Raw genomic sequence first — 57,671 nt, 5'->3', positions numbered from 1 at the left:
TTGATATGCTTACGGCGCTTTTATTCGGTCTCGTAGAGGGAATAACGGAATGGCTTCCCGTCAGTTCAACCGGTCACATGATACTGCTCAATCAAATAACATCTTTTTATACAGTATCTGACGGTTTCTTCGATATGTTTGAAGTTGTTATTCAGTTGGGAGCCATATGCGCCGTAATTATTCCGTTCTTTTGGAAATTATTTCCGTTTACGAGAGAATCAGGATATGTACAGATAAAACTTTCATCATTATTGCTGTGGGGGAAAATAATAATCGCAACAATTCCCGCCGCAATAGTCGGCTTTTTCTTTGACGATGCAATAAATGCGGCATTTTACAATCCAATATCCATTGCCGTATCATTGATTGTCGTAGGCGTGATATTTATTATTGTTGAAAGATTAAAAAAGGGGAAACGGGTCCGAGTCAGCAGATTAAGCGACATAACATTTCTTATGGCATTTGTTATAGGAATGTTTCAAATGATTGCTGCCGTATTCCCCGGAACCTCCAGATCCGGAATAACCATTATTGCCATGCTTTTAATGGGATTTTCAAGAAAACTTGCCGTGGAATTCACATTTTTACTTGCCATACCGGTAATGTTCGGAGCAAGTATCGCAAAACTTGTGAAGTTCGGGTTTCATTTTACACCGAACGAGGCTCTGCTGCTGCTTATCGGTATTGCGGTTGCCTTCTTTGTATCCATATTTGTCATCAGATTTATAGTAGGATATATAAAGAAGCATACCTTCGTTGTATTCGGATGGTACAGAATAATACTCGGTATCGCCGTAATTGTATTATTTAAAATGTTCTTATAAAAAATGCGGACTGCGTATCAATTGATACTCAGCCCGCATTTTCATTTTGTAAACTTATCGAAAACAGACTAAAAAATAAGACCCAATAAGTAATTGAAACTATATGCAATCCGAAAACATTTATTTTATATGTTGAAATTAAAACAAATTATATTTTTTATTCAACGTATTAAGCAAGCCTTCAACACCTCTTGAAATATCATCATATGTGGCGTCAAAGTTTCCGGTATACCACGGATCGGCAACGTCTCTGTCTTCACCGGCATATTCCATAATCTTATGTACCTTACCGTCATAGTCGGAATCACCTGCTATTCTGATTATACCGGCAACATTCATTGAATCCATTGCAATGATGTAGTCAAAATATTCATAATCAACCCATGTCATTTGTCTGGCTTTATGCGGCGTTACCGGTATATTCATTTCCTTCAGTTTCCTGACGGTACCCCTGTGTACCTCATGACCTATTTCCTCACGACTTGTACCTGCGGAGTCTGTTTCGAATTTATCCGCTATCCCCTTTTCTTTTATCATGTAGTTAAATATTGATTCTGCCATCGGGGAACGGCAAATGTTGCCGTGGCAGACGAAAAGTATTCTTATCATATAATATTTCCTTCCTAAGACGCCGCAAAGTGCCGTGTTCTGCGCTTCTTTGCTGGGTTTCTTCTTCTCTTTCAAATGTACACCATGCACCGGAAATTCCGGTAGTAAAGCTTCAGGCGGCAATGGGCGGCAGGATGTGGTATACTGCGGACATTCAAGAGCCGTTTCCCCAGAGGGAAAAATGCCGGCCTGGCAAATGTACATTTTTTTATCTGTTTTTTCAGTTTACCATGATACCGGAGACGACAAAAGACCCGGGAAGCATTTGCATAGTATCCATCTATCATCGGCTCGGGCTTCGGCGGCCTGCGGCTTTCCAATATACTTTGAAAGCAGGCATACACATCGCCTGTCATCGGGATACGGCGGGTGCCTGCGTTTGTCTTTGTTGTTTCAATGATATACCTGCTGTCGCCCCTTCTCTGCAGCTGATGATCCACGTTCAGAATCTGCTTCTCCATATCAAGATCTTTTACCGTCAGACCGCAGAACTCTGAAATCCGAAGCCCCGTATGAAACAGAATATAAAAGGCTTCGTAGTATTTGTAGTAGCATTTATCGTCATGGACAAATTTCAGGAACTTTTCCATCTCCTTCTTTGAAATTGCTTCCCTTCTCCCACGGTCATCGATCAGCACCGACGCCATATGAAAATCGAAATGAATCAGCCGGATCACTTCATCGTCTACCTCCATCTGAAACGCCGGTCTCAGGACTCCACGGATGGTGCGAATCGAGCTGTAGCTTTTTCCGGAATCCTGCAGCCCGATCACAAACAGCTTCGCGTCAGAGCGCTTGATTGAGGCAATCTTACGCGCCGAAAAATCCTGCTGCTTCAGGGTATTCACCACTGTCTGGTATCCCTTCGGTACTGTTTTTCCATATCACGCAGGGAAAGACAAGGCTTCTTTCCTGCAGGCAGGGGATCATTTGCTTCCAGCCGCCAGCTGTAAAAGAAATGAGCCTTGCCGTACCTCGTCACCTATATCTGATCTGTCCCGGCTTCCGTCTGATTTACATTTTCGATAACAGACGATTCCCCGGACCATTCTTCCGGCTCCGGAATCTCTTCGTCACCGAACTTCACAGGATAATCTATCAGCACGTCATTCCCTCCTTCCCGCGTCAGGGCATAATAAAAGCGCCCGCCGAAGCAGACGCCTGAAAATCAATATATACATAAACTGGGATTTATCGAATTCTAAATAAACTGCACTGTCACTCCATTTGGGTCTTCAACAAAAAAGAATTTCGCATGTGGATTCGGTGCAATAATCGGTGTTACATGTAATCCTTTTGCAATAAGTTCTTCACGCTTCGCTTCAACATCATCTACATGAAATCCCATTGATATACCACTACCCTTATATGCCTTTTGAGGATCATCAATTAGTTCAACCTGCGTGTCTCCCTTATCTTTTGCCAGAAATACTATGTTTCCGCCGAACTCACGAAAATCATTTTGAACATTTAATCCTACAACATCTTTGTAAAACTTAATAGAATCTTCTAAACATCCTGTATAAATTGTTACATGTACCATTTTCATTGAAAAGTTTCTCCTTACAAATTATGATTTTCCTCTACTATATCAGAAATGAGTGACAGAATCTTGAACAAAATCAACGTCCTCCGCTTCGGAAATTCTGTGATCTCGCTGCTCGGACAACGATTTCGTCAATCCTCTCCTGGCCTATATACACAGGGATCACTGTTGTCCCACCGGAAACTGACGCCACCGCCGTCTTTACGATCTCCGCCAGCTTGTATGTACCGACCACGGCCTCCAGACCTGCTTCGCCTCCGCCGAGATACCTTCCTCCTGCCATTCCAAAGATAGTCGGGCTGTTCAGTATATACGCATCGTCCATAGCCTTCCTGTACCAGCTGACACTGGTATGCGGAACCGACGGCGGATCCAGCGAGAACTTTCCCGACAGGGAAAAATGCGGCAGCTTAATCCTCGGAAACTCGAGCCTGCAGCCTGAGAAAAATCCTTTAATCCGCTCCAGACCTTCGCTTACCACAGACTTTGCGCTGCTCATCATATCGGAAAACGCTGAACTGATTCCGGCAAGCCTCGTCTTTACCGTAAAAAGCGCATCTCCGAGTTTTCCTCCGGTCAGGGTGTTAATCGTGTTAAATCCGGCGCTCCAAAGAGCCTTATAGCCTTCCAGCGCCGTTCCAATCACGCCTTTGATGCCTCCTCCTTTCTCGTTGATGGTTCATTTGATGTTCTCCCACGCTGTAGAAGTGTTGGATTTTACATCCTCCCACGCGGTTCCGATATTCGTCTTGATCGTCTCAAAAGTAGTCCCAGCGGTAGTCTTGATTCCTTCCCATGCAGATGACAAGCCGCCTTTGATCCCTTCCCATGCGGTTCCGGCCGCGGATTTGATTCCCTCCCAGGTATCGCCAAGAAAGCTCTTGATGCCGCCGAATACAGTCTCTGCCATACTCTTGATGCCATTCCACAAGCCTTCAAAGAAACTTTTAATTCCATTCCATACAAAATCTTGGTTTATTACGAGGTTTCGAAAAAGCCTGCATCCCTTATAAAATCAGCATTCCGTAGCAATTCAACGACCTTGACCACCACTTGACGACCACTCGTTGGGCCACTTCATTTCATAATGATTTCAAACTATCCCTTCACGGATATTCCGAAACGAAGCTTCGTAGCCTGCAGTCCCCATAAATACTACGTTCCGCCAACAATCTGCGAATCACCAACAATGTGCGGATAATCCGATACTTCACTTAAAACGTAAGTAACAAGATACGCATAAAGTTACAACCTAAAAGTTTACTCATTATGCATCTTCCGCATTTCCTATGTCGTGTGCGTTAGGTGAGGCCTATGACCTTGATTGCTACTGGCATATCTAAAAATGGACAAAAAAACTTCCGGTCCAGTGGACCAGAAGTCATGAAAGCATCTTAGCAAAAAAATAGAGCCATATCACATTTCTGCAACAACGCTCCGCAAAAGCACACGCTTTTTCTTTATAGCTACATATTATTGTTTTCCGGATCCTCTGTCAAGTACCAAGCCTCAATTATTTTTCAGAAAACCAAAAGCAGATCTAATCATATCATGGCCTTGATAATAATCAGCATGCTTGTCCACCATATCCGTCAAATCCTTTAACTTAGCTTTTCCTTTGTTCAATACCCCCGCACTTGTTACTGTGTTATGATGAACATACAGTAAAGTAACTATCTGCTGAATCCTTGCATTACTCATCTTCGACTTACGTGTATTCTTTGAAATACCTTTAATAGCAGATAAAGACCTCATAACATCATCACTGGTATTATATTTTGCACTATTAGGTGTCAAATCATTTAAAACACAACTACTGTGTGCAGAAGCATTCCTAATCTCTTTACATGCCATCAACTGATACCATGTATTTTGCATTTTCTTATTCTTATATCGATCAGCGCAAAATCTATAAAAGGATAGTAACTGGCCAAACGGAACTATCTCAATAAAAGCCCATATTGGATAAGCATCTTTATGTTTATCTATAATGGCTCCACAGTATATACTATTTACATTTCTCTCTATTTCAGACTCGGCACGACTTCTTCTATTATTATCTAATGAGTCAAAATAATCCTTTATAATAGTGTATCCATCTTCATTGTGAGCCTCAGCTTCCCTCATAAGCTGAAGCTTCGCATGATGTTCAATATCCAATGCCAAATGAACGATGGTATATCTCAAAGTCATATCTATAGTTGCCAAATCTTTTAAATATGCAAACTCTAAATCGATATACTGTCCTTCGAATTCTCCCGCTGGATGCTTGGGATAATTCTTTCTAAAAGCAGCCAATTTAAAATAGTTATTATTATTCTCCAAGTAATCAATTGCTTCTTTTTCAGAAACAATATTAAATTTGATTCCCTTGGATTTCATATGCTCTATCAGCTGCTCAGCCGATTTCAATTCTTTCTTAGTCTTTCCCGTCATTTTTCATCCTATTTCAACTGATCTTTCAAATTTTCAAAGCTTTCCAACGCACTCTGCAGATTCTCGATTTCTCTTTCAAATGTACACCATGCACCGAAAATTCCGGTAGTAAGACCCTCAGGCGGCAGTGTGCGGCAGAAACCGGTTTACCCTCGGCATTTCACAGCCGTTTTTTTCGGACGGAAAATGCTGCTATAGCAGACGTACATTTTTTATCAGTTCAGAACACCTCTTCCGACCTTACTTGATTATAACAGTCTCTCTTTTATATTCCGGTAAATACTCTTCATACCATTCTTATAAAAAATCGTCATTATCAGATATTTTTTCCATCAAATTGTATCCTCTGCGAATCGTAATCTCCTCCGAAAACGGAACCGTATCCTTTTCGAATGATATTTCACGTTCTCCGGCTTCAAAGATAATTGCGCGCGTCAGCCATACTTCATATTTCAACTCACCTTTTATACTTACTTTCTGTTGTTCATTAACAAGTTTTACAGAAGTAATTACTTCGTTAACCGGTGTAGATATCATTTTAACATTTGAAAAGGCAGATTTTTTTTTGATGTCATCAGAACGGTATAATTTTGAAACAGCCATGTCATCCTTTTCACCGTAATAGTCAACAGACTCCTGTATATTTGTTAATGCAAAAACCTCATCACCAATGTACAATCCGACAATCTGTGTAACACTATTCGTAAAGTCAAATGCATCACATTTATACTTATTGAATTTCTTTCCTATCCAACTTTGAATTAAAGCAGAATCAAATCTCATATCAATAGTTACCATAACCCACTGCCCATTTTGCCAAATCCAAGAACTCTTTTTATCAACTATCTACTTGACATAAATCCCATAAAAAACTATAATTAAAACACTTGTTTGGAGGGTGTTCGTATCCTCAAATATGTCCCCTTGAGTGTTGGTAGCGCTCAAGGGGATTTTTATTCGTCTACCCATTCCATTTCCTTTTCACATTCCCAGAAAGTTTTCCCATCAAACAATGGTTCTTTTAGAAAAGCATCCAAACTCGCAGGACGATCTAATCCTTTTATACTCCATAAAACGGATGCTGTTGGTTCCCACTGCTGTAATTCAAAATAATACGTTCCATCATCCAGATTATATCCTTGCGAAAAATACTTTTTTCCATGATAGACATATATAACCTCTTCACCATCTAAGAGTTTTTCAATAAACTCGTCAACATTACCATTAATCATAGTTCAGCTCCTTTAAAAAACTTTTTATAGTGTTTGTAAAGTTTCGAGTTTCTGTGCATTCGAATCGTTGTACGCTCAAACTTAGGCGTTTTACTTTGGCTAAATTCCTTTCCATAGACATGGTAGTGCAGGACCTTGGCTAACCCTTTTCCAACCTTTGGTTCTCGGTGATACGCAATTTCAATTTTGAGATTATGATCTTTGTCATAAATACGCATAGTATTAAATGTTTCATCTTTGTTCATTTTAAGATACGCAAAACTAGAATGAGATGATTCCGGAAGGCCATGCTTACCAGATCCTTCTACACCTTTTAATACTTTGACACCATTAAACTTTCCACCTGCAAAAAATGAAGTATCCGCTTCATAAACATAAGGTACAGGATTTCCTGCAGCAAATGTACCTCTACCACCCATTAGCGCACCGCCTTTCTGGATTTCTGATAATCCACAACTACAAGATTACCATCCATTTCATTGAAAGGGTCACCTAAGCAAATGATACCAACCAATACCAGTAGCCAAATTTTTTCCAAAGATAAGACTCGTTTCTTCTGGCGCTTCTTCTTACTCTGTCTATGTAGTTTCTCATCAAGCGCATAGTAGCGGATAGCCAGAAGAAGGAACTTAATAATGCCAACTCATAAAAAGCTAGCACTTTTTAGTATTGTCCCATATATAACCCTAACTACTATTAGAGATTCCAATTTTTTGCTAAAAACCAAATTGGATAATTTTTCATCTCATCGATCTGATCCTTGCTGAGTTTTTTTATAGCACGTTTTGCCAATCCCTTTTCATTAAGTACAATAGCAGTTCCTAGTTGTATAGATGGATCCATGTCACTATTTGAAATTATAGCGTAAAGTTTATCCTGTTCCTCTTCAGAAATACTATTTCCTTTCCGTCGAATAATTTGATTTCTGTTGATTAAACGAATTGTATCTCCTATATAATCCATGTCCGGTCCACAATTATCTATCTTCATCTGCATTTTTTCAGCAGCATCGAGAAATCTTGAATCTCTTGACTTATCATATGCCTTGATAAAATTCAGCATAACAAAATTAGCTCTTTCCATCTGGTACTGCTCTTTGCAATCTACAAAACAACCATCTACAACTTTATCAAAATCAATATTTGCAATTTCACTCAAATCTCCGTCAGCCAAGATTGCATACTGAGAAATCGGCTTAAACTCTTCATCCCCGACCTTCATAACTAAAGGAAATTCTTTATCAAAAAAATCATAAATATTATAAGTTCCCTGCTTTTCGTCAATTTTCTCAAAAATCACCATGAAACCTTTACCATTTATATTCAACGATACTATCGGTGGTAAATTATCTTTAAGATGATTTACTGATTTATGATAGATAATTGCATCTACTAATCGCGAAAGATTCCTAAATTCTTCTGTGTTTAATTGTGAGATGTTAATATCACCATCATATCGTAATGAATCAAACATCTTTACTGCATCTTGCAATTTAACCAACTGTTCTTTGGCAGATTCCACGTCATAACTAGCACAATTAAAACCCACTTTATCAAGATCAATTTCCATTGAGCCTATTTTTACAACTCTTGACTCAATTAGTTCCAAAAAGAATTCCAAATCACGGGCTTGTTTGCGAATCCATTTAGAGGGCGTGAACTGTATTGTAGATTTCTCCTCTTTTATTGATTGGTCAAAAAACAATCCCTCTCCAATCTTGATGCGAAATCCTTTTTTGCTTCTATTTACATTACAGCCATCAAAAAACACTCTATTACCGATAGATATCTTCATAGGTACATATCTGCATATGAACTTTTCGACGGCAATCCCTTCAAGTGGCTGTAAAATATCTGTACCCTTAATCTTGGCGTATAAATATGTATCCTGCGATAAAAAGGCATCCTCTACATCTTTTGACAGCCCGTATCCAGTTACTGATATAGTGATGTTTTCTAAGACACCAGCATCCTCAAGTTCTGTTAATGTTTTAAGCTTAGAATCGATTTTTACAACACTTTGTTTTTCGCAATTCTTTAGAAAATTAATAAAAATAGATGCCTTATAATCATCATCTGCCGGAAAAGACACAAGATTAATGATCTTTGTCTTTTGCTTCTCTTTTAGTGAATCAATTAGTTGCTTCAAAAAAACAGGTGTTAGTTCTTTATAAAATATTTTTCTCGCAACTTTCGAAACAAGTACAACAATAAAAATTACGCCACCATCTATTAGATATCCTCTCAAATCAGTTGTATCAACGGGATATGAGATTCTATCTTTACCCATTTCTTTGTTACCTGCCTCTTTTCCTTTCAGTTGAACGGCCACTCTCCCCTTAAAGCTTTTCTTACCTTTGCTCTTGTCATCATAGATATATACATTCCCATCGAAAAAAGGTTCCTTATCATTACTCGCAATAAAAGGGTCCAAATGCATAGAAGTAATCACACTATCCGTAAATGCATTTACCGCCATAATCTCTATGCTCTTGGTATCCAAATCTTTCACCTCACTTATTTATTACACATCAAAAGTTGTAGTTATTATCTTATCTATCTTAGCTGTATCAATCGAACCATGCTCATCGCACGTCACAATTAGATTCTTTCCTTCTTTAATACCATTCTTTTTGTAGAAAGCCTCCTTCTCTTCACAGCGACGCGCATACTGAGGGTTATCCATCATTCCGCAATGCTCCCAGTACCATACGATTCCTGTATCATAATCTTCTATCTTAAAGTCTGGACGTTTTACTCTACCCTCAAGAATGAGCTCTGGTTCGTATTCATAATCCACACCATGAAGATGTAACTGATTAGCAATTGTAACCTCAGATTTAGAGCGAACAAGTTCTCCTCGAATAGTTTTATGGACAAGCCCAATCACTCCATATCTTATCCGTGCCGTCTCCCCAACATAAATATATGAATTCTTAACGCTTATCCACACATAAACATATATGCTGTTTCACTTTTAATTTTAATTGTATAAGCATCGTTCATTTGCTCAGGTCCTTAAATATCGTCAAACTCAAAGTTCACATTAAAGATATCGCCTTTCTCTCGAACTTCCCTTTCTAATTCAAAGCTAAGATTCCGCCTATAATCAAAAAAATTTCGACATGCTTTGGGATATATTTGTGCGGATTGTGTGAATATCATTAGTTTACATAAGATACTAGTTGTATAAGGAGCTTACTGTATGACAATACTCTCTTAAATACTTAAACGGGAACGGCAGCACCGTATAGAATCCAATCCTAACAAAATCTACTGCCATAAGCGGCAATAATTCCTGGAACTCAACCTCTTCTTCCGCTTGCACTTGGCGAACGATACTTGCATTGTGGATGGATAACTTCAGATTTGACTTCGCAGGTCCAACATAATAATTAAACGATGTGATACCCTCCCCATCGGTATTCTCATCCATGAAGTATTTTATGTCAGTTACATTCTCCAACAGGTAATCTTCAGAGAAATCGGAGTCCTTGATCTCCGGTGATATCCAGACACCATACTCGTTGTGAAAAAATCGATTGAATCTTTTTCCAGCTTTGGTACGCACATTCATCAATTTCTTTAGTTCACGCTTGGTAATGGTAGCTGGTAATTCACCAGCTGCCCCTGCCAACTGCTCTGCCAACTGCTCTGCGTATGAATTGTCATCCGGATAGAAATCTTTGTATGCCTGCAATGCATCCAGCACAAGCTCCCTGACCACATCGTCTTTATCATTTGTATCCTTCAGTCCGGACCAGATGGCTGACGTATTGGGCATTGTCTTTTCCTTTGTACGAATGATGACGTGGATGTTATTGATATCCGAGAATGCCAGACCTTCCACCTCTTTTCCGCTCCGCCACTGTTTTGACTCATAGGTGTCAAAGACATATCTGATTCTCTCTTCAAATTCGTCACTTGCAAACCCCATGTCATCGAAAGACCGGAAGTCCATCTTTCCATCCGGAGTTATTCTTACTGTGGTATAGCTGAACCGGTTCTTTGTGGCCTTTCCTGCCGCATTTGGCATAGACTCAAATCCACCATTCGGAGCTTTGATCTTTCTCCTCTGTACAAAGGTCCATGTCTTATTGGAACTAAGCTTTTCCCAATTGTATATACTAATCTGGCCGGACCTAACGTCTCCTTTGAGAATGAGTTCCACCAATATTTTATGAATTACATGAGACTCTTTATCTCCCATAGGTCCCATCAGATCTGCATGATTCTCCTGGGTCATATGCTGTACGATACATCCATGCAGATCATCACTGTGCGGGTCTGTCAGCTGATGCTCTTCGTAATACTCTGGGACGTGGATCAAGCGAATATTGTACATATCCTTCTGTAACTCACCCAGTTGCGGCGTGATGCCATAGAAGTGCTGTAATTCGCTGACCAGACGATTCACGATCTGTTTGGACTCTTCTGTCTTACAAAGATCTACAATATTCACGCCAAGCTGATTCAGAATCACTGCATAATCGACACCTGATAGATTTTCCTTCTCTTTCTTTGATTCCTTATAGCACTGATCACCGATCCGCTCTTCCGCTGTCAATGTGGCATACTCTCCAAGATACTTCCTGACATCCTGCAGAAACTGTTCCATGACTCCAAGCTTGCATTTGCGGAATTTCTCAAAGAAACTGAAATCAAGGTACTCGACTGTATTGTGTTTACCTTCGAAAGATGCTTCTACGAAAAGATCTTCCTGTTGGACATTATCTTCTTTTAGCTTTCTACGGAAGTATCCGTTATTTGGATCCTTGAGATAATACCTACCGTTTCTAGAGTTTACCTTTCTGGATGTTCTAGAGTTTACCTTTCTGAATGTCTTCACATCGAGGTTGAGATACATGCCTGGATCAAAAGAAATCTGCAGAAAATACACGCTATTTTTGCTCTCCCAGCCTGGATTTCCATAGAACAACTTGCCGGTAAGATTATTGTAGGAGAAGCCTTCCTCTTTTGGAAAACGGATGGAATTTACAAGAAGCTGCAGAAGCAATCGATCCTTATAGTAAAAGTATTTTTCCCTGGATTCTTCATTCAAAATATCTACTTTTTTCACTGTGGCATCAGGATAATCTGCCTCAATCGCATCCCGGAACTGCTTCTCTGATATATCGTTCTTATCAAACAAGACCAGTGCTGTTCTGCCGAAAGAGTACTGCACTGCCCTAGCCTTAAACTGCTGTTTAGCAAGATCCAGAATATTGGTCTTGTCCAGATATTCCGGCTTTTCCACTTGGAAAATATCATAGTCCCGATCGATCTTCTCATAGTCATATGTGACATTGAATCTGTTTGTTAAAATCATCTGATGTCCTCCTCTCGAATCATGCTCAAACACTTTGTAAGCGGGTGGCCATGTCTGTCAATCAAGCATGGTATTTCAATGATCCTTGCATCGATTGGTGTTGGCGCAATATTGGCATCTGAATCACCAATGATGTTGATGATGTAAGCCCGCTTACCTCCGATTGCATCCAGTTTATTTAATATCTCTTCCTTCACACTGCTTCGATCCACAATGTAGCTGGATTTCCAGTTCTTGAAGTCCACATAGACATCCGGAGCCATCTGATAGTCAAAGAATTCGAACTTCTCTGGCTCCGTGATTTCAGTCAGTTCTATGCCAAGCTCCCGCTTTAAGATGAACTTTCCTGCTACTTCTCCTAAGGCTCCCTTATAGATGTTATGGAAGAGAACGGGACTCATCATATAATCATTCTCTCGGAATTCCGTAGCATAGCCCGATGCGGTAAAGAACTCCTCCATTCCCGGGTATTGCAATATTACCGGCAGACCAGATTCAGCCTCTGACATCTCATAGACGGCAACTTCTCCGCTGTCTGCTTTTTGTTTTGCCCTGCCGCTATTTCGGAAGGCAATGGCATCATCGCCGAAGTCAACTGTCACGTTGCTAAAATCTGAATACTGGGAGTAAAAATATCTGTTCTGCGCCCTACCGCTTGTGACATATAGCTTGCGAATCAACTCATCCGTATCATGCAATTCCACATCTGCTGTGGGATGACAAAGCGTTGTCATTCGCAGATTCATCCACAAAACCATGCTGTCCTCTGTCCAGTTTCTGGATAAGGTCTGACGAATATTCCACATACCAAACGATGAGATATTCTCCGCGCGATTCAGGATCCTTGCTTCATCATTGGAATACTCCGTTCCAAGAGTTTCTCGAAGCTTTACGATTGCCTGCATTTCCGGTGGCAGGATATGTTTTTTCAATTCTCCTGCCGACAGTTTTTCCAGCAATTGCTCTTCAATATAGATAAAAACTTCCGGTGCCTTCAGGTATGTCCTGCACATTCTACCTACTGCCTGCATTACCTGGCGAGTAGCCTGCAGTCTGACACTCTCTGTCTGATACAGAACATTTCTTTCCATATGACCACGTCCGGTGTACGCATGAAAAGCAAGCTTGATCATATTATCCGCTTCTGCACAACTTAGCTCTGCATTCTGATTCAATTCCTCGATTTGAAACAGCATTCCTAAAAGTTCTTTCTCCGTCAGCTTCTTCTCTGAATAGGTATTCGCTGTCAGGTTTGTAACATCTCCCAGATAGATGGCATCGATATCTTTATAAAAATGTCGTTTATCTCCATCATCCAGGTACGGTACAAGCTCCACCAGCCTATTCTTATCCGGTGCTTTGTACTGCAAGTTCTGGCCAGCTCCCAATGTCTGGTATGATGACATGATAAATACTTTGTCCCCAGCTCCGAGCCTGTCGAGCAAATCAGATTTATCTTCATCAAAGTTACTGCTGCGAAGAATACACATGGGGGGATCTTCTATACTCATTGCATGGCATTCCGCACGGTTACTAGCTTTGACATCCCGGATTACAAGTTCAAAGAGCTTCTTCAAAAGTTCTTCATCCAGTTCCGGATTATTTCTCTTAGGCAGAGCCGTTCCCAGATACAGCATAGACTGTATTTTCACCGAGCAAAACTGATACATAGCACGGACGATATTACAGTATCTCAGTGCATAATAGTCCTTCTCAACTTTATTCTGAATCAAACTTGCACAGATTCTGGCTAATTCTTCATTATGAAAAATCTCACTGCACACGGATAACGCATCAAAATTCACTTCCTCATTTTTCACCATCTCCGCATGGATTCGAACCAGCCCGTCATCGTAAGCCTTCCACCCTTTTTTGAGTTGCGCAGCTATCTTGGTTTTCGTATCTTTCGATGTCAGATGGAACTGATCTCCCAGCTTTTCTTTCAGATATCCCAGATCATAATTGCCAACCACACTTGGTATCTCTGCGGTTGCTGATATACCGATAACGGAAGCTTTTCCCGACAAATAAGTCAAAATTTTCTCCGGTGTATCATACACGGCAACCAGACGCAAATTCGTGGAGTCATTATGGGAATCCTGATCCTCAAATTCAAAGATTTCCATTCCCTGCTGATAGAAGCTATTGTCCGGAAGAAGTTCATTCTGCTTACGATTTACAGATGAGCTTCGCATATCACTGAGAACCAGCTGACGACCGGCAGGACTCAATTCAAACTTATATAGTATTGTGCTAATTGCATTCTCCAATGTCATTTCATCATCTTCCGGATTTCGTCCGGCATTGATCTCCAGCATGTAATGTCTGGCCCACACAAAGAGAAATATTCGGAAGTGGATCAGAAAACGATTGATCTCACGAAGCAGCGCATAGACGACAATGTTCTTCTCTTCTTCAATGTCCTCTTCTTCAATTTTCTTTTCTTTGTTTTCCTTTACATGTGCGTAGAATTCTTCTCTTGTCTCGAAGAAGATATCAATTCGGTTCTTATGATTATTTCTTGCGGCCCGTATATACCCCTTGTTGTCATGGAAAAGAGTATGATATGTGGCATCTTTCAGAAGGAAATTTTGTTTGCGGTCGACACTCTCTTCAGCAGTTTTATAGCTGAGATATACCTCATAATTCTTCTCAATGTCATGTGCTTCCTTCAAGATTTTTTCGAATGTGAACTGAGCATGACCCTCAGCATCCAAATTCTGATAAGCATCTTTCATTTCCCGAGACAGGTGTTTAGGATTTAAGCCTCTGAGGATTTGACGGAATAAGGATAAATACTCTTCCTGAATAGACAATGCACCTTCTATTATTGCCTCCTCAATGGTTGCCTTCGTAGCATCAAACTCATCAATAAAGATGATTGCATCTTCGATCAGGTCAGACTTCAGAAACTCATAGCTAGGTTCCACCAGACAAGAGTTTCTTTTCATAAACTTACTGATACTCATCAATAAAATCTGGTAATCATCTGTAAAAACCGCAGGATACAACTGCCCTATCCATTTCCAGTTACTATCCGTTCTTATCGCTTTAAGCCGTGCCTGCTTATTATAAAAATTGTGCTTCAGCTTCTCAGTGATTTCAGCTCTGAATTCACGCTCGGCAACGTTCAGCCTGTTTTTGATGTCCTGTATATATTCCTGGTCAGTCGCCTTGCTTGCCATTGTCCGATTGTATCGCTGCACCAGGTTATATAGCTTATCATATCGATCTGTCTGAAACTCCTCCGGCACTGCGAGATTTTCCAGCTTTTCAGTCACCTCATCAAAGTTGGATCGGATACGCAGGACATTTCTCCGATATGCTGCCCCATCATTATCGAACGCAGACAGTAATTCCTTTTCAGGCAGATTCTTGTTAAGTGTTGTCAGATAAATAATTTTCCTGTGGTTATCCGGATCAGCCAGGTACTCCTTCATCGCATGAACGACATTATAGGTCTTTCCATATCCTGTTGGCAGCTCACACAAATACAGGCCGTGCTCTCCGCAAAACATAGTAGTGATGATATATTCTTTTATGATTTCCTCCTTCTCTCACCTCAGATTGTCTTCGTGATATTGTTTTTTCTTACAATGTTTCATTTTCATTATACTACCCATGCAGTCCCATTTTTCGGACTTTGAGAAAAAGTGACAAATCTCATATATACTCCTGGCAAGTTTCGCCTTGTTAAACCGTTATCCGATTCCGGATCTCTGTTAACAGGTAATTTGTTGGGGATTCTGCTCTCCAAGCCCTCGTAAAAAACTTTTGTTTTTCATCACTCTCGTAATTATCCGTCCACACCTAATTTACGAGAGTATTTATTTTCTGTCGCACAAGTGCTCCGGTTCCTGCCTGCGCAGTCACAGTTTTGCCCACTTCTGTAGGGCAAAAGGAGGTTTTCTCATGAGTAAAAAGAAAAAGGATATTCCACCGAAAAAGGAACATTTTGTCGGTGTCCTTATTACAGATGAATGGTATCGAATCCGAAGAAGAGCTTACTGCTCTGCTCGCATCTACCAAAGCTGACGTTGATCGTGAACTGTCTGAGATGAAAGAGACGGAAGCACAGCTCCGCAAGACCAATCTGTTGATCCATAACACCAGTCAGTACCCGACCAACAAAGCCGTTTATAAGGAGTATCTGAACGCTCATGACAGGCAAACATTCCGCAAAGAACACGAATCTTCTATCCTTCTCTACGAGGCTGCACGAAAAGAATTACGCGAGTTGTCCGGTGGCAAGAAGATTCCAATGCTGAAGCAGTTGAAAACTGAAAAAGCTACACTGGTTGCAAAGAAAAATGAACAATATGAAAGCTATTCCTTTGCCAGATCCAAATTGCGCGAACTGCAGACTGTAGAACAGAACGTCCGTGCCATTCTTGAGACTGGAAGAAAACAGGAAATCATCAAAAACCAGGAGCGCGGAAGCTGACCTTTGCATCCCGATTTCAAGACTCAATCATTCCTTTACACTTCTCTTCGTGTTATCATAAGGGAAACGAAAGAAAGGAACCGGGGCTATGGCAAAGGGAGAAAATCAGAAGCTGAAAATGCTTTATCTGGTAAAGATATTCACACAGTACACGGATGATCAGCATTCACTGACCATGCAGGAAATCATTAAGAAACTTGAATCCTATGAAGTATCTGCAAACAGAAAAACACTGTATCTTGATTTTGCAGAACTGGAACATTATGGTCTTGATATTATCAGCGAAAAGATCGGCCGCAACACATATTACTATCTTGGAAAACGACAGTTTGAACTGCCGGAGCTGAAGCTTCTGGTGGATTCTGTACAGGCGGCCAAGTTCATCACGGATAAGAAGTCTAAACAGCTGATCAAGAAGCTGGAAAACCTGGTCAGCACCTATGAAGCAAAACAGCTGCAGAGGCAGGTTGTCATTTCCGGAAGAATCAAGACACCGAACAAACTGGTCTACAACAACGTGGATACCATTTATTCTGCTATTGAGGACAGTAAGCAGATCACCTTCCACTATTTCCAATGGGATATAAAAGGCAATCAGGTTCTGCGTCATGATGGTGCCATGTACCAGGTCAGCCCCTGGTGTCTGATGTGGGATGACGCGTACTACTATCTCGTTGCTTATGATTCTGAAGCTGATAAAATCAAGCATTACCGTGTAGACAAAATGAAGTATCTCGATGTGGTTGAGGTTAAGCGTGAAGGCCAGAAAGCTTTTAAGAACTTCGATATGGCCAAGTATTCCAAGGCTGTGTTTGGTATGTTTGGCGGAGAAGAAACCTGCGTCACTCTGGAATGCTGCAACGACAAAGTCGGTATTATCTTTGACCGTTTCGGCAAGGATATCACTCCGATTCGTAAAGATGAAAACACCTTCAGAGTTCACGTCAATGTAATTCCCAGCAATCAGTTCCTGGGCTGGATCATGTCTCTGGGCGAAGGTGTAAAAATCACCGGTCCGGATACAGTCGTTCACAAGATGCAGGATGAAGTGAGACGCCTTACAGCACAATACCTGAAATGAGGTGATTAACATGCATTTGCAATCCGCAATAGAAAATCTCCACAAGCGTTCTTCCGATATTGAGCACTACTACAATCTGATCGGTAAGATTCAAACTACAGATATTTCTGCTGATGAAGATTTCCAACGAGAATTCAATTTTTTCTATAAAATCCGACGCGATGCTGATTGGAGAAAAGCCTTTTATGATCTGTTTGAAGAACTCAAAACAAAAAATGATGTGACATTTGAATATATCCTACGTGAGCTTTTCAATAAGACTGGCAATGTTGAAGCATCCTTCTCCAGTAAAATGCTTGCCAGCATCAATCCAGACATGCCCATCTAGGATAGTTTAGTCTTAAAACAGCTAGGGATTTCTCCTGCGTATGGTTCAAAAGAAAAGAAACTTACCAAGACCATTGAAAAATACAAAGAAATCGTTGCTTGGTACTCTGAACTTCACCTACGTGACACATGGGATGAATATGTATCTGCGTTTGATCAGGCCTTTCCTGAATATATTTCTATTTCCTCAATTAAGAAAATTGATTTTCTAGTATTGGCATCAGGAATGGACAGTACCTCTGACGCCTCCATAACCGTTATTTCTGTTAGCCAGACTGTGAATAAGGGGCTACAAATTGATCTGTCGCCATTAAATAATGTCTTAAAAAACTATTCCTTTAATACAGAAGTTTTTAGTTCACTAGGGCAAAATATCAATGCCTATCTCAAAAGCATTTTGCCTGTTATTAATCTTCAGCAAAATATCAATGAACTTTTGAAACCACATATGGAAATGATGCAGCGACTCTCAAGTAGTATAGCTGCACTCCTACCTAACATTGAGATACCAGAATCACTTATCAAGAATCTTGGTAATATCAACTATCTTAATCTCCTAAGGGAAATAAAATGGCCACTTTTCCTGGAGGATGATGACTCGCTACGTACTCAACTAGAGAACTTGTGTGAGCACTATACTAAGGATTATCCTTTAGATAATATTGCTGAACTTGTCTGCAATTACTATGACTCTTCTCGTTTAGATGATTTTTTTGACACTTGGAGTCAAATCACAGATGACAAAAATCTCCTTGAAATGCTCCGACAGGCTTTAGGACAAATTGCAAAACACAATTCATACACCATCATCAACCATTACCGAGAATATAATTCAAATCATGAAGTTGTTCTTGAAATCGGATACCACCACGAAAAAAGTATCGGTCATGGTGACATTCTACATGTTCATGTTCACAATACACCCGAAGTCGAGCATCACGGACAAGCAGATAAGTTCGTAATTAAACCCGGACATCCACTATATGAAAAACACAAAAAATTATTCAAGGGGGTTAAGCAATGATTGGTAATACATTATCAGAATTCATAGATGATATTCTCACTATGGGTGGTCCAGAGAAAGAATTTATCTTTCGTGGAAAAAAATATATGCTACAGTGTCAGAAATATGAAGCAAATCCATCTCTTACGGAACTAGTTATTTTCGAGTGCTTCGGAGATGAAAACTATGTTTTTCGCTGTCATGGAAAAGATTTCCGAGAGTGCTTTGAGCAATTTGAGAAAGCTACCATTTTTGACGGAATGACCATCTATGATGCGGAATCCGAAATAGAAGTTCTTTTTGGGTAATGGAATGGCCACAGCGGAATCACATCCACTGTGGCCATAATTTTACTCATCCCACCCTTCCAGCTCATCCGGTTCTTCTTCTGGGTAATCGAAACATCATTTTTCGTTCGTCAGTAGTATATTTAGTAATATCAAGGATTTACACAGCAATATCTTATAATAATTTGCCTGAAAACCGGTGATTCAGAAAATAAGAGCAGCCGGAGTGCCGTGGCAGACGAAAAGTGTTTTTATCACAGTATTTTTCTCTCATTAGATAAACCTGACATGTATCGAGTATGCTGCCCGTTGATGTCAAAATGCAGAGATTTCCGTTGCATATGGAAAAAGTACCTGCTTAAATTGAACTACATCAATTAAGCTACCGCGTTCGCATTAATCTTATCAATAACTTTTCTTATTGCAGTCCATACGGATATATCCGTAAAGATATCCACCACACTTCCCTGATCAGTAAACGGGGATTCCCGAAGCACTGAAAGATCTTTCATCATTCCGTTGTGTATAATATATTCCACAATCTGATTTACAAAATAAATCTGCCTGCTGTCAAGATTTGTATCATTTAAGAACTCTGAGAAAGCTTCTTTAGCAGCATTCATATCCATACCAACAACACTGCGAACAAGCTCGCCCAGCGGCTTCTGACCATATTCTTTCTCATAATCCTCTTTTGAACCAACTTCCGACCAAAGAATATTCTCCAACGATTCCACATCCAAATGTGTAAGCGGCTGATTTGTTCTCAGCTTTGCGATTACTATATTATCCTGATGCTGACGGATATAATGTTCTGCTTTTGCTTTGTAGTTTGCCAAATCATCACTTTCAAGTTCAGACTCATTCCATGATGAGTCCAAAATATCATCCGCAAAATCCGTATCGTAACGAAGATTTTTCTTCGGTACATATTTCATAAGATTTCTAAGATTTTCACGGATATTTTCAAAGTCATCTATTCCGGCACGCTCCACATAATCCGTATTAATAATCTTATCGATAAGGTCTTTCTGAGCCTGTATCTGAGGAATGTTTGCAACAGAAGCAATTCCGCTTACCTTATTCATAAGGTCCGATCTTAATCGACCGTATCCACGTCCTGCAAGTTGTGCCAATTCCATTCCGTAAATCAAAGCATCAAAACGAACCGCTGTTGCATCGTCACTGTCCGGCAAAATAAGCGGTGCAAGTTCCTCTTTAACTAATAATGTATCCTCATATGTCAATGCCTTATAATTTGATTCCGATGAATATAAATCTACATACTTAATATGCTGACGTACAGCAAAGTTTTCGCGATTGAGTTCTTTCACTTTACCGGTCATACTCTCAACCAATCTGTTACGATAATCTATCAGTCGATCTGTCTGATAATTAATATCCTGCAATTTATATGCAATTTGAAACTCCAAGTTAAACACCGCACCCTGAAGTGCAATCATATTTACGGTTGGACGTTCTTTTCCCATTCGGAAAAATTCAAAGTTTCCGCAAAAATCAAAAATATAAAACTTAGACTTGTCGTCACCGTCAATAAGTCCCGGACAAAGTCTGGTTCCACGGCCAATCATCTGCCAAAATTTTGCTTTACTCATTACCTTCTTAAAGAAGACCAGGTTCAATACTTCCGGAACATCGATACCGGTATCAAGCATATCAACCGAAATTGCTATCTGAGGTAATTTATTCGCATCTGAGAACTCATCAATTGCACTCTGTGCATATGTCATGTAGTTGTCGATAACCTTAGCAAACGCCTGACCGTTTGAGCCCTTTGCCGTATTTGGATACTCCTTATTAAACACTTCCAATATCTTTTCAGCATGTGCATGATTCTTTGCAAAAATAATCGTTTTTCCGATTTTTTCACCATAGTCCACCTTCAAACCATCACGCATTACGATATGCAAGACCTGACGAATTGTATCCTCATTAAAGATCCATGTATTCAATGCAGATGAGTTTATTCTTTCCGGAAGTTCTCCGTTCTCATCTCCAAATGTATTTTCATACTCCTCTTTTTCTCCTTCGGAAAGCTCTGCATAACTGATACCCTGCTCAATAAACTTAAATTTTGTTTCAACAGATATGTAATCAACCAAATAGCCATCCTTTACCGCCTGAGCCAACTCATATCCAAACGTAGGGACACCGTTTTCCAATTCAAAAAGAGAATAGGTATTTTTATCTATCTCATCCTTTGGCGTTGCCGTTAGACCGACAAGAGGAGCATCGAAATAATTAAAGATGTCCTTATACTTGTTATAAATGGATCTGTGAGCCTCATCACAAATCACAAGATCAAAATGACCGCTGGTAAAAAGCTTTCCCTCTTCATCTTTTATGGTTTCAATACATCCGATCATAGTCTGATAAGTTGAAAAGACACAATGAGAATTATAATTTTCCTTTTCTTCACAAAGATTTGTACATGATAAATCCGGAAGGAGATTCACAAAACTTCTCTTCGCCTGTGTAACTAAAGAATTACGGTCTGCAAGGAAAAGTATATTCTTCACCCATCCGGCATCTAATAAAACTTTGCAAAGCGCAATAACCGTTCTGGTTTTCCCTGAACCTGTAGCCATGACAAGAAGAGCTTTGCGCCTGTTTTTCTTATCAAAACTTTCGCAAACCGCTTTTACCGCAGCTTCCTGATAATATCTTCCTGCAATTTTTTTATCTACATTTATATGATTTAGACCTATCTTCATAGACTGAAGATTAAACAGCTTCTCAAGATCACGTTTCGAGTAAATCTCAGCTATTCTTCTTTCAGGATATTGATTATCTACAATTCTGGTTTCAAATCCATTTGTTAAAAACACTACCGGTCTTCTGCCGTATTCTTTTTCAATAATATCTGCATATAGTTTTGCCTGCTGACGTCCCTTTGCCACATCAACGCATGTTCTCTTTGCTTCCACCACCGCAAGCGGTTTATGTGCATCATCATAAAGAACGTAATCCGCAAATCCGACTTCGGACTTATTCGACATACCCGATAATTGTACTTCGTTAATCCAATCTTTGCCTTCCGTCCATCCCGCACCGATAAGCATGGAATCAATATAAATCTTTCTGGTCTTATACTCAGACAAATCAAGCGGCTTAGGAACATAAGTCTGCTGTTTCTCCGCTCGACGAGAAGACAATGCTTCTTTTAGTGATTCATTTTCTTCACGAAGCTTCTGTAAGTCCAATTCTTTTTGTGCAGAATTTTCAATTTCTTTTTTCAGCTCTGCTTTTGTGGCTTCTGCCTGTTCGCGAAATTCTTTGCTCTTTCGAATTCTTTCCTTCACAAGATTTGGATTGAAATTTTTTTCCTCATACAAATCCGAATAGCAATAAGCAATATAATCCAAGTAGATAAAAAGATTCTCCAGGCAAAGCATGGCTTCATCTCTGCCAAGCTTCTTCCCGCTATGAGCTACGTTATTACCGCATCGACGGATAAAATCCATACGTTTCCATAAATCCGGTCCGATAATCTGACGATACTCTTCTGCATTCATAAGACTCTGAAGATTATCCTGATATGGCATTTCCAGCTCTTTATCTACGGAATACATCCATTTTAGAGCAAACTCCATAGCTCGACGGCTGTTAATAATACTCGCCTCCGGATCCATAAGAATAATGCGCTCAGCAGAAATCGCTACGTCTGCGAAACTCTTAAATTTTGGATCTTGCTTTAAATAATCAAAATTTGTAACCATATAACCGCCCCTTCAAAAAGCTATATATCTTTTACGGCATGCTTCTAATTTAAGCCGGAACTCATCTAATTTATCTATTAATTCTTCTTTATTCTGTTTATAGTATTCAGTCGCTCTCCAAACATTATTCTTAGAAGCCTTTTCTACTTATATTATATAATATTCATTTATGCTGTATAGTTTAACTCTGCAAATTTTGATTTGTCGACTTGTTTGGAAAAAGCAACAAACTGAGTTTGTAGTTCTTCTGGAGGCAAAATCAATTTGAAACCTCTAATAGCTTTTAGTCCAACATTCTTGATTGTACTCGCAGTGGCATTACTCTCTAAGAAATCCATGAATGCATCTGTCTTCATAACGCCATATACAAACTCTCTATTGATTTCATGTTTCAAATTACAATAGCAAGCGCTTTTACCAAGCATAACTTCTTCACCATTGTAAAATGCTAATTTACCAAGAGTTCCATTTATTGAAAGCAATATTGCGTTATTAGATAACTCTATGTAATGCCTTTTATATGTAGCTTCATCAACCATTTTTGTTGCCGATGTAACCTCTATAACCCCATTCATCAAATTATTTCCATTTATGAATGGATATCCACCATTTTCATCATATTCTGGTGTTCCATGAAGACCATCTCCAATCCCATCACACACTGCATTCAATTCAGCAACATCCCAACCTTTTTCATTAACAATAGGGTTACCAAACATCTCGACAAATCGGGCTTTGATAAGGTTGTCAAATTTTTCTAATTCTTCATTTCTCGATTTTATTATTCTAGAAACTCTGTCTAATTTAGATGCTATTTTTGCTTGTTCTTCCAAGGATGGATAAGGTATCTGTGTAGCATCAAAATCTTTTTTTACTATATGTTTCATAGTAGCGCCGTGTGTTTTAGATACCATATCATCCAATTTACGCCTAACAGCATAGACAAAATAACTTTTGTTTATATCAATTTTATCAAATGAAACTTTGAAAATATGCTGGTTCAAAAGTGCCTTTCCTCTGGTCCAAACATAAACCCCAAGGCTTGCAGACCATGAAATAAGTACGTCACCATTATTTATTTCTATCTTCTCCGGATATTCTCCATCATAAAACCCCAAATCATATGAGTTGCCTGTTAGATCCTGTATACGAATTATAGGAAGTCCTTCTTTCCCTCTGTCATCAGGCTTAAATGCATATCCATTTATATATGTTGCTATATCACCCAACCTCTTATATTCCATCTATCATCCCTACAAATCTCAATTTATTTAAGACTTGCTCTCCTTTCTACTCATTCAATAATCTCTCCAACTCATCCATCTCTTTGCTGATCTCCGCCTCAATTTTACGGATATTGGCCATAATTTCAGATGTAGGCGGATACTCAACCTTTACATATTCCACTTCCTTATATTTGTTAATGGAAAGATCATAATCATTATCTACTATATCCTGCTTGGGAACCATAAATGATTTATCTGTACGTTTTCTGTCTGCTTCTTTATCAAGATTCTTAAAGCGTTCAATGATATCCGGAATATCACTTTCATTTACCGGTGTACGCTTATCATCCAAACTATATCCATCCGCAGTCATGTCATAGAACCATACATTGTCAGTCCCACCATGATTTGTCTTTGTAAAGACAAGAATCGCAGTAGATACTCCGGCATATGGTTTAAACACACCGGAAGGCATAGAGATTACAGCTTCTAACATATTGTCTTCTACAATATGCTTTCTGATATCCTTATGAGCCTTTGATGAACCAAAAAGCACACCATCCGGAACAATACAGGCACATCTTCCGCCTACTTTTAACATACGTAGGAAAAGTGCAAGGAATAATAATTCTGTTTTCTTTGTCTTACAAACCTTAAGCAAATCTGCGGACACCGCATCTGCATCCAAGCTGCCTTTAAAAGGAGGATTAGCAAGAATAAGAGAATATTTGTCATGGTCAGCATTCTGATCAGACAAACTGTCACGATATTCAATAAACGGATTCTCAATTCCGTGGGTCATCATGTTCATGGCACCTATACGAAGCATGGTTCTATCCATATCAAAACCATTGAACATAGTATTCATATAATGCTCTTTTTTATCTTTATCAAAGAAAATTTCTTCTTTCTTTGTCTCTTTTAAATACTCTGCTGCAGAAACCAAAAATCCGGAAGTACCACATGCAGGATCACAGATCACATCATCAGACTTTGGATCTACAATTTCAACCATCATACGAATGATGTGTCTCGGAGTTCTAAACTGTCCGTTTCTTCCTGCAGATGCAATCTTATTTAATAGATACTCGTATACATCGCCACGCACATCTGACGACTGTGTTTTATTCATAATTTCGTATATTTCATCCAAAGAGTCTACAACCTTTGATAACAAAAGCGGAGTCGGCAACTTGAAAATTGCATCATCCATATATTTAGAATATGCACTGTTCTTATCACTGTGGAGATTCTTAATAAATGGGAATACCCACTCTTGCATTACGGTATACATTCTCCCTGCCGGAAAATCACGGAACACGGACCACTTCAGTTGCTTTCCGTCAATGGAACGGTCTCCGATTTTCACCTCTTCTGCGAAAACGCTGGTGTATGGAAGTCCAAGCATGGCACTTTCTTTTTCGCACTTATTGTCGACATCATCTAGATCTCTAATAAACATAAGGTATGTAATCTGCTCAATTACTTCCAAAGGATTTACCAATCCGCCCGCAGCAAACACATCCCAAAGTCCATCAATTTTGTTTTTTAATTCACCTGTAATCATTAATTAATCCTCCGCATTCCATATGTATTTCGTATAACGGCCTCCGCCGATTTTCTTAATTTTGTTTTTCTTTAAAAGATCTGCCAGGGATCTCTGAACCGTAGTATCACTGATATCCGGATTCATCTCGATAAGTTCTGACTTTGTAATGGTTCCGATATGATTCTTTATAATCTCTCGAATTCGATCCGCCTTTGAAATATTGGGATCTGTCACCAGTTTTACTCTGTATTTAAATTCCTTATATGCACTAACGATTACACCAAGCATATAATTAACAAAAGGCTTATAATCTTTTTTATTCTCGTGCCAGTTAACGGAGCTTGCATGAATGGCTTCGTAGTAAGTCTTCTTTGATTCTTCAATTATCTTTTCAACACTGACATATTTTCCTACAAAAAATCCTGACTGGTATAAAAGAAGAAGCGTTAATAATCTGCTCATTCTTCCGTTTCCCTCATTAAACGGATGAATGCATAAGAAATCCAGAATAAACATACTCGTCAAAATAAGCGGATCCACATCATTTTTTGCATCATTATATGCATCGCAAAGTGCATCCAATGCCTCAGGTGTTTCCAACGCTGAAACAGGTCTGAATATTATCTTTTTATTCCCCTGTTTATCTCGTTCGCGGATACCATTTTCGCCCGTCTTAAACAATCCGCCGTCAGCGTCACCGATAAATTTATATAAATCACGGTGTAACTGAAGAAAGTAATTTGAATTTATCGGTATATATTCATAACTTTCATGAACTGTATTTAATACATCACGATATCCTGCAATTTCAGATTCATACCTGTTTATCGGAGTTGTCTTTTCCAGCACCAGATTTTTAAGTCTGTCATCTGCGGTAAAAATCCCATCTATTCTATTGGAAGCCTCTGTACTTTGAATCTTGGCAACCTCTGTCAACTCATTCAGTTCATCCTTATGCACTTCAATAAACAACCGCTGCTCTCCCTTAAACTCGTTGATAAGAGTAAGCTTCTTGACAATATCTGCAGTGAGCAATTTCTGCCATTTTTCTTTGTAATTATAGTCTCTCATTAAATTACCTCATAATAGCTTTAATTTAGTCATTTAATGCATTAGTGACTAAATCTTCTTTATATTACTATGATTTAATTTAGTGTCAATAGTTTTAATTTAGTCATTTTAAAATCTAATGACAAAATTAAAATGTTGTAATTACCAAAAAAATAACAAGCCCTATAAAGTCTGTCAAAGTTCAGAATACTTCTTGTGCTTTTGACAAACATGAAAGGCTTGTTTTACGGTAATCAAGATTACTTAAGGATTAAGCGTCCTTCGCATATTCTATTTTGCTGATTTAGGGTAAATTAATAAAGTTCCGACGACACACCCATAAGTGCGGTGAGTTACGTGAGTGCTTTTTTTACGAAATATATATTATTCCCAATATAGCCTGTTTATTGTCATTAAATCTATTTATCTTACATTTCATCCCTAATTTTCTCAATAAGTGTAATATCTGCCGGCAGCCATTCCACATCATTCAACTGTTCCTTTGTCAGCCACTTAGCATCTTCATGTTCCTTTAATACAAGGTTGCCTTTTATAATTTCGCACAGAAAACAATCCATGGAAAGATGAAACTCCGGATAATCATATTCAATGGTATCAATCAGTTCCCCGACTGATATTTCTGTATCAAGTTCTTCCATAATTTCACGTTTTAAGGCTTCACGCGGCGTTTCACATGCTTCTATCTTCCCTCCCGGAAATTCCCAACCGCCTTTAAATTCACCATATCCACGCTGAGTTGCGAAAAAAATTGATTCTCCGTTTTCATTAACAGCTTTTATTATTGCCGCAACCACTCTTATATTTTTCAATTGCTCCTTCATTAAGAATTTACAATATATTCATATATATCTTCTCTTACGGGTACATCAAGAATCCATTCTATTTCCACTGCGGTTTTTTCAGTATTTGTCATTGTAAATTCTTTTGTATTTCCACTGGCTGTCATATGACCGAGATAATAAAACTCTTTAGAAATCTTATCATCTTTGTTTTTGCGCACGAAAAGCTCTACCTGAATTCCACGTTCCTTAGCTTTAAGGAAGTTTTGTACATCCTCAGACTGCATATTTCTTCCTGATTTGGAAATTGCAATTAACCGGTCTCTGAATCCGGTGACGAAATGGTCTTCATATTTTGTGGTATAACTGATATCATCTGATTTATCATAATTTATAAAAACAGGAAATGTTTTTGTTTTTTTATCAAACTTGTAACCGCCTATATTTAACGGAACCTCATTTTGACTCCAATTCAGAAGACGACATACATCTTCGTATGTATATTTCTGATATAAAACAAAATCAGTCTGTTCATAGGTATTTCTGTAATCCCTTTTATAGCGACTTATACCGAATTCAACAAGCTCAATAAAAATGTTATAGAATTCATCATTTGACAACATATCCAAAAAAGCTTTTGTAGGTTTATAGTCAGAGCCTTCTTTTTCAATAAAAATGCATTGAGAATAAGTTTTTTTACTGGCACCTGCAGGAAATTCATTCGTCATAACATTTACAATGTTTTCTTTCTGATCCTGACTTATTTCTTTTCCATACTCTTTCATATCTTCCGAAAGTCCTGCAAATAAACCAAATCTTGAAGGTCCACGGGCATACGACGATATTCTTTTTAATAATTGAAGTTCTTGTATACGTTTTCCGTTAGCTAATTTCCTGGATATAAATTCAATTACTTTATCTTCATCATCTGATAAACGAACCTTATATTCTTTTTCATATTTCACAAGAAATTTGTAGTACGAGCCAAGATTATTATTGTCAAATATACGAATAACATCCATCTCTCCGTAATCTTCAAAATCACGAAGCTTTGGAATTCTTCCCAACTTATTTTTAAGATTCGTATAATTCTCTCTAATAAGCCTTATATCACTAAAGTTTGCATTGTCTATTGAAGAAAAAATCCTCTTTCTGCTGATTTCGTCAAAATGTACCGTGAAAGCTCCCGGTATTACTCTTCCGCCTTCCATTATGTATCTTCGAATATTGTCTTTGTTGTATGTTCTGTCTCCCGATAGTGCAATCGGAATCATAAAATTATTATTATAATTCCCAATAAAATCCAAGATAACAACATACTCTTTTCCATTTGCTTTTCTGAGACCTCTGCCAAGCTGTTGAATAAATACAATTGGAGACTGGGTAGGTCTAAGCATAATAACCTGATTAACTTCTACGATATCAACGCCTTCATTTAATATTTCAACAGATAATATATAATCCAACGGTTGGTTTTCAACCGTTGCCTCATCTTCATTCATTGCCAATCTTTCAAAAGCATTTTCTCTTTCCTTTTCCGAAGCACTTCCGTTAAGCGCTATGGTCCTAAAAAGACATCCTGTTGAAGGATTATGCATTTGGTTAAATTTTTCAGACAATTCTTCAGCTTCTTTTATACTGCTGCAAAAAATCAGCCCTTTAACTTTGTCTCCGCTATATCCATAATAGTCAGCTTGTGTAATAATATGCTTTACTCTCTCGTCACCGGTAAGCATGGAGAAGTCCCTGCCGGATTCTTCTTCATCCCCGACAATTGATAAATCCGTTATTCCGAAATAGTGAAAAGGACATAAGAGATTTTCTTCCATTGCCTGTTGCAAACGGATCTCATATGCTATTTGGTAATTAAAAAGTTCATATACATTTCTGCCTTCTTCATTATCATCTCTCTTATCCGGTGTCGCGGTCATTCCCAACCATAGCTTTGGTGTAAAATGTTTCATCGATTCATCATAACATATCGCAGGCAGGAGACCCCGACCTCTTAGGTTGGGGAGGAAGCCCACTTCCCCCTCTCAATAATAAATAATAGGCTTTCAGTAAAAATTATAATATAATAATTTTGATGAAGTAATATAGATTTTAGAAAGGCAGGTGAAAAAATGTCTAACATAACTAAAACAATAAAACTTCGTATACATGTTACTCCCGAACAAGAGACTCTGTTCCGTCAGATGACTGAACAATACCGTCAGGCTTGTAACTTCGTGTCGCAGTACATCTTCGACAACCGATTTAACATGGTCTACCAAAGTCTCAACAGAGAACTGTACAGTGACCTGCGCAGCCGGTTCGGTCTGAAATCGCAGCTGGCCCAGTCTTTTATCAAGACGACGATTGCCAGATATAAGACGGTAAAACAACAGCTCTTCCAAAATCCCTACAGATATAAGGATGAGAATGGCAACTGGCAACGCATCGCCAAGACATTGGAATGGCTTTGGAAGCCGATATTCTTTACTCGTCCGCAAGCTGATTTGGTCCGTAACCGAGATTATAGTTTCGTTGATGATGGTCAGATTCTATCAATCAATACACTCGGGAAAAGAACTAAATGCACTTTTGAGGGTGAACATTTCGCTGAATACCTTGATGGCGCTTATGACCTTGGAACAGCAAAACTGGTCGAACTCAAAGGTTTATGGTATCTCCACATTCCCGTAACCAAAGCTGTCGAAGATTTTCAGAAAGAAAACGTCCGCCACGTTGTCGGTATTGACCGTGGATTACGTTTTTTAACCGTTAGTTATGACGAGCAGGGCAAAACTGAATTCGTCTCTGGTAAGAAGATTGCTACTAAACGCCATAAATTCCAGGAAGTCCGCCGCCGGCTCCAGTCTAAGGGTACAAAATCAGCAAAGCGTAGACTTAAAGCCATTTCTGGACGAGAGAACCGTTGGATGTCTGATGTAAACCATCGGATTTCTAAGACACTCGTTGAAAAATATGGCAAAGATACGCTGTTTGTGCTTGAGGATCTGACCGGTGTTAGCTTCGAAGCGTCCAATCTTTCAAAAACTGCTAAACAAAATTACGACCTGCGCAGCTGGGCGTTCTATCAGTTGGAGCAATTCCTGACCTATAAGGCTCATGAAAATCGTTCCGAAGTTCTGAAGGTATCTGCTAAGTACACCTCTCAACGTTGTCCCAAATGCGGTACTATCCACAAGGAAAACCGTGACCATCACAAACACTTATATCGTTGCCAGTGTGGCTACGAATCTAACGATGACCGTATCGGAGCTATGAATATCCAACTCCTCGGAACTATGTGGATTTCCGGAGATAACCATCCTCGTTACGAAAGAATAACAACTGCTTCGGAGTAAACTCCTTAGCAAAGCGGGTGTCGTCAGCCACCCGATGATGTAGGCGGATTTAGGAAGACACCGTTTAGATGTCGTTAGTACCTATGTAGTTCCGACTTACAAGCTCCCACCTCAAACGCCGAAGGCGTTAGGTGGTGGTAGTTGACTATTTTTTGATAAGTATCAGCCGGCACATGATGTGCCTAATCTAAAATAATACAATCAAACTCATCTTTTTCGTATCGAAGTAAATGTTCATCATGATTCAATGTCTGAACAGTAGCAAAAATATAGTCTGCATCATATTCATGATAACCGGCTCCGACAAGTCCCATGGATACTGACTTTGCAAAAACTTTTTCGTAGGATTTTTTTGTTTGTCTTGCTAATTGCCCTCTATGCACTAAGAATAACACCCGTTTAAATCCGAGTTCCCTCATTGCAAATGCCGATGCATATGTTTTTCCGGTACCTGATAATGTCAACCCCGTGACACAAAATTTTTGAAAATCTTTTTCCCGTAAATCAAGGTTTTTCCGTCAAATCACCTCCGAAAACGGACAGGGCGTGTCCTGCAAGTGCCGTAAAATCAGCAATCTGGTGTTATATAAGTGCGTCATTATCTTTGCTTCGGTAAACTTGAATTTGCCGTTATTTGTTTCTATGCCCAGATTGCCATCGCCAAAGTGCCGACAACGATCAGAATCAACCCGGCAAGCGCCTTTCTGCTCAACTTTTCTTTGAATACGAAATAGGAAAAAGTGACGGAAACGATAATGCTGAGCTTATCGATCGGTACGACAACGCTGACGACGCCGTTCTGTATGGAGTAATAGTAACAGAGCCATGATGCGCCTGTGGCAATCCCGGACAGAGCTATGAATACAAGTTCTTTGGAATCAGTATTTTTCAGTTCAGCACCTTTGCCTTTAACGAAGACGATCAGCCAAGCCATAACAAGAACAACACCTGTACGAATCGCCGTCCCGAGATTTGATTCTACATCCGTTATGCCAATCTTTCCCAGAATAGAGGTCAGGGCAGCAAAAACAGCGGAACCGATTGCGTATGGCAGCCACGTGCGCTTTGTGTCCTTTGCTTCAGTTTTCTTCTTTTCGATCATCATAAACACGCCTGCCGCAAGAAGCGCAGTACCGATCAGCTTGACCGCCAGATGTTCTGTCTCACTGAAAAGGATGATTGTGAGAAGCACTGTCAGAACCGTGCTGGATTTATCGACGGGAACGACCTTGTTCACATCGCCGACGGACAGGGCTTTAAAATAGCAGATCCACGAGGCTCCTGTCGCAAGGCCGGACAGAATTAAGAAGAGAATAGATTTTGCCGATATTTCCGTGATCGTTCCGGCAGAGCCAACGATAAACACCATGATCCAGGCAAAAAGGAGTACAACGACCGTCCGCAGAGCAGTCGCCACGTCTAAATCAGTCTTTTTGATCCCGCATTTCGCAAGTATCGCCGTAAGTCCGGCAAAGAGCGCGGACAAAGCCGCCATGATAAGCCACATATCTTCCCCTTATTCATTGTCATATATTCTGGTAATTCTCGTCCATCAATTATCTCTAAGAGAAATACCGATTTAGCGTTCCGCCATCCAATCTTCCTTCGTCATCAAACTCACATGACCTGTCCGCTTCTCATGCATCAGAGGTACATCCACATTTTCCAATCGCCCCTGATACTTGAAGCCGCATTTCTCCTGGACTCGCTTTGACTTGTTATTACCTTCATAATATCCGATCCAGACCTTCTGCATTGCAAGATCCTCAAAGGCGTGACGGAGCATTTCCTTCACGGCTTCCGGCATAATGCCCTGACCCCAGAACGGCTTTCCAAGCCAGTAACCCATCTCACATTCATCGTCCCGGTCAGTCATATCTGTATGTCCGTTCAGCTTCAGTTCTATCGCTCCGATAGCTTTCCATCCTCTTTCAAACAGATAGCGTAAGCCTCTTTGCCGCTCAAGACATTCTTTATCACATCCCGGCTCTCATCAATACTCTGGTGAGGCGGCCATCCTGCGATCGGATCCACATCCGGATCACTGGCATATTTGTATAAATCCTCTGCATCGATGTCTTCCCAACGGCGCATGATCAAACGCTCTGTTCTAAGCATCTTTTCATTCTCCTCAAACAAATCCGATATGGGGGATTCGTAATCCGTATCAATCAGGATTATCTGCTCACCTGCCTTACTAAATCCCTCTATGATCTTCCGATTATCTTCTTTTAAGTTCTCGGCAGTCTTACCACCGAAATCAGCCACCAGACAGTTATCACCATTACGGCTGCCAAAATCATCTGTATAAACCCTCAGTTCCGGCTTTTCAACAATATCTTTTTCAGGAGCCTTCACACCTTCCGGAATAAAGATCGCTTCATATAGGAAATCTTTCAGCAATGCTGATTCGCCCTTCCTCAGACTCCGGATGACATACTTCTTCCGCTTATCACTCAGCATATGGGAAATATGCTCGTTCTGAAGTTTGACCCTCATCTCCAGCATCTGCTTTCCTATTCTCTCAGGATCATATTCATTCCCGGCGCAGATCATCTCTATCGTATCAGGCGTCTAGATATAACCATGTATCTTGTTGTACTGGTATTTCTGGAACTCCTCATATTCCTTTTCCTTCAGCTGCTTCATTTACTATCGTCCCTCTTCACATAGTGCAGTTCGATATCATATCCCAAAGCCTCCATCATTTTGACGAAGGTATTATTGACCACGCTCTCATTCTTCTTGATCACGCGGTTCACATAGGTCTTGGTGGTATCAATCTCATCCGCCAGCTTCGCCTGCGTCATTCCCTGCTCTATGCACTTTACCTTAACATCTACTTCTATATTATTTCTGACCATGACCTGACTCCCTGATCAAATTACAGATTATCTTATTTGTACAATTTATAGCATACTATATTTTGAGAATTTTTCAAGCAAAAAAGAGGCCTGCCATCTCTGACAATCCCCTCGCTCACTTTATTTACTTCCAGCTGATCCTGACCTCATTTCCCGGATGAACCTCAATGCCTTCCACATATTCATCCAGAAGCTCCGCCGTCAGTTTCGTCACCGCAAAGCTCTCATGCACTTTCATCCGGTTCAGTTCCCTGACCCTATCCTCCGCTTCGGACAGTTGCTCCATCATTGCCTCATGTTTCTTCCTAAGTGCCTCCACCTCATCGATAGAAGCATCATAGCTTTTCTTCTGTCCCAGGGCGTAGGCTTCAAACTCTGCCATTCTCTGATCATTCGCCTTATCTATCGCCCTTTCCACATCCCGGCATTTCTTCCTTAAAGCCTCGGCTTCTGCTGCCGCCGCTTTCTTTTCAGCCTGCAGAAGCTTATCCGACTCACCCAGTTCCATGATATGCTGCTGGATCTGGAACATGATCACTTCTTCCAGATAGAAATCCTCGATCCGCTTCACGCATCCGTCCATATGGTAGATATTCAGACATACGCCCGGTTCTTAAGCATCCTAAGCATTCCGGAATGCTGCCAGACAAAAGCTCCGCCCTTCAGCTCAGCTTTGCGGATACCCTTTTCATGCCAGACCTGAGAAGACGGCTTAACCCCTTCCTCATTGAAGATCCTTGCGATCTCCACCGTGGACATTCCATCCGCATATATCTTAAACAGCCGCCTAACAACCACCGCTTCATCCTCGGTAATCACGAACTTATGCCTATCCTCCGGATCCTTTGTATAACCGAACGGCGGCGTTGAACACACCGCTTTTCCCTGCTCTTTCACAGCTCGCACAGAGCATTTATCTTTAAGGACAGATCCTTACTGTACAGGTCATAGAGCAGGTTCTTGAAATTCACATCAATATCCGCAACATTGCCTGAATACTGATCGCTATCATATTTGTCGTTGATGGAAATGAACCGCACACCCATGAACGGAAATATCTGTTCCAGATAGGAACCCAGTTCAATATAATCCCTGGCAAATCGTGAAAAGTCCTTCACGATAATGCAGTTGATCTCCGCATTTTTCACACCATCCAGAAGTGCCTGCTCTGCCTGTTCCGCTGCCGTCTTCAAGGTCTCCAGCTTTTCCTTCGTTTCCTTGACCGCATCCCCCGGGAGCCTGTGCTTCTGTGCAAGCAGTTCCGTGTTCCCCGGATCAAGTTTCAGGAGCTTATCGACATCACGCAGCTGGCTCTGAGTATTTCTGATCTCTGTATTTACGCCCTTCAGGGCTGTCTGTAGTTTGGTGGTATCGCCACCGATCTCAACGGTGATTCCCTGGATCCGTCCAGCCATTCATGTCCCTACTTCCTGATTTTGGGTAAAAGAAAAGAACCGGTCTCCCGATTCTTCTCAAAAACATTTCACTTTGTTTATACGCGCTATTTACGCTTTCTTTTTCCTGTATTATCGGATCCGCGGATTTCTTCATGATAAAAATAATCCACGATTACCGGATGCCCCTGCGGAACCCTTCCGTAAGGCATTTCATTATCCACAAACGGGCAATCATACTTCTCGGCAAGTTTCTCGGCTTTGTTTTCCAGAGCCTCGAAATAGCTTCTGTTATGCTTGTTATAAATCTCATCATAGAGCGGCACTAAATCAGGATACTCTTCAGCGATATAGTCCATAACGGTATTCTTAAATCCGCCTCTCAGATTAAGATTCTCCAGCCAAAACAGATCACATTGGTCTTTCACACGTTCAAAGATAGCCTCAAAATCCGTAATGCCCGGAAATACCGGGGATACAAAGCATACTGTCCTGATACCGGCGTCATATATCTGCTTCATCGCAGCAATCCTTCGTTCAATGGAAACCGCTGCATCCATATCGTCCTTGAACTTCTCGTCCAGCGTATTGATCGACCACGATACTGTTACCTGTCCGATCTCTTTTAGCAGGTCAATATCTCTCACCACAAGGTCGGATTTTGTGCAGATCAGAATATCTGCTCCGCTCCCCCGCAGCTGTTCAAGCAGTTTCCTTGTGTTTCCGAACTCTTTTTCCTGCGGATTATACCCGTCTGTCACGGATCCGATCACAACGCGCTGTCCGGCATATTTCTCAGGGTGCTTGATTTCAGGCCAGTGCTTGATATCAAGAAATGTTCCCCACTCTTCCGTATGTCCTGTAAACCTTTTCATGAAAGAAGCGTAACAATACTTGCAGGCGTGCGTGCATCCGACATACGGATTCACAGAATACCCTCCCACCGGCAGGTTTGACTTTGTCATGATATTTTTGGTTTCCACATCCCTTATCAGGATATCTTCCGTTCTTACTTCTTCCATGCCCGCTGTACCTCCAATACCTTCTCAAATGCTTCAGGAAATTCCTGCACCATATTTTCATCGCCTATGATCGGTTCAAGATCTTCCTTCATAAAAACAGGTATATTCCTTTGATGCGCCTGATCCGTAAGCGACCATGCCCATTCCGGCTCAGTACGGATTTTTCTGCTCTGAGTGCCTGTCATGGTTCCTACAACAATCCAATCAATACCAGAAAAATCGACCTCTCCAGGATCATCAAAAAGCGGCTCAAAGGTCACATGATAATGCTTTGCTCTTACATGATTCCTCAATGCTTCAATGCGCCAGAGTTCTGATCTTCTGGTAACCGTCACCCCAAACCAGGCGTTTTCAAGATCCGTTTCAAAATCCAGGAGATCAGGCCTTTTCGACAGAAATAAAAACTGATGCTGCGGATTTTTCCGGGTCTTTTCAAACACCTCTTCTCGCCATTCTTCTTTCCATCCCGCAAGATCACTCATACCGGTCAGAAGGAAATTCTGCGGTCTTGCCTTGTCCATCATATTAAGCTTGCCTTCAAAAAACTCAGGCTTACTGAAATCCGGTATCGTATGCCACCGCTTCACATTATTCCGTGCATAGCAATAATCGCAGCCTACCGTGCAGCCGATAACAAGGTTCATATTCTGGATATTGTCTTTTATACAAACACTCATAGCTCTCCACATAAAAAGTTATGGACATCTGCTTGCAGAAATGCCCACAACCTTAAAACTCATACTTACTCGATTACTGCATCATCGGCGGTATACGCTTCAAGAGAACCTGCCTTCACCTGGATACAGGCATAGCTGATCTCAGAATCATCTGCCGCGAAGAACTGTCTTTTCCCATCCGGCGCAATACGCACGATATCACCGGCAGAAAGCTCTATATCCTCACCGTCAACTACCGCTTTTCCCTTGCCGGAAAGAATGATGTAAATCTCTTCATTGGTCTTATGATAATGAACAAAAGGAACACTCGCACCTGCCGGAAGATGGTTGATGCTGATCTCAGCCCCTGTAAGTCCCAGCTGATCATGAAGTTCAGTTCTCGGATCGTTTGCAACACTTACCTTACTATAGTTAGACATTTCTGACACCTCCATTTGTTGTGATATTGATTGATACAACGGAAGTGTACCACCACCATGTTGTGATGTCAAGTGTTACAACAAAACTTTTTAAGATTCTATCAGCTTGTTCGCATCCGCCATTACATCAGCTATGGTTATTCGCCGCATTTTATCTTCCATGGCATTCTGTATTTCTTCAAGCCTGTGATCCATAATCCTGTGAATGTTCCGTCCCACAGGGCATAACTCATTCGGATTCTCATGGAAATGAAACAACTGTCCATCTTCAACAGGCTCCACGGCATTGTAAACATCCAGAAGCGTTATCTCCGTCAAGGATTTCTCTATATCGGCACCGCCGCTTCCCCGCTTCACTGTTACAATCTCCGCCTTCTTCAGCTGCTGCAAGAGTCTTCTGATTACCGTCGGATTTACATTTACGCTGGACGCAAGAAATTCACTGGTGATTTTATGGTCATTCTTAAATGTTTCAATTGCTATAAGCACATGAACCGCTATTGTAAATCTGCTTGAAATCTGCATTCTGACACCTCCATCGACTCTATCTTAAATCATTTTCGTTGTAATTTCAATAGTCACAACAAGGTACGATTATCCCTTCTAGAATCGATCCATATCATCCTGAGATGCCAGAGTGCTGTATGATCCCTGGTTCTCATCATTCTGCATTTCCGTGTGCATATCGTTGATGGTTCCGATAGTCAGAAGATCCATCTCCCCGATCTGCACACCAAGCTGCACCGCCCTTAGGAGTAAGAGCGGCGTTGTCATTTCCCGGTCAGTCGCTCGAATTTTTTTTACTTTCCACCTGCGTCTGGACATTCAGACCCCAGAGCTCAATGATCTCCGAAAGCACCTGATAGATGGAAAAAGTTCCGAACTGATCCAGCCACTCATCCGGCGTATCCGAAACGCCCTGCGGATCCACATGTTTCACCATGACGTAGCTGATATCCTCGAACAGTTCCAACGAAAAGGAATCAAGCGCAGAGTTTTCAGGATCGTTTTCATCAATGCTCTTCTGCAGATCATGAAGATCCTTGTAAATATCTCTGTGGAACTTGTTCCTGTATATTCTTGGAATGGCAGCGGAAGCCCTGAAGGTTACATCCTTGCCATCAATATGCTATATCGTGCATAATAATTTTCATAAAAATCATCAAAAGATAACGAATATTTTGAATTCCACAACCGGCTAAATTCGGCTACTATTTCTTCAGCCATTTCACCATGTTCTGTTGAGATCAGTTTTGTATTCCATTCTTTATTGATTGTAAGCGCCGCACTTGTAATATTTGAACTGCCAATGATAATGCGGTATATCTCGTCCTTTTTAAAAATATATCCTTTTGTATTGAACCCCTCCTGAGCGGCTTCTACATCATACATTCTGATTGTGATATTCGATAATTCGTTAAGCTTTTTTAAAGCTTTTGGTTCACTGAAATTCAGATAATTAGTTGTCAGTATCTCGCCTCTGATATTCTTTTTTTCCAGTTCCTTCAACGTCTGAAGAAGAGGAGTAATACCACTCATAGTAATAAAAGCCACACTGATTTGAAAACCGTCACATGCCATAATCTCATCCTCTATGGATGAGAGCACTTTCTTTCCTTCTTTTCTGTTATTTGATACAAACTGCGGGCGATATATATCACTTGAAACAACAGAACCGTCTATATATGCAGTTTCCAAACCTAATCTCACTTCATCAATGTTGCTCATTTGCTTCACTCCGTTTTTATAACTTATCGAACTTACATTTTTTTCTGCAGAATGTCGTTACATAAATTCTAATTGCAAATGGAATATATTCGCTTCCGCTGTATTCTATTCATTTCTTTCAGCCGTCATTTCTCCGCGCATCTCCTCATTATCCAAGTGTTTCTGCCACGAATATGTTTCTATGTAGCTTAATAATTGTTCAAACCTGTTATTTTCAACATTTTGCTTATGGAAGCCTTCCGTAATATATCTTTCCCTAAAGCCTGTTTTTACATAATTATTATGCCACAACTCCGTTTTTCCCGTATCAAGACCTTCTATAATCCAGTTATCTTCCACACCCTCTACCTGCATCTGCGAATAATCCGTTGCATGAAATCTCATACCCACATCAATTACGTAATGATACAATTTACGATCATCTGTTTTATATTTTCTGAATATTCTGTCACATATGGGAATCTGTTTCGTATTTGGATAACAGGCAATCCGTAAAAATAAATTTCTTCTACATTTATAACACGCTTTCATACCGGTCGGTGCAATTTCCGATGCCTGAAAATTGTTCGGCAGAATGGTGTTTATGTCTTTGCATGACTTATCATGATAATATTGAGAATTATCCGAATAATAATAGAACATCTTAGCATTATCAATAAGACTTTGTTTTCTGCTTATCTTATTTTTCTCTTCCGTGGTAAGTTCACGCTTCTCATACTCCAATACACCGTTTCGAAATACCGCTGAAAGTCCCGGTCTTTGAATATAATCCAATACAACGATTTCCTCAGGTTCAGCAATTGCACACTTCCCCGTATTCTCCCAAGACATTTTTATTCCTGCATTTATACTGTTTCTTAAGTACTTCCACATAGGATTAAATCCCGATTCATGAACATATAAATCCCCCGATTCAATATCAACCGTAGCCGTAACTAAATGCACGGGATCACTGTCTTCGGGATCAATTAATACCACTCCGCATGCTTTAAGTCTGTCTTTTTTTGATATATAATCATCAATACACTTCAATTTTTGCGGATAGATGATAAGCTTCTTATCTGTTAAATCTTCTCCCCAAACGAAAATATCGGTACAAAATCGAACTGCTTTCATTTGCAGCTTATTTTCATAGATATTTTTCTCACTTTTTGTATTCATAATTTATTTCCCTATGCATTCAGTATGTTCCGTCTAAATCAAAGAACGCCTTCCGTACAACCGTAAATCATCATTATATTTATTTCCCGTAAAGTTAATTATAACATCTGCCATACACGATTTCATTTTAAAAAAACTGCAGAAGACCCGCAAGCCTCCTGCAGTATGTGCCTGTAACCTAACCTCCGCACACGGTTTCCCAAGGTTTTTTACAAGGCGGAAGTAAAATACTGTTGTGTAATTATCTTTGAACATTAACGAATAACAGATAACAAAATAACATATATACTTTAACCTTGAACATAAACATAAGAAAATTCATAAAGATCCATTGGTCTTATTTGCCTTGTAAGGAAAGTGCCTTTTAAATATCCACGTCGAACTCAACTGTCTGATTGTATTTATCAAGTGCTGTCTGCATATCCATAATAAGCTTTGAAACACGCTCATACTCGTTCCTGATTAATTCCAAATCATAGTTGATGTATCTGTATTCCGGAACCGCGTTTTTTGACATATAAGAATTTTCTTCTCTGCTTTTCGGAAGCTGCTTACGCATATGATCCAATATGCTTTTTCTTTTATTGAGCTGTGCCGTTTTTATGAGAATAGTGTCAACACTCATTTCGGAATCCCCGACTTTAACTTTTGCCGTAGCATTTGTTAAATTGAGAGCATGTTTTATTATGGCTGTTTTTTCGTCAATTTCTGCAATAATTGATGCAACGGTTGAATAGTCATATTCCGGAATAACCGGTTCTTCGTCCGTTGATGCAACATAAGTTCCGGAAACAGCTTCTTTATTAAGCCAATAAGCCTTCTCTTCTTCCAAACTTTTAAGCATTTTATTTGCATATGCCGATGTCATTTTCTGCACTTTTTCCACCCCCCGTATCAAATGTTCTCTGTCAATATGGTATAAGTTTAACAATAATATAACACTTTGTCATTGAACCTGTGGTTTAAAAATTTCCGTAAATAAACAATATCCCCGTCAATGACGAGGATATCTTCTATGCTTGTATGAAGCAATCTGCTTAAGATAACAATATTATCCAAGCTTGGTAACGATTTTCCGGAAATCCATTTATAGACAGCCTGAGGATTTTCAAATCCCATGGCATTCTGTACATCCTTTACGGTATAGCCGTTTTCGGAAAGTAATTTCCGTATATTGTTTCCGGTTTCCTTCTGTCTGATTGATAAATACATTGGTTTCATTCGGCACCTCCGTAAATATATTCGTCACGAATCACGGTAATATATGTCGGAGTTGTATTATATACTAAATATCCCATGAATGCATTAAATTTCAGAATCAGAAGCCGAAAATGTGTTTAACTTCTGTTTAAAAGATCGGCGAATGCTTTTGCTGTCCTGATGTCCGAATCCTTAAAATGATTTCCGCTGTTCCATTCAAATATAACATCCGATCCCTGATTTATTAAAATCTCATTTGCCTCATAAATACACTTTCCCACAGTAGCCATAACCGCATTCTTAGTTTTTTCTTCCCTGTCTCCCAGGCTTAAATATACCGATTTTGCGTTTGTTTTATGATTTTTCATATATTCAATAAATCCTGGAAACCACACTGACGGCGATGCGGCCGCAACCCCAGTAAATACATCTGTTTGAAACGACGCCCAAAGAGCAAACAGTCCCGCCAGAGAATATCCGCCTAAAAAGTACGTTTTATTCATATCAACGCATAATTTAAGAATATCATTCAGAGTATTGTTTGCCCCTTCGCCGAAGTCTTCATTGCCGAATACGGCAGGCGCGGACCATGGAGATAAATCTTTGTTCCAATTTTCTAGTTTAAAAGCCGTAAAATAAAAGTCTTTTCCCGTCAGCTTCTTTATTTCATTTATCTCATTTTCCAAAAGGGAAATGTCGTGATCGTCTACAGGCTGTATTAAAACAAAAGATGCATCTGGATTTCCGTAATTATATATTTTCATTTTCGTCTCCGATTTTCGTATGTCATTCTATCATAACATTAATCTTTCGAAATCAACATTTTCTGATTACACTTTTATAAAATGACTCCGGTATTTCGTTTTTTATCTCTTCACGCTCAAAGATTTTGCACACCTTTACTTTGGTTTCTCCGTCAATGCCTTCTACGATTACCGTATCACCTTCTCTTATTGATTTGTCATCACATAAGTAGTCGTATTCTTTACCGTTTTTTGTAAACTGCACTCCTGCAAATCTTAGTTTTACGATCTTTTTCGTATCTTCTTTCGGAGCCTTCCATATCAGGTCATCAGCTGTAATGCGGGCAACCTCCTCTCCGTTGCATTTAAATACATGCTGTCCTTTTTTGTAATCCCAATCAACGTTATCATATATAAACGAAGTTTTGCCGTTTAATATTTCACACTTTTTAACATTTACTATTTTAAATGTTATTTTTTTCAGCAAATTGCAATAATCTGCCTCGGGAACGGTAAAGAGAATCATATTTTTCCTTGCATCAAATTCGTAATCGCTTTTAGTTGCGGAAATCGTAATCTGCACATTTCCGTTCGTAAGTTTTTTTATAACGGCCTTGGCGCTTCTTCCGTAAGTACTCACCGGTGCGCGCAAAACCTTCCAATCTGTGTATCGAACCGCCTTTTGAGGCTTTGAGAATTTGTGAAAATTCTCTTTTGATTCATTTAACGCCTTTTGAATACCGTCATATACCGCCCCGTCTCCGAAACAATCAAAATTCAATCTCTTTCTGATTGCATAATCAGCCTGAAGACAGTAAAAGTAATCACTTTCCATATAGTACGGAGTAATACCCGACTCACATCCCTTTCCGAGGCGAAGTGCGGCATCCGCAAATTTACACAGAAAGTCCCCTTGAGAGAAATATTTTAAATTGTCGATATACACTTCATAATAAAGCCTGAATGCCGCTTCAGGCATCTTCGGAACGCCGTATCCTTTGGCAAACATATCTCCGATTTTGTACTTGGATTCATATATACCGTTAAACGCCCCGTAGGAAAAGTACTTATACGCTTCTTCATATTGAGGCTTCCCGCCGTTGCATCTTCCGTAATAATAAATATACCCCAGGCTGTTGGCCGCAAATTCGTCTCCTGTTTTATTGAACAGCTTAACAAGACAATCCTTTGAAATATTCCAATTGCACGGATAAATATCATTTCCGCCGTAACAAGAGTATGCCTTTATTCTTAAAGCCGTTTCATCATTCTTCAAACATAATTCATCAACTGTTTTTCTGTAAAACGCCTTATGTTCATCATCAAGATTTTTAAATTCATTTTCTTTATAAAATGAAATAAATTTACGCATATCGCCTTCCGTGAAACGTTTTTCGTTTAACGGCTTATCCTTATCCTCCGTAAAATATGTTATTTTTCTTAATATCTCATCAAACGGAAACTTCTTTTGAAAATTATCATCACAGAGCATCTCATAATCTTCCGTGAATTCTCCGATCATTTCAAATACATCACGTTTAACAATATCTTCTCTTACGGGAAGTATTTCTTTCCTGTACTTTCCGAAGCCGTCGTCATTGTATTCATAAGGAGGAATATGAAGCGCATCGGTTAACGACTTGTCATAATAAATATTTTCAAACCAATCATGGCTGTAATCCTCAAAGTTTGCATTTTTCTCTCTGAGATTGATAACGGCGGTCTTTAAATCTTCTAAGGTTGTATTGTAATCTCCGTCCAATACATAATTCGAAAACGGCGTCTCACTCTTTATAAGGTCGCTGAAGCTTACTTCGTATCTGATTAAATGTTTTAAATCTTCGCCTGACAAATGTACCGGCGGAATTAATGTCAATTCATCGCGCTTACACTTAATTTTTGTTTTTATGCCTGTGCCATAATCGCTGAACGCTTCAACCGTAATAAAACCTTTATCGGGATTTTTTAAAATATGACCGTATTTTAATTCATTATGCCCTGAAATAGAAACCGCATCACCTATTGTAAATTTATTATCCATAAATGCTCCTTTCTTAAAAATATTTAATAATCTTAAGCTCTCTCGTTATAATAGCACTGTGATTATTGTAATTATATCACTTTAGTATCGGATATACGGTAATTATATTTTTTCGTTAAAAGCTGATATACAGGTACAACGCCGGACAGCACAAATAAACCGATATATTTACATCCTTTTTATCATTTCATCCATGGGTCTGAATTCCGTATGTCTTTCCGAAGGTTTTGAGTCATCCGAAGGGTAACCCATAGGCATTATACAAACAAGTCTTACGGTTTTCGGAAGCCCAAACACTTCCGCCGTCTTTGTATTAGGAAATACATCTACCCATACGGAACCTAATCCCAGAGATGCGGCTTCAAGCATCATATGAGTTGCTATAATACTTGCATCCTGTTCTCCTGATGATATTGTTTCTTCCATTTCGTTAAAATATTGCTCAGACTCGTCATATCCTATAAGCATTACCGTCGGAGCATTATATGCACATCTGCTTAATTCTCTGATTTTTTTAAGACCTGCTTCACTTTGAATAACATATATTCTCGGCGACTGCTGATTTTTTGCCGTAGGTGCAATATATGCCGCTTCAAGTATTTTCTCAAGTTTTTCCTCCTCAATCTGCCTGTCCTTAAAATCACGAACCGAATATCTGGCTTTTGCCAATTCCAAAAAATCCATTTTTATACCTCTGATTATCAAATAATTAATTTTACTTTATTATGATATACATTTTTTATTTAAAATCAAAGAATTAAACTGCTTGTGCATATTAGTACTGTGAAAAATTTTTATTCGATTTAACTTGAAGTATTTTAATAATAAGACTATTCTTATTTCATTATTTTTAAGGAGGTTCCGAACATGGAATTCAATGAAGTATTAAAAAAGAGAAGATGTATCCGTTCATATACGGGAGAATTGGTTTCCGAAGAGGAAGAAAAAAAGATTTTGGCAGCGGCAGAATCTTCTCCCGCTTCAATGGGGGAATATGATGCCGTTCACATCACAGTAATAAAGAATAAAGATATGCTCGAAAAAATAGAAAAGTTTTCGCAGGAACTTTTCCATACCGACAAAAGCCTGCTTTATAACGCTCCGGAACTTATTATCGTTTCCGTAAAGGCCGACGACAATCCTAATCACTCAAATGCCGCAATTGTTGCCCATAATATGCTTTTGGAAGCCGTTAACATGGGCGTCGGCGCATGTTATATCTGGGGTTGCACCATTGCCGTATCTCATAATCCGGAACTTATAAAGGCTCTCAATATACCGGACGGTTTTATTCCCGCTGCGGGAATTTCTCTCGGTATCTCAAACGAAATATATGAAGACAGAGAAATTCCTGAAGGCAGAATTGCCGTAAATTATATTTAATATGCCGTATACAAAGCAAATATTAATCTGTTACATATAATTCTCATTTATTAAAAACTCGCAAAGTCCGCATCCATGTCAAAAATTGAATGGAATGCAAGACTTTGCGAGTTTTGTATTTTATTCTATTTATTTTTTACTTTGCATATTAATTGTGTCATAGTCCCCATCGGACAGTATACACACCAGCTTCTCGGCTTAAACAGCAGCATGGTTACAAGCCCCAATACGGTCGATGTAAGCATTATGCTGTAGAATCCGAATGAAAATTGCGCTACTCCGTCGTGAATGATCGTTCCGTGATAAGCCCAATTCCACGGTAATTTAAACGTCCAAAGTAATTGAACAGCCTGTTTTAATTCATTTGCGCCGGAGAATACAAGCCAGGTGTTCCAAATCATAAGAAAAAACATTGCAAAGAAAAACGCGAGAAATCCGTATCTGAACCACTTGCTTCTCATCCACTTAAATATGTTTCTATTGCCGGATAATCCCAGTTTTCCGCCTAAAATACCGAATAGCTGTCCTCTTCCGCAATACTTGTTACAATATGTTTTTGATCCTTTGAACATGGACATCAGCATGGGAATAAAGAAGCACAGCAAACCAGCCCATGCAAATAAAATATTGAAAAATCCAAGCACCAGGTATGCCAAAGACATTATCCACAAATAATCATACCAATGTTTTTTCTTTTTCACCGTTAACCTCCCTGATTTCAATAACACATGCCGGACATTCTTTTGAACACTTACCGCATCCGACACATGTTTCAAAATTTACTGTTGCCGCAATTCCCTTATGGATATTAATTGCGCCTACCGGACATTCCTTTTCACAACAACCGCATGCCACACAGTAACAACTGTCTACAAAAGCTTTATTTCTCTTCTTCATTATTACTCTCCGTTTTTTTTACTGGTACACATGTACTTTTCCAGTATACATAATCCGAATTTATTAATTTGTGATAATGTCACAAAGAATAAAAAATAACTTGACATTTTATATTTTGCACAATATAATTTGATTAAATTAAATAGCAATGTTAAATATTACGGGGAGAAAAAATGAGCATTTTTACACAGGTTGTTGCCGTTCTTGTGGCAATAGAATTTATTTATATTTTCTTTTTGGAAACAATTGCCACAAAATCGGCAAAAACATCAAAGGTTTTCGGAATGGATAAAGATGAGTTAAGCAGAAAGTCCGTTAACACTCTCTTCAAAAATCAGGGCGTATACAACGGATTGCTTTCCGTCTTAATTTTCGTTGCGGTATTCGCATTTGCAAGCAAAGCTGCCGTTATTGCTTTAATGCTTTATATTATAGGCGTTGCAATTTACGGAAGCTTTACAAGCAATCCTAAAATTATTTTACTTCAGGGCGGATTAGCCATTGTTACGCTTATCTCATGTTTCTTTTAAAGGGAACATTTAAAACAAATAATTACAAACGCAAAATCATAACTTTATATCCTTTTAACGTATCAAATTACTCGATAAAAAAGCCGGGGAGATGTAATTTACATCTCCCCGGCCTTTTTACTGACAAACAATTTGAATTTGTTATGACATCTAACAACGGAAAAGGTAAGCCGTAATTACTCACCGCATACCACAACTTCCGTTGTATCAATAGCCTGCTTAATAAGTTCATCTATTGTGTCTTCAAGCTTCTTTTCATCATTTTCGATTACATTGAGTTTAGGCTTTGTAACAGGATGCTTTGCCACAAATATGGTACAACAATCCTCAAACGGCTCTATTGATGTTTCATATGTTCCGATTTGTTGTGCTATATCTATTATTCCCTGCTTATCAAATGCAATAAGAGGCCTGTATACGGGAAGTGTACAGACGGCATTTGTACAATTTAATCCATACATTGTCTGACTTGCAACCTGACCTATGCTCTCTCCTGTCACAAGCCCGAGGCATCCCTCTCTCTTGGCTAATTCCTCGGCAATTCTGTACATATATCTTCTCATGATGATAGTCATTTCATCACCCGGACATTTCTTATATATCTCAAGCTGAATATCCGTAAAATTAACTATGTTTAGGGTAACGGGACCTGTATATTCCGATATTTCTTCCGCAAGGTCTATTACCTTCTGTTTTGCTCTCTCACTTGTATACGGCGGAGCATGGAAATATGTTGCAGAGATGTTTACGCCTCTCTTTGAAATCATATATCCCGCTACAGGTGAATCTATTCCACCGGATAAAAGAAGCATCGCGCGTCCTGCCGTTCCGAGAGGAAGCCCACCCTGTCCCGGAATGCTCTCCGAATATATATTTACCTGATTTCTTATTTCAACCTGAATTAAAACGTCCGGATTGTGTACATCGACCTTCAATTCGGGAAATGCATCAAGAATTCTTGCTCCGAGTTCAATATTTATTTCCATTGAATTAAGAGGGAAGCTTTTTCTTGCTCTTCTTGATTCTACTTTAAATGTAAAGTCTTTATGTTTATATGCCGTATTTATATGTTCCGTTACTGCGTCCGCGATTGCGTCAAAGTCGGTGACAGGAATCTGAACAACCGGACATATCCAGGCAATACCGAAAACTTTTTTCAAAGCCGATATTACTTCGTCATAATCATAATCGGACAGGCATTGAGCGTATATTCTGCCTTCATGCCTTATAACTTTGAATTCTCCCGTAACTTTTTTCAATGCTCGTTTTACTTCGTTTACAAGAGCGTCTTCAAATACTCTTTTGTTATTGCCCTTTACCCCGATTTCTGCATATTTAATTAAAAACGCTTTATACATATCTACCTCGTATTCTTTATCTGCGTGTAAACTGTCTTAAAAACGGAACCGCCTCATTTAAAGTTTTAATTACATAATCTATATCTTCTTTTGTAATGAACTCATCCATGCTGAATCTTATATTTGAGTCCTGCCTTTCCTTCTCTGTTCCTATAGCCTGAATAACCGAACTTAAGCCGGGCTTATTTGAAGAACATGCAGAACCGGATGATACATATATCCCCTTTTCTTCAAGTGCATGCAAGAGGACTTCGGCCCTTATTCCGTCAAATGTTGCCGAAATGATATTCGGTAAAAAGTACTTTTCCCTATCCTGTTCAGTGTCTTCGTATCCGTTAATTGAAACATTCTCAATTGACTTTAATCCTTTAATAAAATATTCTCTGAGTTCGTATATGTCATTCATATGCTTTGGAACCGGAATTACGGACGTATTGTCTTTAAATGCATTTTCTATTGCAACGGACATTCCGTATATTAAAAATACGGGTTCTGTTCCGGATCTCATTCCGGACTGCTGCCCGCCTCCGTATAATAAAGGAGGTATGTTAATTCCGTTTTTCTTATATAGGAAACCTATTCCTTTAGGTCCGTGCAGTTTATGTGCGCTTACTGAGAGAAGGTCTATATTTGCGGCTTTTATATCTATGGGAATTTTACCGAATGCCTGAACTGCATCCGTATGAAATATTATGTCTTTATTGAAATCCTTAATGATATTTCCTATTGTCTCTATATCCTGAACGGTACCTATTTCATTATTGGCAATCATTACGGATACCAATGTTGTTTCATCATCAAGTGCATCTTTTAATGCATCAATATCGACTCTGCCCTTTGAATCAACCGGAAGAAATGTCACTTTGAAGCCTCTCTTCTCAAGTTCGATAAACGCTTCTTTTACCGACGGATGCTCTATCTGAGTTGTAATAATATGTTTTCCGAACCTTTCTCTTTTAAGTGCCGCCCCGAAAACAGCCGTATTGTTGCTTTCCGTGGCACACGAAGTATATATAATCTCATTCGGATTGCACTTTAAAATCTTAGAAATGGTTTTTGTGGCATCCTTTATATATTTTTCGGCATTTACACCCAGAATATGTTTTGATGAAGGATTGCCGAATCCTTTTTCAAGCACTTCCCTCATCGCATCGTTTACTTCGGGCAGAGTCTTCGTTGTGGCTGCATTATCTAAATATATTTCCATGGTTTCCTCATTCTTCATATAGATATGTAAGTATTGACAGGAGCATAAGTCCTGCCGTTTCCGTTCTCAAAATACGCCTTCCGAGAGATATAATGTGCGCTCCGTTTTCGATTGCAAAGTCTATCTCATCATCGTCAAATCCGCCTTCGGGTCCTATGAATATGCTCACACTTTTCTTATCTATTCCCGATAATACTTCTCTCGTATATTCAACTCCCCTTGCGGATTCGTATGGAAGCAGTATAAAGCTGTCCTGTGCCGCCTTTATTGCTTCATTAAATGTCATTATGTTTGTTATTTCAGGAAGCACACTCCTTTTACTCTGTTCGGCTGCATTTTTAATGATGGTATCCCAACGTTTTATCTTATGTTCGCTTTTTTTCTCATCCAGCTTAACAATACTTCTTTTCATCGCAACGGGAACTATACGGGATGCGCCGAGTTCCACGGCTTTCTGAACTATAAGATCCATCTTGTCGGCTTTCGGCAGTCCCTGATAGAGTGTAATTTCGATGGGTAATTCTGAATTTCTTGAATGTTTTTGTATTATTTCACATATAAATTCACTGCCTGTCTGTTCTTTTATAATGCATTCATAATCCACGTTGTCTCCGGTGGTTACGGTTACATTGTCCCCTACTTTCAGCCTGTATACATTTTTTGCGTGATTAAATGTCGATCCGTCTATTACGGCCTCCGTACCGTTGACTTTTTCATGTTCAAGAAAAAAACTTCTCATATTTTACATAATCCTTATTGCAACTATTGCCCGCCATTCGCCTTCTTCTCTTATTTCCGTAATTTTAAAATGTCCGTTTGCATTTATTGCATCCGATACTTCGGTAGCCTTATATTCCAGAATACCGGAATATATGATATATCCGCCGATTTTTACGTTTTTATGAATGTTTTCGGATAGCGGAACAAGTACTTCCGGCAGAATATTCGCATACACCAAATCGTTGTCATTTCCGCACAGTGCGATAAATTCTTTATCCTCGATTATATTGCCGTTATAAAAAACACAATCCCTGTCTTCAAGACGGTTTACTTTAACATTCTCCTCAGAGGCGACTATCGCATCATCGTCAAGATCTACGCCCTTTACGGTTTCCGCGCCGTAAAGAAGTGATACAATTGACAAAATTCCGCTTCCGCATCCGATATCAAGAATCTTCATGCCGGGCTTTATAAGTTCCTGTATTATACTAATGACAAGACTTGTGGTCTCATGAGAACCCGTTCCGAACGCCGTTCCCGGGTCCATATTTAAAATTTTATATTTTTGAAGTGATTCATCATCAGACATATGCAAATGTTTTTTTATGTCATCTTCATTTTCCCATGTCGGCTTTATAATAAGATCGTTTATCATAAATGAATGCCAATATTTTTTCCAGTTATTTATCCAGTCCAAATCCTCTGTTTCGGATGTTGTAATAACGGCATCGCCTATATCCGTATATGTTTTTAATTCTTCAAGTTTTTTTGAAACCTGTTCTAAAAGTTCTCTTTTATTTTCATCATCTTCTGACAGATAAAATGAAATTACGGCGGAGTCTCCGAGTTCGCTTTTATAATTTTCAGGCTGTATGTCAACAACATATCCGCCAAGAACCTCCCTTTCGGGCAGCCTGTTATCGGTTACTTCAACCGATGTAATTCCCAAATCGGCAAGTTCAGCCGTTATTATGTCCGATGCATGATTTTTTGTCTTAATATCGTAACGAATCCACTTCATATTCATATCCTTAAACCGCAAAATACAGCCCGATCGTATAATCCGGCTGTATGATGCTCTATTATTTTATACTTGCAAGAAATGCCTTATAACATAAGTATGCTTCATATACATCAACTTTACTGATTATTTCTTCAGGAGCATGCATATTTAATACAGGCACACCGCAGTCAATGACTTTCATTCCGTAGTTGGCCATGATAAACGCAATGGTTCCGCCGCCGCCCACATCAACTTTACCGAGCTCCGCAAGCTGATATGAGATTTCTCTGTCATCGAGAACTTCTCTTAATTCCGCAATAAATTCTGCAGGAGCTTCACTTGATCCGCTCTTGCCTCTTGAACCCGTGAACTTGTTGAATACAACGCCCTTGCCCACAAATGCAGTGTTTTTCTTTTCAAAGTAGCTTGGATAGTTAGGGTCAAATGAGCTTGATACGTCACTTGAAAGCATCTTTGAATTTGCAAGTGTTCTTCTTACCTTTAATTCTGAATATTCACCCATTGCATTCAGAACCTCGGCAACAGTGTTCTCAAAGAATTTTGACTCCATACCGGTTGCTCCGACGCTTCCTATTTCTTCTTTATCAACAAGAATGCAAACGCCTGTCTTTTTAAGCTCTCCTGATTCAACCTGAGCAATCAGTGAAGGATATGCACATACTCTGTCATCGTGACCGTATCCTATTATCATGCTTGAGTCAAATCCGAGATCCTTTGCTTCTCCCGCAGGTACGATTTCAAGTTCCGCAGACTGAAAATCTTCTTCTTCAAATCCGTACTTTTCGGATAATATATGTAAAATATTTTTCTTTACAAGGTCAGTCTTCTCTTTTTCGCCTTCTATTTCAAACGGAATGTTTCCTACAAGAAGATCCATAGCTTCCGCGTCAATAACCTTTGCCGCCGTTTTACTCATCTGTTCTGCCGCAAGGTGAACGAGAAGGTCCGTAATACAGAATACGGGCTCTCCCGCCTTGTCACCTATACTTATTTCAATATTTTTACCACCCTTTAAAGCAACCATGCCGTGAAGAGACATTGATCTTGCCACCCACTGGTACTTCTTTATTCCGCCGTAATAATGCGTGTCAAGAAGCGCTAAGTCAGAATCCTCATAGAGCGGGTTCTGCTTTACGTCAACTCTCGGAGAATCAATATGAGCTCCGAGTATGTTCATGCCGTTTTCAATAGGCTCTGTACCGATGTTAAAGAGTACACACGCTCTGTCTAAGTTTACGGCATATACTTTATCTCCCGCCTTAAGAGTATCTCCTGATTTAATTACATCCTTGAGATCTCTGTAGCCGTGTGCCTTGGCAATCTCTGTTGCCGTCCTTGTACATTCTCTTTCCGTCTTGTTGTCAGAGATAAACTGTCTGTATTTTTCGGCAAAATCGAAAATTTCTTTTTTTGCTTTTTGGTCATATTTATACCATGCGCTCTTTCTTTCCATAATGCACCTCCTAATATATGGTAAATATTCGAATTATAAAATACTACGAATATATAAGTCCGTTTTTAATCTATAATTCTAATACTATTGGTTAGCATATGCAATCTGTTTGTAAGTGCCGAACAATTAACATTTTCTAAAATTTGATTACACTTTGCGAATCACAGACTCACATTGTCTCCGAATGATATTTCGTCATCGTTTTCACTCTTTTCGATATCAACATTTATTCTCTCGATTAAATCATCCGAAATATTCGGCAGATCGTTTAAGTTGTTCATTTCAAATGCAATCAGAAATTTATCTGTTGTACCGAATAATATTGGATGCCCCGGTGTATCCAGTCTGCCCTTTTCTTCTATCAGTTCATAATCGATAAGCCTATTAAGATTGCTTCCGCATCCCACTCCTCTTATTTCTTCTATTTCCGACCTGGTAACCGGCTGTTTATATGCAATAACAGAAAGGATTTCCAGTAATGCGTCCGTGAATTTAAATCTGTCGGGAGTATTGATTATTCTTGCGATAGAATCGGCGTATTCCGATTTTGTCGTAAGAAGATATGTATCGTTAATGTGCTGTATTAACAGTCCCCTGTCGCTGTCTTCATATTTCTTTTCCAGCTCAGACATTATTTCATAAACTTCTCTTGTGTCCGTATCAAGAGCAATGCTTAATTCTCTTGCGTTAACAGCTCTTCCCAGGGCAAACAAAACCGCCTCTGCCCTACCGATTAAGATATCTTTTTTTGATGAATCTGTTTTCAATGTATTTCCTTTATTAATCGTCTTCCAATTCCTCAACGGCTCCGAAGTCTTCCGGAATACTGTTTACCGTTATATCAATATCTCCGAACTGCTCATTTTGTTCTACGTCCACGGCACCGTTTTTCATCATTTCCAAAAGAATAAGAAAAGTAACTATTTCCGCCATTTTTGTGTTTTTTTCGGGTAACAGCTCTTTGAAATTTAATCTGTTATTAACAGCCATTAATTTCCTTATTTCTTCCAATCTTTCACTGACATTTACCGGTTCCGATATTATCCTGCCGCTGAATTGACTTCTAACTCTGTCTTTTTTATATAAATTTCTTTTTATTATATCTATATAACGGTCATATAATGTGAAATTGTTCAGTCCCTTTTCTCTTGCGATTTTAATTACATTTGCCTTTTCTGCGTAAACGGAAATATTGTCAGGCAAGGAGGATTCTCTGTAAAAATGTATGGATCCGTTGTTATATTTTGTCCTAAGCTCTTCGGAAAGCAGCTTGAATTTCTTATATTCTATGAGCTTTTTTCTTAATTCTTCTTCGGATTCATCTTCACTTTCCGCCTTTTCTTCCTTTGGCAGAAGAAGTTTTGATTTAATCTTAAGCAATGTTGATGCCATAACAAGAAATTCACTTGCAATATCCATGTTGAAAACAGCCATTTCCCGAATATGTTCCAAAAACTGATCTGTAACCGCGGATATTGAAACATCATATATATTCAACTTACTTTTTTCTATCAGATGAAGCAAAAGATCCAAAGGTCCTTCGAATACTTCCAATTTTACATTTATTGACATTTTATTATTTCAACTTTTACATTTTGAGAAAATATTGTATAATACACATAAGTTCCTGGGGTGTTCGATAATGTGCAATATTTGATCCGACGCTTTTTAAACGGGATTCTTAATCGGTATGTTGATGTCAAGTCTCGCTTGTACCTGATAGGCAGATATATACCTGCGGAAACCCACCTGGCTTTTTTGCCGGGTCTTAACTGCACATAACGGCACTTCGGGCTTTTTTATTTTTCTTTTTTGCCGATATCATTTTCATTTTTATCGGCTGCTTCAACATATGATTCCGTGTTATATTCACTGTCATCGGAATATTTATTGTCGTTATTCTTTTGCTTACCGTATTTTTTATCAACCTTTTTTGCCCGATATTTCATTCTTAATCCGTCAAATATCGGCCACTCATGTACTATCATCCATTTAGGAAGAACAATCCATCCCTTTTCAATATATGAATTAAATTCGGCTCCGATAAAAATAATCATTATTCCGAAATACAGCCAGAAAAGCGCCATAATAAAATTGGACAAACTCCCATATACAAGGTTAATCTGACTTGATGAATTTACAATCATGTAATAGATGTTTGTAAATATAAGCCAACCTACCGCCGCAACTATTGCTCCCGGAAGTTCTTTAAAAAAAGTACTTTTTCTGTTGGGAACATGCATATACATAATCGTAAATACAGTTATAAAGCCGATTGGCAATACTATAGGTTTGCTTATCTCTATTGACTGTATAATGGTTGCCCAGTTTGGAGCAAATGATTCAATGGATTCCGCCATTGAATTACCATATACAAAAATCCCCATGACCATAAGTAAAAACAACAGGAAATACATTGTATATTTTGTGGAACGAAGGCGCCTTTTTATCCATGACACCTTCTTTTCCACTCCGTATATTCTGTCCATTAGCTGCATAATTGCCATAAAGACACTTCCCGCCGAATAAATGGCGGTCAGTGAGTATATGGACGTAAAAATAACTTTTTGTCCCTGTGACTGTTCTATAAATACACCGGAAACCAAATTTGCCACATCTGAAGGCAGGATATATTCCAATGCATTGTTAATAAAATCCGAAGCATTAATCGGAAAAAATCCAATAATCGTAACTATCAAAAGTATCATCGGAACCGTACATGTCAAAATGTAAAAACATACTACTGCAGAATAATACATGCAATTATCATCGAAGAATTTTTTAAACATGTTTTTTATTCTTGGGCCGTATTTCGACATTTCACATACCTCAATATGACAATAACAATTATTTATTGATCATTCTTTTCATAATTTATACCGTCTATTTTATATCCTGAATTTTTTACGGTATCCAATATTTCATCAACCGACAAATTTAAATATTTGGCAAGTTCTTCCGGAGTAGGTTCCAAGGCATACTCTTCCTTATAATTTGCTGCTCCGTCATTTACATAATTAACTTTTTTTAATATTGTATCAGCGGCCTTTTTGGTTGACTCGTCTTCATGCGCAAGAGCCCTCAAAGCTTTTTGTGAGAGTTCTCTTGTTTCGTTTACTATTTCGTCGACCATATTTAATATTTCATTGGTACCGAATTTCGAAATATTTGCTTCTCTGCTCTCATTTATAAATTCTCTTCCGAGTATGTATGACGCTGCTGCGACATTACATTCCTGAACATAATCCATCAGATATTCACTGTCAGCGAAATCGCTTACCATATCAATAATATTGGAGAGAACATAGTCGAATAATTCCTTTGTTGCATCCTCATCTTTATCAATTACGGATTGCATAAGCACATCGCTCATATCCTCTCGTTTTATATCGCTTATTCTCTTTATTTCATTTATGTAATTGTATATCTCATCTTCATCTTCGGCATTTCCGCCCTCGGAATCGGACTTATCGACATAAATATTGAACTCCGGCACATATCCTTCTATGACAACGCCTTTGGAAATAAGATAATTATATATGTTTTTAAGGTTATCTTCCGTAGGTGTAAAATCATCGAAGACTTCAGCTATCTGCTCCTTTGTTAAGGTATTGTTATTACTTGCCGATAACAGCAGACATTCATCAATTATCTGTAAAAAATCATTTTCGTTCATTAATCGTCACCTGATATCAATTTGATAAAACCGCTGCCGTATTCATTATTAGGACGTTTGATATAACCGTGTTTTTCATAAAATTGTTCTGCATGCAGTGTGCTCATAAGCTCCAGCATCATTGTAACTCCCGGCTGAGTAATGCTCTTCACGTACCCTTCCAACTGTTCCAAAATGCCTTTTCCGATATTCCTGAATCTGTATTCCGGATGTACCATTACATCCTGTATATAGCATATTACGACTCCGTCCCCGACGAGCCTTCCGAATCCCACCGTTTTTCCTTCTTCATCAAATGCACTTACACTGCATATTGAATTCTTCATGATTTGATCTGCCAGCTCTGTCGTAAGAGGAGGTTTATTAACCAAACTTCTTAATGCAATATAATCATCCAAATTTACAGAATTAAACTCATAGCTTATGCTCATTAACTTATCTGCCCCCTTTAGAAAAGGGGATATATTTTATCAATAATCCCCTTCAAAATCCCTTTTATATTTTATTTCTTCGGTTATATATTAATCATTCCACGGTAACAACTTTAGCAAGATTACGCGGTTTATCAACATCAAATCCTTTGTCGCTTGATACAAAATAAGCGAGAATCTGAAGAGCAACGGAAGCCGGAAATGTCATAAAGTCGTCATCCGCATCAGGCAACGGAATAACATTGAATTCCTCCTTAAGCACGGGAACGAAACTCTTTTTCGCAAATATCATTATTCCCGCGCCTCTTGATTTAACTTCCCTTACATTTGAAAGTTCTTTAAGAAGAAGTTTTTCCTGAGTCATAACAGCAACAACGGGAGTTTTATCCGTAATAAGCGCAATCGGACCGTGTTTAAGCTCTCCTGCCGCATAACTCTCTGAATGAATGTATGATACCTCTTTCAGTTTAAGAGAACCCTCTCGCAACACCGAATAATCCAGTCCTCTTCCGATCATAAACAAATCGTCGGCGTCAAGTATAAGTCTTGCCGCCTTATGTATATCTACCTTACTGTCCAAAACTCCCGAGATAAGTTCCGGAACTTTAACAAGGTTTCCAACAAAATACTTAACTTCCGACTCAGACCAAATATTCTTAACCGCGGCAATTTTTGCAATCAATAAATAAAGTACCGCCAGCTGAGTCGTGTATGCCTTTGTGGAAGCCACGGCAATTTCCGGACCGGCATATGTATATAATACATAATCCGATTCATATGCTATTGCCGAGCCCTGTACATTTATTATACTCAGTGATACGGCTCCGTTAGATTTTGCGTATTTTAATGCTTCAAGAGTATCTATCGTTTCTCCGGACTGAGAAATGGCAATAACAAGAGTACCGTCTGTT

At 39.2% G+C, this 57,671-nt stretch carries 62 protein-coding genes, 1 other RNA gene and 1 pseudogene (2 of these 64 cut by a window edge); 10 read left to right on the top strand and 54 right to left on the bottom strand.

The features are described 5' to 3' along the window. Window positions 1–824: the 3' portion of an undecaprenyl-diphosphate phosphatase gene (locus ACYQ1N_RS03215; protein WP_459832672.1), read on the top strand. Its footprint begins 13 nt before the window's first position; 824 of the gene's 837 nt are visible here — the last part of the coding sequence; its start codon lies off the left edge, out of view; it ends in the stop codon at window positions 822–824. A gap of 138 nt (window positions 825–962) precedes the next feature. Here the strand turns inward: ACYQ1N_RS03215 and ACYQ1N_RS03210 are convergent, their stop codons facing one another. The 15 genes from ACYQ1N_RS03210 to ACYQ1N_RS03140 form a co-directional block, all read right to left on the bottom strand. Continuing rightward, the gene (locus ACYQ1N_RS03210) at window positions 963–1,508 is read right to left on the bottom strand and encodes a low molecular weight protein-tyrosine-phosphatase (protein ID WP_459832669.1); all 546 of its coding nucleotides are present in this window, start codon (window positions 1,506–1,508) and stop codon (window positions 963–965) included. After that, window positions 1,505–2,128, bottom strand: a complete 624-nt coding sequence (locus tag ACYQ1N_RS03205; protein WP_459832667.1) for a site-specific integrase — start codon at window positions 2,126–2,128, stop codon at window positions 1,505–1,507. Before ACYQ1N_RS03205 ends, ACYQ1N_RS03210 begins: the two co-directional genes overlap by 4 nt. Before the next feature lie 149 nt (window positions 2,129–2,277). Beyond that, window positions 2,278–2,415 (bottom strand): integrase DNA-binding domain-containing protein, encoded by a 138-nt coding sequence (locus tag ACYQ1N_RS03200; RefSeq protein ID WP_459832665.1) that lies wholly within the window; start codon window positions 2,413–2,415, stop codon window positions 2,278–2,280. Continuing rightward, window positions 2,416–2,538 (bottom strand): hypothetical protein, encoded by a 123-nt coding sequence (locus ACYQ1N_RS03195; protein ID WP_459832663.1) that lies wholly within the window; start codon window positions 2,536–2,538, stop codon window positions 2,416–2,418. A gap of 96 nt (window positions 2,539–2,634) precedes the next feature. Continuing rightward, window positions 2,635–2,982 (bottom strand): VOC family protein, encoded by a 348-nt coding sequence (locus ACYQ1N_RS03190; RefSeq protein ID WP_194611086.1) that lies wholly within the window; start codon window positions 2,980–2,982, stop codon window positions 2,635–2,637. A gap of 73 nt (window positions 2,983–3,055) precedes the next feature. Then, window positions 3,056–3,625, bottom strand: a complete 570-nt coding sequence (locus ACYQ1N_RS03185) for a hypothetical protein (RefSeq protein WP_459832661.1) — start codon at window positions 3,623–3,625, stop codon at window positions 3,056–3,058. Between the two features lie 33 nt (window positions 3,626–3,658). Then, entirely contained in the window at window positions 3,659–3,889 is a 231-nt protein-coding gene (locus tag ACYQ1N_RS03180) for a hypothetical protein (RefSeq protein ID WP_459832659.1), read from the bottom strand. A gap of 599 nt (window positions 3,890–4,488) precedes the next feature. Next, the gene (locus ACYQ1N_RS03175; protein ID WP_459832657.1) at window positions 4,489–5,415 is read right to left on the bottom strand and encodes an Abi family protein; all 927 of its coding nucleotides are present in this window, start codon (window positions 5,413–5,415) and stop codon (window positions 4,489–4,491) included. 297 nt (window positions 5,416–5,712) lie between these two features. Beyond that, on the bottom strand, window positions 5,713–6,213 hold the full coding sequence (locus tag ACYQ1N_RS03170) for a hypothetical protein (protein WP_459832655.1): 501 nt from the start codon (window positions 6,211–6,213) through the stop codon (window positions 5,713–5,715). Between the two features lie 155 nt (window positions 6,214–6,368). After that, window positions 6,369–6,647 (bottom strand): hypothetical protein, encoded by a 279-nt coding sequence (locus ACYQ1N_RS03165; protein WP_459832652.1) that lies wholly within the window; start codon window positions 6,645–6,647, stop codon window positions 6,369–6,371. Further along, on the bottom strand, window positions 6,644–7,066 hold the full coding sequence (locus ACYQ1N_RS03160; protein ID WP_459832650.1) for a hypothetical protein: 423 nt from the start codon (window positions 7,064–7,066) through the stop codon (window positions 6,644–6,646). Before ACYQ1N_RS03160 ends, ACYQ1N_RS03165 begins: the two co-directional genes overlap by 4 nt. Before the next feature lie 277 nt (window positions 7,067–7,343). Further along, window positions 7,344–9,149, bottom strand: coding sequence for a hypothetical protein (locus ACYQ1N_RS03155; protein ID WP_459832647.1), 1,806 nt, complete (start codon window positions 9,147–9,149; stop codon window positions 7,344–7,346). Between the two features lie 21 nt (window positions 9,150–9,170). Continuing rightward, on the bottom strand, window positions 9,171–9,599 hold the full coding sequence (locus ACYQ1N_RS03150; protein ID WP_459832644.1) for a PDDEXK family nuclease: 429 nt from the start codon (window positions 9,597–9,599) through the stop codon (window positions 9,171–9,173). Between the two features lie 228 nt (window positions 9,600–9,827). After that, window positions 9,828–11,975: a hypothetical protein gene (locus ACYQ1N_RS03145; RefSeq protein WP_459832641.1), complete on the bottom strand. Its 2,148-nt coding sequence runs from the start codon at window positions 11,973–11,975 to the stop codon at window positions 9,828–9,830. Next, window positions 11,972–15,466, bottom strand: a complete 3,495-nt coding sequence (locus tag ACYQ1N_RS03140; RefSeq protein ID WP_459832639.1) for a hypothetical protein — start codon at window positions 15,464–15,466, stop codon at window positions 11,972–11,974. The genes ACYQ1N_RS03145 and ACYQ1N_RS03140 overlap by 4 nt, the downstream gene beginning before the upstream one ends. 485 nt (window positions 15,467–15,951) lie before the next feature. On the opposite strand from ACYQ1N_RS03140, the gene ACYQ1N_RS03135 reads away from it, so the two are divergent. The 5 genes from ACYQ1N_RS03135 to ACYQ1N_RS03115 all read left to right on the top strand — a co-directional run bounded on the left by ACYQ1N_RS03135 (window position 15,952) and on the right by ACYQ1N_RS03115 (window position 19,138). Next, the gene (locus ACYQ1N_RS03135) at window positions 15,952–16,419 is read left to right on the top strand and encodes a hypothetical protein (RefSeq protein ID WP_459832636.1); all 468 of its coding nucleotides are present in this window, start codon (window positions 15,952–15,954) and stop codon (window positions 16,417–16,419) included. A gap of 88 nt (window positions 16,420–16,507) precedes the next feature. Continuing rightward, the gene (locus ACYQ1N_RS03130; protein ID WP_459832634.1) at window positions 16,508–17,500 is read left to right on the top strand and encodes a helix-turn-helix transcriptional regulator; all 993 of its coding nucleotides are present in this window, start codon (window positions 16,508–16,510) and stop codon (window positions 17,498–17,500) included. Between the two features lie 10 nt (window positions 17,501–17,510). Then, window positions 17,511–17,828: a hypothetical protein gene (locus ACYQ1N_RS03125; protein WP_459832632.1), complete on the top strand. Its 318-nt coding sequence runs from the start codon at window positions 17,511–17,513 to the stop codon at window positions 17,826–17,828. A gap of 213 nt (window positions 17,829–18,041) precedes the next feature. Continuing rightward, the gene (locus ACYQ1N_RS03120) at window positions 18,042–18,851 is read left to right on the top strand and encodes a hypothetical protein (protein WP_459832629.1); all 810 of its coding nucleotides are present in this window, start codon (window positions 18,042–18,044) and stop codon (window positions 18,849–18,851) included. Window positions 18,852–18,937: 86 nt separating this feature from the next. Then, window positions 18,938–19,138: a hypothetical protein gene (locus ACYQ1N_RS03115; protein ID WP_154572208.1), complete on the top strand. Its 201-nt coding sequence runs from the start codon at window positions 18,938–18,940 to the stop codon at window positions 19,136–19,138. Between the two features lie 356 nt (window positions 19,139–19,494). Here ACYQ1N_RS03115 and ACYQ1N_RS03110 read toward each other — a convergent pair whose 3' ends face one another. From ACYQ1N_RS03110 to ACYQ1N_RS03085, 6 genes are all read right to left on the bottom strand, one after another. Further along, window positions 19,495–22,857, bottom strand: a complete 3,363-nt coding sequence (locus ACYQ1N_RS03110; RefSeq protein ID WP_459832626.1) for a DEAD/DEAH box helicase family protein — start codon at window positions 22,855–22,857, stop codon at window positions 19,495–19,497. A 167-nt stretch (window positions 22,858–23,024) separates the two neighbouring features. Beyond that, entirely contained in the window at window positions 23,025–24,101 is a 1,077-nt protein-coding gene (locus ACYQ1N_RS03105; RefSeq protein ID WP_459832622.1) for a restriction endonuclease subunit S, read from the bottom strand. A 46-nt stretch (window positions 24,102–24,147) separates the two neighbouring features. After that, the gene (locus ACYQ1N_RS03100; RefSeq protein ID WP_459832620.1) at window positions 24,148–25,650 is read right to left on the bottom strand and encodes a class I SAM-dependent DNA methyltransferase; all 1,503 of its coding nucleotides are present in this window, start codon (window positions 25,648–25,650) and stop codon (window positions 24,148–24,150) included. Between the two features lie 3 nt (window positions 25,651–25,653). After that, on the bottom strand, window positions 25,654–26,703 hold the full coding sequence (locus ACYQ1N_RS03095) for a Fic family protein (protein ID WP_459832618.1): 1,050 nt from the start codon (window positions 26,701–26,703) through the stop codon (window positions 25,654–25,656). Window positions 26,704–27,110: 407 nt separating this feature from the next. Beyond that, window positions 27,111–27,512, bottom strand: a complete 402-nt coding sequence (locus ACYQ1N_RS03090) for a (deoxy)nucleoside triphosphate pyrophosphohydrolase (protein ID WP_459832616.1) — start codon at window positions 27,510–27,512, stop codon at window positions 27,111–27,113. A gap of 11 nt (window positions 27,513–27,523) precedes the next feature. Next, the gene (locus ACYQ1N_RS03085) at window positions 27,524–29,446 is read right to left on the bottom strand and encodes a DUF3427 domain-containing protein (protein WP_459832614.1); all 1,923 of its coding nucleotides are present in this window, start codon (window positions 29,444–29,446) and stop codon (window positions 27,524–27,526) included. A 159-nt stretch (window positions 29,447–29,605) separates the two neighbouring features. Here ACYQ1N_RS03085 and ACYQ1N_RS03080 point away from each other — a divergent pair, with 159 nt between their 5' ends. Continuing rightward, window positions 29,606–30,832: an RNA-guided endonuclease TnpB family protein gene (locus ACYQ1N_RS03080; protein WP_459832611.1), complete on the top strand. Its 1,227-nt coding sequence runs from the start codon at window positions 29,606–29,608 to the stop codon at window positions 30,830–30,832. Window positions 30,833–31,014: 182 nt separating this feature from the next. Here the strand turns inward: ACYQ1N_RS03080 and ACYQ1N_RS03075 are convergent. The 20 genes and pseudogenes from ACYQ1N_RS03075 to ACYQ1N_RS02980 all read right to left on the bottom strand — a co-directional run. Then, window positions 31,015–31,314, bottom strand: a pseudogene (locus ACYQ1N_RS03075) (DEAD/DEAH box helicase family protein); the annotation flags it as partial. Window positions 31,315–31,472: 158 nt separating this feature from the next. Next, the gene (locus ACYQ1N_RS03070; protein ID WP_459832608.1) at window positions 31,473–32,339 is read right to left on the bottom strand and encodes an EamA family transporter; all 867 of its coding nucleotides are present in this window, start codon (window positions 32,337–32,339) and stop codon (window positions 31,473–31,475) included. A 72-nt stretch (window positions 32,340–32,411) separates the two neighbouring features. Then, complete coding sequence (locus tag ACYQ1N_RS03065) at window positions 32,412–32,747, bottom strand: GNAT family N-acetyltransferase (protein ID WP_459832745.1); 336 nt, start codon at window positions 32,745–32,747, stop codon at window positions 32,412–32,414. Continuing rightward, complete coding sequence (locus tag ACYQ1N_RS03060) at window positions 32,735–33,340, bottom strand: GNAT family N-acetyltransferase (RefSeq protein WP_459832606.1); 606 nt, start codon at window positions 33,338–33,340, stop codon at window positions 32,735–32,737. Before ACYQ1N_RS03060 ends, ACYQ1N_RS03065 begins: the two co-directional genes overlap by 13 nt. 137 nt (window positions 33,341–33,477) lie before the next feature. Then, window positions 33,478–33,696, bottom strand: a complete 219-nt coding sequence (locus ACYQ1N_RS03055) for a helix-turn-helix domain-containing protein (protein ID WP_459832603.1) — start codon at window positions 33,694–33,696, stop codon at window positions 33,478–33,480. A 124-nt stretch (window positions 33,697–33,820) separates the two neighbouring features. Next, a complete protein-coding gene (locus ACYQ1N_RS03050; protein ID WP_459832600.1) occupies window positions 33,821–34,267 on the bottom strand; it encodes a hypothetical protein in 447 nt (148 codons plus the stop codon). A 23-nt stretch (window positions 34,268–34,290) separates the two neighbouring features. Next, window positions 34,291–34,593: a recombinase family protein gene (locus tag ACYQ1N_RS03045; protein ID WP_459832597.1), complete on the bottom strand. Its 303-nt coding sequence runs from the start codon at window positions 34,591–34,593 to the stop codon at window positions 34,291–34,293. Further along, the gene (locus ACYQ1N_RS03040; protein WP_459832595.1) at window positions 34,590–35,111 is read right to left on the bottom strand and encodes a recombinase family protein; all 522 of its coding nucleotides are present in this window, start codon (window positions 35,109–35,111) and stop codon (window positions 34,590–34,592) included. The genes ACYQ1N_RS03045 and ACYQ1N_RS03040 overlap by 4 nt, the downstream gene beginning before the upstream one ends. Before the next feature lie 86 nt (window positions 35,112–35,197). After that, window positions 35,198–36,112, bottom strand: coding sequence for a radical SAM mobile pair protein B (locus ACYQ1N_RS03035; protein ID WP_035646603.1), 915 nt, complete (start codon window positions 36,110–36,112; stop codon window positions 35,198–35,200). After that, window positions 36,100–36,789, bottom strand: a complete 690-nt coding sequence (locus tag ACYQ1N_RS03030) for a radical SAM mobile pair protein A (RefSeq protein ID WP_459832592.1) — start codon at window positions 36,787–36,789, stop codon at window positions 36,100–36,102. The genes ACYQ1N_RS03035 and ACYQ1N_RS03030 overlap by 13 nt, the downstream gene beginning before the upstream one ends. Before the next feature lie 65 nt (window positions 36,790–36,854). Beyond that, on the bottom strand, window positions 36,855–37,208 hold the full coding sequence (locus ACYQ1N_RS03025; protein ID WP_027424698.1) for a cupin domain-containing protein: 354 nt from the start codon (window positions 37,206–37,208) through the stop codon (window positions 36,855–36,857). A 90-nt stretch (window positions 37,209–37,298) separates the two neighbouring features. Further along, window positions 37,299–37,733, bottom strand: coding sequence for an Rrf2 family transcriptional regulator (locus tag ACYQ1N_RS03020; RefSeq protein ID WP_459832588.1), 435 nt, complete (start codon window positions 37,731–37,733; stop codon window positions 37,299–37,301). A 78-nt stretch (window positions 37,734–37,811) separates the two neighbouring features. Next, window positions 37,812–37,940 carry a hypothetical protein gene (locus ACYQ1N_RS03015; RefSeq protein ID WP_459832586.1) on the bottom strand — a complete coding sequence of 43 codons (129 nt, stop codon included), beginning with the start codon at window positions 37,938–37,940 and terminating at the stop codon, window positions 37,812–37,814. Window positions 37,941–38,315: 375 nt separating this feature from the next. Then, window positions 38,316–38,936, bottom strand: a complete 621-nt coding sequence (locus tag ACYQ1N_RS03010; protein ID WP_459832583.1) for a phospholipase D-like domain-containing protein — start codon at window positions 38,934–38,936, stop codon at window positions 38,316–38,318. A gap of 105 nt (window positions 38,937–39,041) precedes the next feature. Then, complete coding sequence (locus tag ACYQ1N_RS03005; protein WP_459832580.1) at window positions 39,042–40,097, bottom strand: hypothetical protein; 1,056 nt, start codon at window positions 40,095–40,097, stop codon at window positions 39,042–39,044. 364 nt (window positions 40,098–40,461) lie between these two features. Beyond that, window positions 40,462–40,965 carry a hypothetical protein gene (locus ACYQ1N_RS03000; protein ID WP_459832742.1) on the bottom strand — a complete coding sequence of 168 codons (504 nt, stop codon included), beginning with the start codon at window positions 40,963–40,965 and terminating at the stop codon, window positions 40,462–40,464. Between the two features lie 56 nt (window positions 40,966–41,021). Next, complete coding sequence (locus ACYQ1N_RS02995; protein WP_459832577.1) at window positions 41,022–41,318, bottom strand: helix-turn-helix domain-containing protein; 297 nt, start codon at window positions 41,316–41,318, stop codon at window positions 41,022–41,024. Window positions 41,319–41,434: 116 nt separating this feature from the next. Next, window positions 41,435–42,061 carry an alpha/beta hydrolase gene (locus ACYQ1N_RS02990; protein ID WP_459832575.1) on the bottom strand — a complete coding sequence of 209 codons (627 nt, stop codon included), beginning with the start codon at window positions 42,059–42,061 and terminating at the stop codon, window positions 41,435–41,437. A gap of 52 nt (window positions 42,062–42,113) precedes the next feature. Continuing rightward, a complete protein-coding gene (locus tag ACYQ1N_RS02985; RefSeq protein ID WP_459832572.1) occupies window positions 42,114–44,081 on the bottom strand; it encodes a tetratricopeptide repeat protein in 1,968 nt (655 codons plus the stop codon). 168 nt (window positions 44,082–44,249) lie between these two features. Then, window positions 44,250–44,765 (bottom strand): nitroreductase family protein, encoded by a 516-nt coding sequence (locus ACYQ1N_RS02980; protein WP_459832569.1) that lies wholly within the window; start codon window positions 44,763–44,765, stop codon window positions 44,250–44,252. A 183-nt stretch (window positions 44,766–44,948) separates the two neighbouring features. On the opposite strand from ACYQ1N_RS02980, the gene ACYQ1N_RS02975 reads away from it, so the two are divergent. After that, a complete protein-coding gene (locus ACYQ1N_RS02975) occupies window positions 44,949–45,464 on the top strand; it encodes a nitroreductase family protein (RefSeq protein WP_459832566.1) in 516 nt (171 codons plus the stop codon). A gap of 125 nt (window positions 45,465–45,589) precedes the next feature. Here ACYQ1N_RS02975 and ACYQ1N_RS02970 read toward each other — a convergent pair whose 3' ends face one another. Both ACYQ1N_RS02970 and ACYQ1N_RS02965 read right to left on the bottom strand, forming a co-directional pair. Next, entirely contained in the window at window positions 45,590–46,126 is a 537-nt protein-coding gene (locus ACYQ1N_RS02970; protein WP_459832740.1) for a 4Fe-4S binding protein, read from the bottom strand. 13 nt (window positions 46,127–46,139) lie between these two features. After that, window positions 46,140–46,361 (bottom strand): 4Fe-4S binding protein, encoded by a 222-nt coding sequence (locus tag ACYQ1N_RS02965; RefSeq protein WP_459832563.1) that lies wholly within the window; start codon window positions 46,359–46,361, stop codon window positions 46,140–46,142. A gap of 173 nt (window positions 46,362–46,534) precedes the next feature. Here ACYQ1N_RS02965 and ACYQ1N_RS02960 point away from each other — a divergent pair, with 173 nt between their 5' ends. Then, a complete protein-coding gene (locus ACYQ1N_RS02960; RefSeq protein WP_459832561.1) occupies window positions 46,535–46,891 on the top strand; it encodes a DUF1304 domain-containing protein in 357 nt (118 codons plus the stop codon). 176 nt (window positions 46,892–47,067) lie between these two features. On the opposite strand, the gene thiI is transcribed toward ACYQ1N_RS02960, so the two are convergent. From thiI to ACYQ1N_RS02925, 7 genes are all read right to left on the bottom strand, one after another. Beyond that, window positions 47,068–48,249 carry a tRNA uracil 4-sulfurtransferase ThiI gene (gene thiI, locus ACYQ1N_RS02955; protein WP_459832559.1) on the bottom strand — a complete coding sequence of 394 codons (1,182 nt, stop codon included), beginning with the start codon at window positions 48,247–48,249 and terminating at the stop codon, window positions 47,068–47,070. 16 nt (window positions 48,250–48,265) lie between these two features. Further along, a complete protein-coding gene (locus tag ACYQ1N_RS02950) occupies window positions 48,266–49,456 on the bottom strand; it encodes a cysteine desulfurase family protein (protein WP_459832556.1) in 1,191 nt (396 codons plus the stop codon). Window positions 49,457–49,463: 7 nt separating this feature from the next. Continuing rightward, the gene (locus ACYQ1N_RS02945; protein WP_459832553.1) at window positions 49,464–50,195 is read right to left on the bottom strand and encodes a 16S rRNA (uracil(1498)-N(3))-methyltransferase; all 732 of its coding nucleotides are present in this window, start codon (window positions 50,193–50,195) and stop codon (window positions 49,464–49,466) included. A 3-nt stretch (window positions 50,196–50,198) separates the two neighbouring features. Next, on the bottom strand, window positions 50,199–51,197 hold the full coding sequence (locus ACYQ1N_RS02940; RefSeq protein WP_459832550.1) for a 50S ribosomal protein L11 methyltransferase: 999 nt from the start codon (window positions 51,195–51,197) through the stop codon (window positions 50,199–50,201). Window positions 51,198–51,258: 61 nt separating this feature from the next. Continuing rightward, window positions 51,259–52,653, bottom strand: a complete 1,395-nt coding sequence (locus tag ACYQ1N_RS02935; protein ID WP_459832548.1) for an aminopeptidase — start codon at window positions 52,651–52,653, stop codon at window positions 51,259–51,261. A gap of 161 nt (window positions 52,654–52,814) precedes the next feature. Then, entirely contained in the window at window positions 52,815–53,420 is a 606-nt protein-coding gene (gene scpB, locus ACYQ1N_RS02930) for an SMC-Scp complex subunit ScpB (protein ID WP_459832545.1), read from the bottom strand. A gap of 13 nt (window positions 53,421–53,433) precedes the next feature. Next, on the bottom strand, window positions 53,434–54,225 hold the full coding sequence (locus ACYQ1N_RS02925; RefSeq protein WP_459832543.1) for a segregation and condensation protein A: 792 nt from the start codon (window positions 54,223–54,225) through the stop codon (window positions 53,434–53,436). A 49-nt stretch (window positions 54,226–54,274) separates the two neighbouring features. Between ACYQ1N_RS02925 and ssrS the strand changes: the two genes are divergently transcribed. After that, a non-coding RNA gene (gene ssrS / locus ACYQ1N_RS02920) (6S RNA) lies at window positions 54,275–54,453 on the top strand. Here the strand turns inward: ssrS and ACYQ1N_RS02915 are convergent. The 4 genes from ACYQ1N_RS02915 to glmS all read right to left on the bottom strand — a co-directional run. Beyond that, entirely contained in the window at window positions 54,453–55,472 is a 1,020-nt protein-coding gene (locus ACYQ1N_RS02915; protein WP_459832540.1) for a YihY/virulence factor BrkB family protein, read from the bottom strand. The genes ssrS and ACYQ1N_RS02915 overlap by 1 nt on opposite strands. 32 nt (window positions 55,473–55,504) lie before the next feature. Further along, entirely contained in the window at window positions 55,505–56,329 is an 825-nt protein-coding gene (locus ACYQ1N_RS02910) for a hypothetical protein (protein WP_459832538.1), read from the bottom strand. Continuing rightward, entirely contained in the window at window positions 56,329–56,760 is a 432-nt protein-coding gene (locus ACYQ1N_RS02905; RefSeq protein ID WP_459832535.1) for a GNAT family N-acetyltransferase, read from the bottom strand. Before ACYQ1N_RS02905 ends, ACYQ1N_RS02910 begins: the two co-directional genes overlap by 1 nt. Window positions 56,761–56,854: 94 nt before the next feature. Beyond that, on the bottom strand, window positions 56,855–57,671 hold the end of the coding sequence (gene glmS, locus ACYQ1N_RS02900) for a glutamine--fructose-6-phosphate transaminase (isomerizing) (protein ID WP_459832533.1). 1,025 nt of this gene lie beyond the right edge of the window; 817 of the gene's 1,842 nt are visible here — the last part of the coding sequence; the start codon falls outside the window, past its right edge; its stop codon occupies window positions 56,855–56,857.

It is taken from the genome of Howardella ureilytica (assembly GCF_054657495.1).
The sequence above is the reverse complement of the archived record's forward strand: the minus strand, read 5'-3'. Positions and strand labels throughout refer to the sequence as shown.

What these genes read in the sequence shown, in the direction of transcription:
- ACYQ1N_RS02945 (WP_459832553.1), bottom strand. Translation starts at nt 50,195, where the DNA reads ATGAGAAGTTTTTTTCTTGAACATGAAAAAGTCAACGGTACGGAGGCC.
- ACYQ1N_RS03040 (WP_459832595.1), bottom strand. Translation starts at nt 35,111, where the DNA reads ATGGCTGGACGGATCCAGGGAATCACCGTTGAGATCGGTGGCGATACC.
- ACYQ1N_RS03170 (WP_459832655.1), bottom strand. Translation starts at nt 6,213, where the DNA reads ATGGTAACTATTGATATGAGATTTGATTCTGCTTTAATTCAAAGTTGG.
- ACYQ1N_RS02985 (WP_459832572.1), bottom strand. Translation starts at nt 44,081, where the DNA reads ATGGATAATAAATTTACAATAGGTGATGCGGTTTCTATTTCAGGGCAT.
- ACYQ1N_RS03105 (WP_459832622.1), bottom strand. Translation starts at nt 24,101, where the DNA reads ATGGAATATAAGAGGTTGGGTGATATAGCAACATATATAAATGGATAT.
- ACYQ1N_RS03000 (WP_459832742.1), bottom strand. Translation starts at nt 40,965, where the DNA reads ATGACATCGGCATATGCAAATAAAATGCTTAAAAGTTTGGAAGAAGAG.
- ACYQ1N_RS02975 (WP_459832566.1), top strand. Translation starts at nt 44,949, where the DNA reads ATGGAATTCAATGAAGTATTAAAAAAGAGAAGATGTATCCGTTCATAT.
- ACYQ1N_RS03085 (WP_459832614.1), bottom strand. Translation starts at nt 29,446, where the DNA reads ATGAAACATTTTACACCAAAGCTATGGTTGGGAATGACCGCGACACCG.
- ACYQ1N_RS02960 (WP_459832561.1), top strand. Translation starts at nt 46,535, where the DNA reads ATGAGCATTTTTACACAGGTTGTTGCCGTTCTTGTGGCAATAGAATTT.
- thiI (WP_459832559.1), bottom strand. Translation starts at nt 48,249, where the DNA reads ATGTATAAAGCGTTTTTAATTAAATATGCAGAAATCGGGGTAAAGGGC.
- ACYQ1N_RS03070 (WP_459832608.1), bottom strand. Translation starts at nt 32,339, where the DNA reads ATGTGGCTTATCATGGCGGCTTTGTCCGCGCTCTTTGCCGGACTTACG.
- ACYQ1N_RS03130 (WP_459832634.1), top strand. Translation starts at nt 16,508, where the DNA reads ATGGCAAAGGGAGAAAATCAGAAGCTGAAAATGCTTTATCTGGTAAAG.
- ACYQ1N_RS03115 (WP_154572208.1), top strand. Translation starts at nt 18,938, where the DNA reads ATGCTACAGTGTCAGAAATATGAAGCAAATCCATCTCTTACGGAACTA.
- ACYQ1N_RS03100 (WP_459832620.1), bottom strand. Translation starts at nt 25,650, where the DNA reads ATGATTACAGGTGAATTAAAAAACAAAATTGATGGACTTTGGGATGTG.
- ACYQ1N_RS02925 (WP_459832543.1), bottom strand. Translation starts at nt 54,225, where the DNA reads ATGTCAATAAATGTAAAATTGGAAGTATTCGAAGGACCTTTGGATCTT.
- ACYQ1N_RS02990 (WP_459832575.1), bottom strand. Translation starts at nt 42,061, where the DNA reads ATGAAAATATATAATTACGGAAATCCAGATGCATCTTTTGTTTTAATA.
- ACYQ1N_RS03180 (WP_459832659.1), bottom strand. Translation starts at nt 3,889, where the DNA reads ATGGCAGAGACTGTATTCGGCGGCATCAAGAGCTTTCTTGGCGATACC.
- ACYQ1N_RS03125 (WP_459832632.1), top strand. Translation starts at nt 17,511, where the DNA reads ATGCATTTGCAATCCGCAATAGAAAATCTCCACAAGCGTTCTTCCGAT.
- ACYQ1N_RS03035 (WP_035646603.1), bottom strand. Translation starts at nt 36,112, where the DNA reads ATGGAAGAAGTAAGAACGGAAGATATCCTGATAAGGGATGTGGAAACC.
- ACYQ1N_RS03060 (WP_459832606.1), bottom strand. Translation starts at nt 33,340, where the DNA reads ATGCTGGAGATGAGGGTCAAACTTCAGAACGAGCATATTTCCCATATG.
- ACYQ1N_RS03190 (WP_194611086.1), bottom strand. Translation starts at nt 2,982, where the DNA reads ATGAAAATGGTACATGTAACAATTTATACAGGATGTTTAGAAGATTCT.
- ACYQ1N_RS03160 (WP_459832650.1), bottom strand. Translation starts at nt 7,066, where the DNA reads ATGGGTGGTAGAGGTACATTTGCTGCAGGAAATCCTGTACCTTATGTT.
- ACYQ1N_RS03005 (WP_459832580.1), bottom strand. Translation starts at nt 40,097, where the DNA reads ATGAATACAAAAAGTGAGAAAAATATCTATGAAAATAAGCTGCAAATG.
- ACYQ1N_RS03175 (WP_459832657.1), bottom strand. Translation starts at nt 5,415, where the DNA reads ATGACGGGAAAGACTAAGAAAGAATTGAAATCGGCTGAGCAGCTGATA.
- ACYQ1N_RS03135 (WP_459832636.1), top strand. Translation starts at nt 15,952, where the DNA reads ATGAATGGTATCGAATCCGAAGAAGAGCTTACTGCTCTGCTCGCATCT.
- ACYQ1N_RS03095 (WP_459832618.1), bottom strand. Translation starts at nt 26,703, where the DNA reads ATGAGAGACTATAATTACAAAGAAAAATGGCAGAAATTGCTCACTGCA.
- ACYQ1N_RS02980 (WP_459832569.1), bottom strand. Translation starts at nt 44,765, where the DNA reads ATGGATTTTTTGGAATTGGCAAAAGCCAGATATTCGGTTCGTGATTTT.
- ACYQ1N_RS02905 (WP_459832535.1), bottom strand. Translation starts at nt 56,760, where the DNA reads ATGAGCATAAGCTATGAGTTTAATTCTGTAAATTTGGATGATTATATT.
- ACYQ1N_RS03030 (WP_459832592.1), bottom strand. Translation starts at nt 36,789, where the DNA reads ATGAGTGTTTGTATAAAAGACAATATCCAGAATATGAACCTTGTTATC.
- ACYQ1N_RS02940 (WP_459832550.1), bottom strand. Translation starts at nt 51,197, where the DNA reads ATGAAGTGGATTCGTTACGATATTAAGACAAAAAATCATGCATCGGAC.
- ACYQ1N_RS03010 (WP_459832583.1), bottom strand. Translation starts at nt 38,936, where the DNA reads ATGAGCAACATTGATGAAGTGAGATTAGGTTTGGAAACTGCATATATA.
- ACYQ1N_RS02970 (WP_459832740.1), bottom strand. Translation starts at nt 46,126, where the DNA reads ATGTCTTTGGCATACCTGGTGCTTGGATTTTTCAATATTTTATTTGCA.
- ACYQ1N_RS02995 (WP_459832577.1), bottom strand. Translation starts at nt 41,318, where the DNA reads ATGAAACCAATGTATTTATCAATCAGACAGAAGGAAACCGGAAACAAT.
- ACYQ1N_RS03165 (WP_459832652.1), bottom strand. Translation starts at nt 6,647, where the DNA reads ATGATTAATGGTAATGTTGACGAGTTTATTGAAAAACTCTTAGATGGT.
- ACYQ1N_RS03020 (WP_459832588.1), bottom strand. Translation starts at nt 37,733, where the DNA reads ATGCAGATTTCAAGCAGATTTACAATAGCGGTTCATGTGCTTATAGCA.
- ACYQ1N_RS02965 (WP_459832563.1), bottom strand. Translation starts at nt 46,361, where the DNA reads ATGAAGAAGAGAAATAAAGCTTTTGTAGACAGTTGTTACTGTGTGGCA.
- ACYQ1N_RS03110 (WP_459832626.1), bottom strand. Translation starts at nt 22,857, where the DNA reads ATGGTTACAAATTTTGATTATTTAAAGCAAGATCCAAAATTTAAGAGT.
- ACYQ1N_RS02935 (WP_459832548.1), bottom strand. Translation starts at nt 52,653, where the DNA reads ATGGAAAGAAAGAGCGCATGGTATAAATATGACCAAAAAGCAAAAAAA.
- ACYQ1N_RS03205 (WP_459832667.1), bottom strand. Translation starts at nt 2,128, where the DNA reads ATGGAGGTAGACGATGAAGTGATCCGGCTGATTCATTTCGATTTTCAT.
- ACYQ1N_RS03055 (WP_459832603.1), bottom strand. Translation starts at nt 33,696, where the DNA reads ATGGTCAGAAATAATATAGAAGTAGATGTTAAGGTAAAGTGCATAGAG.
- ACYQ1N_RS03080 (WP_459832611.1), top strand. Translation starts at nt 29,606, where the DNA reads ATGTCTAACATAACTAAAACAATAAAACTTCGTATACATGTTACTCCC.
- ACYQ1N_RS03145 (WP_459832641.1), bottom strand. Translation starts at nt 11,975, where the DNA reads ATGATTTTAACAAACAGATTCAATGTCACATATGACTATGAGAAGATC.
- ACYQ1N_RS02950 (WP_459832556.1), bottom strand. Translation starts at nt 49,456, where the DNA reads ATGGAAATATATTTAGATAATGCAGCCACAACGAAGACTCTGCCCGAA.
- ACYQ1N_RS02915 (WP_459832540.1), bottom strand. Translation starts at nt 55,472, where the DNA reads ATGTCGAAATACGGCCCAAGAATAAAAAACATGTTTAAAAAATTCTTC.
- ACYQ1N_RS02910 (WP_459832538.1), bottom strand. Translation starts at nt 56,329, where the DNA reads ATGAACGAAAATGATTTTTTACAGATAATTGATGAATGTCTGCTGTTA.
- ACYQ1N_RS03025 (WP_027424698.1), bottom strand. Translation starts at nt 37,208, where the DNA reads ATGTCTAACTATAGTAAGGTAAGTGTTGCAAACGATCCGAGAACTGAA.